The 56,826-nt window shown below is 67.4% G+C and carries 48 protein-coding genes and 1 pseudogene (1 of these 49 only partly in view); 23 read left to right on the top strand and 26 right to left on the bottom strand.

What is annotated here, in order from left to right:
- Positions 1 to 808, bottom strand: the 5' portion of a protein-coding gene (locus ACTJKF_RS26135; protein WP_440627394.1) for a shikimate dehydrogenase. The gene continues 47 nt to the left of window position 1, outside the view; 808 of the gene's 855 nt are visible here — the first part of the coding sequence; its start codon is at positions 806 to 808; its stop codon lies beyond the left edge, outside the window.
- Positions 805 to 1,260, bottom strand: coding sequence for a type II 3-dehydroquinate dehydratase (gene aroQ / locus ACTJKF_RS26130; protein WP_175033764.1), 456 nt, complete (start codon positions 1,258 to 1,260; stop codon positions 805 to 807). The genes ACTJKF_RS26135 and aroQ overlap by 4 nt, the downstream gene beginning before the upstream one ends.
- Before the next feature lie 256 nt (positions 1,261 to 1,516).
- On the opposite strand from aroQ, the gene ACTJKF_RS26125 reads away from it, so the two are divergent.
- Positions 1,517 to 3,409, top strand: a complete 1,893-nt coding sequence (locus ACTJKF_RS26125; RefSeq protein ID WP_440627392.1) for a bifunctional sugar phosphate isomerase/epimerase/4-hydroxyphenylpyruvate dioxygenase family protein — start codon at positions 1,517 to 1,519, stop codon at positions 3,407 to 3,409.
- 276 nt (positions 3,410 to 3,685) lie between these two features.
- Complete coding sequence (locus ACTJKF_RS26120) at positions 3,686 to 3,949, top strand: hypothetical protein (RefSeq protein WP_440627390.1); 264 nt, start codon at positions 3,686 to 3,688, stop codon at positions 3,947 to 3,949.
- A 95-nt stretch (positions 3,950 to 4,044) separates the two neighbouring features.
- Here ACTJKF_RS26120 and ACTJKF_RS26115 read toward each other — a convergent pair whose 3' ends face one another.
- Positions 4,045 to 4,839, bottom strand: a complete 795-nt coding sequence (locus tag ACTJKF_RS26115; protein ID WP_440627388.1) for a helix-turn-helix domain-containing protein — start codon at positions 4,837 to 4,839, stop codon at positions 4,045 to 4,047.
- Between the two features lie 706 nt (positions 4,840 to 5,545).
- Here ACTJKF_RS26115 and ACTJKF_RS26110 point away from each other — a divergent pair.
- Both ACTJKF_RS26110 and ACTJKF_RS26105 read left to right on the top strand, forming a co-directional pair.
- Complete coding sequence (locus ACTJKF_RS26110; protein ID WP_440627386.1) at positions 5,546 to 6,682, top strand: branched-chain amino acid ABC transporter substrate-binding protein; 1,137 nt, start codon at positions 5,546 to 5,548, stop codon at positions 6,680 to 6,682.
- Positions 6,683 to 7,003: 321 nt separating this feature from the next.
- Positions 7,004 to 8,314, top strand: coding sequence for an MFS transporter (locus tag ACTJKF_RS26105; RefSeq protein ID WP_440627384.1), 1,311 nt, complete (start codon positions 7,004 to 7,006; stop codon positions 8,312 to 8,314).
- Positions 8,315 to 8,450: 136 nt separating this feature from the next.
- On the opposite strand, the gene ACTJKF_RS26100 is transcribed toward ACTJKF_RS26105, so the two are convergent.
- From ACTJKF_RS26100 to garD, 7 genes are all read right to left on the bottom strand, one after another.
- Positions 8,451 to 8,888 carry a DoxX family protein gene (locus tag ACTJKF_RS26100; protein WP_059814845.1) on the bottom strand — a complete coding sequence of 146 codons (438 nt, stop codon included), beginning with the start codon at positions 8,886 to 8,888 and terminating at the stop codon, positions 8,451 to 8,453.
- Between the two features lie 462 nt (positions 8,889 to 9,350).
- A complete protein-coding gene (locus ACTJKF_RS26095) occupies positions 9,351 to 9,587 on the bottom strand; it encodes a hypothetical protein (RefSeq protein ID WP_440627381.1) in 237 nt (78 codons plus the stop codon).
- A gap of 9 nt (positions 9,588 to 9,596) precedes the next feature.
- Positions 9,597 to 9,968, bottom strand: a complete 372-nt coding sequence (locus ACTJKF_RS26090; RefSeq protein ID WP_440627379.1) for a hypothetical protein — start codon at positions 9,966 to 9,968, stop codon at positions 9,597 to 9,599.
- Positions 9,969 to 10,479: 511 nt separating this feature from the next.
- Positions 10,480 to 10,767 (bottom strand): hypothetical protein, encoded by a 288-nt coding sequence (locus ACTJKF_RS26085; protein ID WP_440627378.1) that lies wholly within the window; start codon positions 10,765 to 10,767, stop codon positions 10,480 to 10,482.
- Positions 10,768 to 11,038: 271 nt separating this feature from the next.
- Complete coding sequence (locus ACTJKF_RS26080; RefSeq protein WP_440627376.1) at positions 11,039 to 11,494, bottom strand: RbsD/FucU family protein; 456 nt, start codon at positions 11,492 to 11,494, stop codon at positions 11,039 to 11,041.
- A gap of 79 nt (positions 11,495 to 11,573) precedes the next feature.
- Positions 11,574 to 11,957, bottom strand: a complete 384-nt coding sequence (locus tag ACTJKF_RS26075) for a nuclear transport factor 2 family protein (protein ID WP_440627374.1) — start codon at positions 11,955 to 11,957, stop codon at positions 11,574 to 11,576.
- Between the two features lie 234 nt (positions 11,958 to 12,191).
- Positions 12,192 to 13,745, bottom strand: coding sequence for a galactarate dehydratase (garD, locus tag ACTJKF_RS26070; RefSeq protein WP_440627372.1), 1,554 nt, complete (start codon positions 13,743 to 13,745; stop codon positions 12,192 to 12,194).
- Between the two features lie 229 nt (positions 13,746 to 13,974).
- Here garD and kdgD point away from each other — a divergent pair, with 229 nt between their 5' ends.
- The gene (gene kdgD, locus ACTJKF_RS26065; protein WP_440627370.1) at positions 13,975 to 14,889 is read left to right on the top strand and encodes a 5-dehydro-4-deoxyglucarate dehydratase; all 915 of its coding nucleotides are present in this window, start codon (positions 13,975 to 13,977) and stop codon (positions 14,887 to 14,889) included.
- A gap of 143 nt (positions 14,890 to 15,032) precedes the next feature.
- Here the strand turns inward: kdgD and ACTJKF_RS26060 are convergent, their stop codons facing one another.
- Positions 15,033 to 15,584 carry a hypothetical protein gene (locus ACTJKF_RS26060; RefSeq protein ID WP_440627368.1) on the bottom strand — a complete coding sequence of 184 codons (552 nt, stop codon included), beginning with the start codon at positions 15,582 to 15,584 and terminating at the stop codon, positions 15,033 to 15,035.
- Positions 15,585 to 15,770: 186 nt separating this feature from the next.
- Between ACTJKF_RS26060 and ACTJKF_RS26055 the strand changes: the two genes are divergently transcribed.
- The gene (locus ACTJKF_RS26055; protein ID WP_440627366.1) at positions 15,771 to 15,968 is read left to right on the top strand and encodes a type II toxin-antitoxin system VapB family antitoxin; all 198 of its coding nucleotides are present in this window, start codon (positions 15,771 to 15,773) and stop codon (positions 15,966 to 15,968) included.
- Positions 15,965 to 16,336 (top strand): type II toxin-antitoxin system VapC family toxin, encoded by a 372-nt coding sequence (locus tag ACTJKF_RS26050; RefSeq protein ID WP_440627364.1) that lies wholly within the window; start codon positions 15,965 to 15,967, stop codon positions 16,334 to 16,336. Before ACTJKF_RS26055 ends, ACTJKF_RS26050 begins: the two co-directional genes overlap by 4 nt.
- A gap of 135 nt (positions 16,337 to 16,471) precedes the next feature.
- Here ACTJKF_RS26050 and ACTJKF_RS26045 read toward each other — a convergent pair whose 3' ends face one another.
- The gene (locus ACTJKF_RS26045; protein ID WP_440627363.1) at positions 16,472 to 18,049 is read right to left on the bottom strand and encodes an aldehyde dehydrogenase (NADP(+)); all 1,578 of its coding nucleotides are present in this window, start codon (positions 18,047 to 18,049) and stop codon (positions 16,472 to 16,474) included.
- Between the two features lie 251 nt (positions 18,050 to 18,300).
- Between ACTJKF_RS26045 and ACTJKF_RS26040 the strand changes: the two genes are divergently transcribed.
- From ACTJKF_RS26040 to ACTJKF_RS26025, 4 genes are all read left to right on the top strand, one after another.
- On the top strand, positions 18,301 to 19,698 hold the full coding sequence (locus ACTJKF_RS26040; RefSeq protein WP_440627361.1) for an MFS transporter: 1,398 nt from the start codon (positions 18,301 to 18,303) through the stop codon (positions 19,696 to 19,698).
- Positions 19,699 to 19,949: 251 nt separating this feature from the next.
- On the top strand, positions 19,950 to 20,840 hold the full coding sequence (locus ACTJKF_RS26035; RefSeq protein WP_440627359.1) for a helix-turn-helix domain-containing protein: 891 nt from the start codon (positions 19,950 to 19,952) through the stop codon (positions 20,838 to 20,840).
- 574 nt (positions 20,841 to 21,414) lie between these two features.
- Positions 21,415 to 23,133: a YadA family autotransporter adhesin gene (locus ACTJKF_RS26030; protein WP_440627357.1), complete on the top strand. Its 1,719-nt coding sequence runs from the start codon at positions 21,415 to 21,417 to the stop codon at positions 23,131 to 23,133.
- 278 nt (positions 23,134 to 23,411) lie between these two features.
- Positions 23,412 to 24,221, top strand: coding sequence for a hypothetical protein (locus tag ACTJKF_RS26025; RefSeq protein ID WP_440627355.1), 810 nt, complete (start codon positions 23,412 to 23,414; stop codon positions 24,219 to 24,221).
- A gap of 16 nt (positions 24,222 to 24,237) precedes the next feature.
- Here the strand turns inward: ACTJKF_RS26025 and ACTJKF_RS26020 are convergent, their stop codons facing one another.
- Genes ACTJKF_RS26020 through ACTJKF_RS25995 form a run of 6 tightly spaced genes read right to left on the bottom strand, consistent with a single transcriptional unit; the run spans position 24,238 to position 30,517 of the window.
- Complete coding sequence (locus ACTJKF_RS26020) at positions 24,238 to 25,449, bottom strand: acyl-CoA dehydrogenase family protein (RefSeq protein WP_440627353.1); 1,212 nt, start codon at positions 25,447 to 25,449, stop codon at positions 24,238 to 24,240.
- On the bottom strand, positions 25,446 to 26,303 hold the full coding sequence (locus ACTJKF_RS26015) for a hypothetical protein (RefSeq protein WP_440627351.1): 858 nt from the start codon (positions 26,301 to 26,303) through the stop codon (positions 25,446 to 25,448). Before ACTJKF_RS26015 ends, ACTJKF_RS26020 begins: the two co-directional genes overlap by 4 nt.
- 53 nt (positions 26,304 to 26,356) lie before the next feature.
- Complete coding sequence (locus tag ACTJKF_RS26010) at positions 26,357 to 27,013, bottom strand: methionine ABC transporter permease (protein ID WP_440627349.1); 657 nt, start codon at positions 27,011 to 27,013, stop codon at positions 26,357 to 26,359.
- The gene (locus ACTJKF_RS26005) at positions 27,006 to 28,208 is read right to left on the bottom strand and encodes a methionine ABC transporter ATP-binding protein (protein ID WP_440627347.1); all 1,203 of its coding nucleotides are present in this window, start codon (positions 28,206 to 28,208) and stop codon (positions 27,006 to 27,008) included. The genes ACTJKF_RS26010 and ACTJKF_RS26005 overlap by 8 nt, the downstream gene beginning before the upstream one ends.
- Before the next feature lie 18 nt (positions 28,209 to 28,226).
- Positions 28,227 to 29,654 carry an LLM class flavin-dependent oxidoreductase gene (locus ACTJKF_RS26000; RefSeq protein ID WP_440627345.1) on the bottom strand — a complete coding sequence of 476 codons (1,428 nt, stop codon included), beginning with the start codon at positions 29,652 to 29,654 and terminating at the stop codon, positions 28,227 to 28,229.
- A gap of 11 nt (positions 29,655 to 29,665) precedes the next feature.
- A complete protein-coding gene (locus ACTJKF_RS25995; protein WP_440627343.1) occupies positions 29,666 to 30,517 on the bottom strand; it encodes a MetQ/NlpA family ABC transporter substrate-binding protein in 852 nt (283 codons plus the stop codon).
- 442 nt (positions 30,518 to 30,959) lie between these two features.
- Between ACTJKF_RS25995 and ACTJKF_RS25990 the strand changes: the two genes are divergently transcribed.
- From ACTJKF_RS25990 to ACTJKF_RS25965, 6 genes are all read left to right on the top strand, one after another.
- The gene (locus tag ACTJKF_RS25990) at positions 30,960 to 32,324 is read left to right on the top strand and encodes a 2-hydroxycarboxylate transporter family protein (RefSeq protein WP_440627341.1); all 1,365 of its coding nucleotides are present in this window, start codon (positions 30,960 to 30,962) and stop codon (positions 32,322 to 32,324) included.
- A gap of 131 nt (positions 32,325 to 32,455) precedes the next feature.
- Complete coding sequence (locus ACTJKF_RS25985) at positions 32,456 to 34,342, top strand: sensor histidine kinase (RefSeq protein WP_440627339.1); 1,887 nt, start codon at positions 32,456 to 32,458, stop codon at positions 34,340 to 34,342.
- On the top strand, positions 34,332 to 35,693 hold the full coding sequence (locus ACTJKF_RS25980; RefSeq protein ID WP_440627337.1) for a sigma-54-dependent transcriptional regulator: 1,362 nt from the start codon (positions 34,332 to 34,334) through the stop codon (positions 35,691 to 35,693). Before ACTJKF_RS25985 ends, ACTJKF_RS25980 begins: the two co-directional genes overlap by 11 nt.
- A gap of 25 nt (positions 35,694 to 35,718) precedes the next feature.
- A complete protein-coding gene (locus ACTJKF_RS25975; RefSeq protein WP_440627335.1) occupies positions 35,719 to 36,048 on the top strand; it encodes a DUF3579 domain-containing protein in 330 nt (109 codons plus the stop codon).
- Between the two features lie 260 nt (positions 36,049 to 36,308).
- Positions 36,309 to 37,160, top strand: a complete 852-nt coding sequence (locus ACTJKF_RS25970; protein ID WP_440627333.1) for an alpha/beta fold hydrolase — start codon at positions 36,309 to 36,311, stop codon at positions 37,158 to 37,160.
- A 33-nt stretch (positions 37,161 to 37,193) separates the two neighbouring features.
- On the top strand, positions 37,194 to 37,367 hold the full coding sequence (locus tag ACTJKF_RS25965; protein WP_440627331.1) for a hypothetical protein: 174 nt from the start codon (positions 37,194 to 37,196) through the stop codon (positions 37,365 to 37,367).
- Between the two features lie 120 nt (positions 37,368 to 37,487).
- Here ACTJKF_RS25965 and opcM read toward each other — a convergent pair.
- The 4 genes and pseudogenes from opcM to ACTJKF_RS25945 form a co-directional block, all read right to left on the bottom strand.
- Positions 37,488 to 39,012 (bottom strand): annotated as a pseudogene (gene opcM, locus ACTJKF_RS25960) (multidrug efflux transporter outer membrane subunit OpcM).
- 10 nt (positions 39,013 to 39,022) lie between these two features.
- Positions 39,023 to 42,238: a multidrug efflux RND transporter permease subunit CeoB gene (ceoB, locus tag ACTJKF_RS25955; protein WP_440627329.1), complete on the bottom strand. Its 3,216-nt coding sequence runs from the start codon at positions 42,236 to 42,238 to the stop codon at positions 39,023 to 39,025.
- Positions 42,239 to 42,284: 46 nt separating this feature from the next.
- Positions 42,285 to 43,502 (bottom strand): multidrug efflux RND transporter periplasmic adaptor subunit CeoA, encoded by a 1,218-nt coding sequence (ceoA, locus tag ACTJKF_RS25950; RefSeq protein ID WP_440627327.1) that lies wholly within the window; start codon positions 43,500 to 43,502, stop codon positions 42,285 to 42,287.
- A 31-nt stretch (positions 43,503 to 43,533) separates the two neighbouring features.
- Entirely contained in the window at positions 43,534 to 44,394 is an 861-nt protein-coding gene (locus tag ACTJKF_RS25945; RefSeq protein WP_440627325.1) for an alpha/beta hydrolase, read from the bottom strand.
- Between the two features lie 174 nt (positions 44,395 to 44,568).
- On the opposite strand from ACTJKF_RS25945, the gene ceoR reads away from it, so the two are divergent.
- Both ceoR and ACTJKF_RS25935 read left to right on the top strand, forming a co-directional pair.
- A complete protein-coding gene (gene ceoR, locus ACTJKF_RS25940; RefSeq protein WP_440627323.1) occupies positions 44,569 to 45,573 on the top strand; it encodes a putative multidrug efflux transcriptional regulator CeoR in 1,005 nt (334 codons plus the stop codon).
- Between the two features lie 420 nt (positions 45,574 to 45,993).
- Complete coding sequence (locus tag ACTJKF_RS25935; protein ID WP_440627322.1) at positions 45,994 to 46,290, top strand: DUF4148 domain-containing protein; 297 nt, start codon at positions 45,994 to 45,996, stop codon at positions 46,288 to 46,290.
- Positions 46,291 to 46,537: 247 nt separating this feature from the next.
- Here ACTJKF_RS25935 and ACTJKF_RS25930 read toward each other — a convergent pair whose 3' ends face one another.
- Together ACTJKF_RS25930 and selD are read right to left on the bottom strand one after the other, a co-directional pair.
- The gene (locus ACTJKF_RS25930) at positions 46,538 to 47,617 is read right to left on the bottom strand and encodes a purine-nucleoside phosphorylase (protein ID WP_440627321.1); all 1,080 of its coding nucleotides are present in this window, start codon (positions 47,615 to 47,617) and stop codon (positions 46,538 to 46,540) included.
- Between the two features lie 369 nt (positions 47,618 to 47,986).
- Complete coding sequence (gene selD, locus ACTJKF_RS25925; RefSeq protein WP_440627320.1) at positions 47,987 to 49,051, bottom strand: selenide, water dikinase SelD; 1,065 nt, start codon at positions 49,049 to 49,051, stop codon at positions 47,987 to 47,989.
- Between the two features lie 109 nt (positions 49,052 to 49,160).
- Between selD and ACTJKF_RS25920 the strand changes: the two genes are divergently transcribed.
- Positions 49,161 to 49,997 (top strand): EamA family transporter, encoded by an 837-nt coding sequence (locus ACTJKF_RS25920; RefSeq protein ID WP_440627318.1) that lies wholly within the window; start codon positions 49,161 to 49,163, stop codon positions 49,995 to 49,997.
- Between the two features lie 96 nt (positions 49,998 to 50,093).
- Here ACTJKF_RS25920 and pdxR read toward each other — a convergent pair whose 3' ends face one another.
- The gene (pdxR, locus tag ACTJKF_RS25915; RefSeq protein ID WP_440627316.1) at positions 50,094 to 51,602 is read right to left on the bottom strand and encodes a MocR-like pyridoxine biosynthesis transcription factor PdxR; all 1,509 of its coding nucleotides are present in this window, start codon (positions 51,600 to 51,602) and stop codon (positions 50,094 to 50,096) included.
- Positions 51,603 to 51,722: 120 nt separating this feature from the next.
- On the opposite strand from pdxR, the gene ACTJKF_RS25910 reads away from it, so the two are divergent.
- The 3 genes from ACTJKF_RS25910 to ACTJKF_RS25900 all read left to right on the top strand — a co-directional run bounded on the left by ACTJKF_RS25910 (position 51,723) and on the right by ACTJKF_RS25900 (position 55,925).
- The gene (locus tag ACTJKF_RS25910; RefSeq protein ID WP_440627315.1) at positions 51,723 to 53,012 is read left to right on the top strand and encodes a 4-aminobutyrate--2-oxoglutarate transaminase; all 1,290 of its coding nucleotides are present in this window, start codon (positions 51,723 to 51,725) and stop codon (positions 53,010 to 53,012) included.
- 89 nt (positions 53,013 to 53,101) lie between these two features.
- A complete protein-coding gene (gene gabD, locus ACTJKF_RS25905; protein WP_440627305.1) occupies positions 53,102 to 54,571 on the top strand; it encodes an NADP-dependent succinate-semialdehyde dehydrogenase in 1,470 nt (489 codons plus the stop codon).
- A gap of 262 nt (positions 54,572 to 54,833) precedes the next feature.
- Entirely contained in the window at positions 54,834 to 55,925 is a 1,092-nt protein-coding gene (locus tag ACTJKF_RS25900) for a hypothetical protein (protein WP_440627303.1), read from the top strand.
- Positions 55,926 to 56,000: 75 nt separating this feature from the next.
- Here ACTJKF_RS25900 and ACTJKF_RS25895 read toward each other — a convergent pair.
- Positions 56,001 to 56,826 (bottom strand): methyl-accepting chemotaxis protein (locus ACTJKF_RS25895; protein ID WP_440627301.1); only part of this gene is annotated, 826 nt, incomplete at its 5' end.

Here is a 56,826-nt window from a genome sequence, read left to right as displayed (position 1 = left end):
CCGGCGTGCGGCCGGTGAATATCTCGAACGCGTCGACGGCCTGGTACACGGCCATCCCGCCGCCCGGCAGCGTCGCGCAGCCGGCCGCGCGTGCCGCGCGGATCAGTTCGGTTTCGAGCGGGAAATAGACGATGTCGGCAACCCACATCCCCGCGTGGAGCAGTTCGGCCGGCAGCGGCAGGCCCGGATGCTTGGTCATGCCGGTCGGCGTCGCATGGATCAGGCCGGTCGCGGCCTTCATCGCGGCCGCGAGCTCGTCGCCGGCCGTGACCCGCGCGGCCGGGAAGCGCTGCTGCAGCTCGCCCGCGAGCGCGGCGGCCCGAGCGCCGTCGACGTCGAAAATCGCCAGTTCCGCAGCGCCCATTTGCAGCGCCGCATGCGCGACGGCCGCACCCGCGCCGCCCGCACCGAGCTGCACGACGCGCTCGAGCGATGCGCCGGGCAAGCCACGGCGGAACGACTTCGCGAACCCCGACCAGTCGGTGTTGTGGCCGATCCGCTTGCCATCCTTGAACAGCACGGTGTTCACCGCGCCAAGTGCGCGTGCGTCGTCCGACAGCGCGTCGAGGTGCTCGATCACGCGCTGCTTGCACGGATGCGTGATGTTCAGGCCGTTGTAGCCCATCCGCTGCGCGGCCTCGAGCAGTTGCGGCAGCGCGTCGACGGTCAGGCCGAGCGCGTCGAGATCGATGCGGCGGTACACGTAGCCGAATCCTTGGCGGAATCCTTCTTCCTCGTGCATCGCGGGCGACAGCGAACCGCCGATGCCCTGGCCGATCAGGCCGATCAGAAACGACGGGCGGCTCATCGTGCAGCTCCCTGCGCGAACAGCGTCGCCAGGCGCTGCAGCGCGAAGACGTAGCCTTCGGTGCCGCAACCGCAGATCACGGCTTCGGCCACGGCCGACACATACGAGTGGTGACGGAAGGCCTCGCGGCGATGCACGTTGGAGATATGCACCTCGATCACGGGCTTCGCGATCGCGGACAGCGCGTCGGCCAGCGCGACCGACGTGTGCGTGTAGGCAGCCGGGTTGATCACAATGCCGTGCGTGTCGTGACGCGCGGCGTGCAGCCAGTCGATCAGCTGGTGTTCGGCGTTCGACTGACGGAAGTCGATCTCCAGCCCGAGCCCCTCGGCCGCCGTGCGGCAGCGCTGCTCGAGGTCGGCGAGGGTCTCCGCGCCATAAATGTGGGGCTCGCGGGTCCCCAGCAGGTTCAGGTTCGGGCCGTTCAGCACCAGTACCTTGTGCTTGCTCATGATGATTTCTGCTCCAAAAACGGGGGCGGAACGTTAGCGACATCCGCCTCGTGACATCAGGATGTGGCGCTAGTGTGCGCCGGCATGCGCGCGCTGTCTTTCCGGGTTTTCGCTAATTTGTACCATCTAGTTAGTTTGTATAATTCGCCTCACTTCCCTAGTAAATTCGGGATATGGCGTTCGTCGTGAATTCAACGACTGGTTCATTCGGGTCCGATCGGCCGACGCCACACCCCGCTCATCGCAGGATTCGCCCATGCAGCGCTCGATCGCCACGGTGTCACTGTCCGGCACGCTCGCCGAGAAGCTCGCCGCCGTCCAGGCCGCCGGCTTCGACGGTGTCGAAATCTTCGAGAACGACCTCGTCTACTTCGACGGATCGCCCGCCGACGTGCGGCGCATGGCCGCCGATCTCGGCCTCGACATCGTGCTGTTCCAGCCGTTTCGCGACTTCGAGGGCGTGAGCCCGGCCCAGCTCGCGCGCAACCTCGACCGCATCCGCCGCAAGTTCGACGTGATGCACGCCCTCGGCACCGACCGCATCCTCGTGTGCAGCAACGTGTCGCCCGACACGATCGCGGACGACGCGCTGCTGGTCGACCAGCTCGGCGCGCTCGCCGAGGCCGCGCGGCAGGCCGGCGTGGTCGCCGCGTACGAGGCGCTCGCGTGGGGCCGCGTCGTGAAACGGTACGGCCATGCGTGGCAGCTCGTGAAGGCGGTGAACAGCCCGCACCTCGGCCTCGCGCTCGACAGCTTCCATACGTTGTCGCTCGACGATTCGCCGGACGCGATCGCCGACATCCCCGGCGACCGGATCGCGTTCGTGCAGATCGCCGATGCGCCGAAGCTCGCGATGGACGTGCTCGAATGGAGCCGCCACTACCGCTCGTTCCCCGGCCAGGGCGACTTCGACCTCGCGCGCTTCACCGCCCGCGTGATCGAGTCCGGTTACACGGGGCCGCTGTCGCTCGAGATCTTCAACGACGGCTTTCGCGCCGCGCCGACCGCGATCACGGCCGCCGACGGCCACCGCTCGCTGCTCTACCTGGAAGACCTGACACGGGCGCGGCTCGCGCAGGACGGCCGCGCGCCGGCGGCCAGCCAGCCACTGTTCGCGCCGCCGGCGCCGCCCGCGCACGTCGGGTTCCAGTTCATCGAATTCGCGGTCGACGCGCAGGCGGCGGCCACCGTCGGCGCATGGCTCGGCCGGATGCGGTTCCGGCTTGCCGGCCACCACCGGTCGAAGGACGTGACGCTGTTCCAGCACGGCGCCGCGTCGATCGTGCTGAACGCCGAGCGCGACTCGTTCGCCGATGCATTCTTCCAGCAGCACGGGTTGTCGCTGTGTGCGTCGGCGTTCCGCGTCGACGATGCGAAAGTGGCATTCGAGCGCGCGGCCGGCTTCGGCTACGCGCCGTTTTCCGGGCGCGTCGGCCCGAACGAGCGCGTGCTGCCGAGCGTGCAGGCGCCGGACGGCAGCCTCGAATACTTCGTCGACGAGGCGCCGAACGCACCGACGCTGTACGAATCGGATTTCGTGCTGACCGACATCGACGGTCCGAGCGAGGTCGGCCCGTTGACGGGCATCGACCACGTCTGCCTCGCACTGCCGGCCGACGCACTCGATACGTGGATCCTGTTCTTCAAGACCGCATTCGGCTTCGAGGCCGAGCGCAGCTGGCTCGTGCCCGATCCGTACGGGCTGATGCGCAGCCGCGCGGTGCGCAGCGCGGACGGCTCGGTGCGGATCGCGCTGAACGCGTCGGTCGACCGCCATACGGCCGTCGCCGAATCGCTCGACCGCTATCACGGCACCGGGCTGAACCACGTCGCGTTCCGGACCGACGACATCGTGAAGACGGTCGCCGCGTTCGCGGCCGACGGCGTGCCGTTCCTGCGCATCCCGCCGAACTATTACGACGATCTCGCCGCACGCTACGCACTGTCGGACGAGCTGATCGATACGCTGAGCGCCCACCATCTGCTGTACGACCGCGACGAAAACGGCGGCGAATTCCTGCATGCGTATACAGAACTGGTCGACAACCGCTTCTCGCTCGAGATCGTCGAGCGGCGCGGCGGCTACGACGGCTATGGCGCGACCAACGCGGCCGTGCGGCTCGCCGCGCAGGCCCAGCGCCGGAAATAACGGAGAAAGGGAATGTCGTCTCGGGGTCGGACCGGATAAGCCAAACCGGGCGACCTCCGTCACACGCGCACCATCATGGTGAATCCCGCGGCGACACCCCACCCGGCAAGGCCGGCCGCCCGCGCCCGGAGACACCCGTCCGGCGTGGGTTACATCCCGTAACGCGCACCGCACCGCAGCATCGGCGCGACCCGTGCGGTTTTAAGAATCGCTTAAGTCTTGGTCGGCACCATCCGCAACCAGTACCCGATGGATAGCTCGAAAAGGAGGACAGCGATGAGCGCCGTAGATGCACCCGCGGGCCGCCAGGCCGCCCCCCCTGCGAAAAAGACGATGCTGCGCCGGTTGCTCAGCCATCACGAAATCGCAACGCTGCTCGTGCTGCTGCACGCACCGATCGGCGCGAATGCCAAACCCGAATTGCCCGCGCTGCAGGAAGCCGGCCTCGTCGAGATGGTCAAGCTCGACGCCGATACCGCACCGAGCTTCCGGCTGACTGAAGACGGCTCGGCCGTCCTGAAAGGGCTCGGCTACCGCTGAGCCGCCGCTTTCCGCTTTCTGCTTTCTCCTTCCCCGTTACCCGTTCCCGCAGCACCCCGATCATCCCGACCCGCCGGCCCGGCCGGCGCACCACCTCACCCTGCCCGATCCTGCTGCATCAGCCGGTATTCGCTCGGCGTCACGCCGACCGTCGCCTTGAACTGGCGCGTGAACGCGCTGTGATCCGTATAGCCGCATAGCGCCGCGACGTCGGTCACCTTGTCGTGCGTGACGAGCAGCGCGGTGGCCGCATCGAGCCGCGTCTTCAGCAGCACCTGGCGCGGCGTCAGGTGAAACACCTTGTGGAAGTAGCGCTCCAGCTGCGCGACCGACATCCCGGCCATCTGCGCGAGCTGCTTCAGGTTCAGCGGCTGCACGAAGTGATCCTGGATGTGCTGGACCACGTCGGCGAGCTTGCTGTAGGCCGGATGCGAGCCCTCGTGCGCCTTCAGGTCGCGCGAGATGCCCGCGAGGCCGACCACCTTGCCGGCCGCGTCGCGCAGCGGCTCCTTGCAGGTCAGGCACCAGCCCGGCTGGCGGCCCGGATACAGATGCAGCTCGAGCTGGTCCATCAGCTGCTGGCCGGCGTTGATCGTCGCCATGTCCTGCTCGAAATAGGTCCGGCCGAACCGGCGCGGAAACACTTCGTCGGTCGTCTTGCCGAGCAGGTCGCGCTTGTCCTTGTAGCCGCAGCGCATCGCCAGCGTGCGGTTGACGAGCGCGTAGCGGCCGTTCGCATCCTTCACGAAGAACGCGACGTCCGGCAGCGCATCGAACACCGGCTCGAGCAGGCGGAAATGCGCGAGCATTGCGCCGAAATCGGCGTTGTCGGGCTGGTAGCGCAACGTATCGGACAGGCTCATGGGCGGTGCGGCAAGGAAGGTCGTCATCCCGGCATCTGCGAAGGGGGTGGCTGATGGCGTCGATTATAGGAGCGCCCTCGCGAACGCGTCGCGGCGATCACGGGACGCAGCGATCTCGGGCAAGCAAGCGGGCAAATCGGCGAACGGCGGCCCGCGCATCGCGCCGCCGGCCGACGATGACCGGATGGCCGCAAGCGGTGGCGCGTGGCGGGCTGTGCCGTTGTGCGCGCAACCACTGCCGCGCTCGCGTGTCCGGCCGCGGCGATTTCGCATCGGGCCGCGGCATGTCACCGCGCGCCGCCGCGCGTCGTCCGGCGATGTCGGCGATGTCGGTGATGTCGGTGATGTCCGTGACGCTGGCACACGCCACCGACGCCACGCGCGCCCGAACCCGCCATGCTAAAAATGCCGGCGTATCGCGTCTTGGCGCGTTTGCGCATCCCGCATGACGATTTCGGCATATATCAGGGTTATCGACGATATGCCGAAATCGTCGCCGACCGCGCACCGAACGCGCAAGACGCGCGTATTTTCGCTACCTAGACTTCGCTCAACGGTCACGAGACGACATCCCGCCGCCGCCGCGCACGCCGATTCCGGCACAACCCGCGCAGCGCCCGGCACGCCCCGCACGGCTTTCGCCAAGGCCTGCACACCGATACGTCTCGCCCGGTTTACCGCATCGGCCCGCTGGCCGGCCGCGGCCCAACCACGCCATCAAGGGGAAGTGAAAGTGAAGCTGAAGGTATCGCACGTCGCGCTGGCTGCCGCCTGCGCACTGTCGGGCGCACACGCCATCGCCGCCGACGTCGTCAAGATCGGTTTCGCCGCACCGCTGACGGGGCCGCAGTCGAACTACGGCACGGACATGCAGAAGGGCGTGCAGCTCGCGATCGCCGATTTCAACGCGACGCATCCGACGATCGGCGGCAAGCCGGTCACGTTCCAGCTCGACTCGCAGGACGACCAGGCCGACCCGCGCACCGGCACGACGGTCGCGCAGCGGCTGATCGACGACAACGTCCGCGGGATCATCGGCCACTTCAACTCGGGCACGAGCATTCCGGCATCCGACCTGTACGATCGCGCGGGGCTGCCGCAGATCTCGATGGCGACGTCGCCGCAATACACGGCACGCGGCTACAAGACCACCTACCGGCTGCTGACGAGCGACGCGCAGGCCGGCCGGATCGTCGGCACCTATGCGGTGAAGACGCTGCACTTCAAGCGCATCGCGATCATCGACGACCGCACGGCCTACGGCCAGGGCATCGCCGACGAATTCGCGAAGGCCGTGCAGGCCGCGGGCGGCACGATCGTCAAGCGCGACTTCACGAACGACAAGGCGCTCGACTTCTCGGCGATCCTGACCAACCTGAAGGGCATCAACCCCGACGCGATCTTCTACGGCGGCGGCGATGCCCAATCGTCGCCGATGATCCGCAAGATGCGTCAGCTCGGGATGAAGTCGGCGTTCGTGACCGGCGAGATGTCGCGCTCGCCGACGTTCCTGAAGGTCGGCGGCGAAGCGGCCGAAGGCGCGATCGTCTACATGGGCGGGCTGCCGAAGGAAAAGATGCCGGGCTTCGCCGGCTACGCATCGCGCTACAAGGCACGCTTCAATGAAGACGTGATCACCTACTCGCCCTACGCGTACGACGGCACGATCGCGCTGCTGACCGCGATGAAGGACGCGAACTCGACCGACCCGAAGGTCTACACGCCGTATCTCGGCAAGGTGTCGATCAAGGGCGTGTCGGCGCCGAGCATTGCGTACGACACGAAGGGCGACCTGAAGGATGCGCCGGTGACGATCTACAAGGTCGAGCACGGCGCGTTCAAGCCGGTCGACACGATCGCCGGCAACTGATCGAGCAGCTCCTTTCCCGCGCGGCGCGGCAAGCGGTTCACCCGCCTGCCGCGCCGCGTGCGTTTCGGGCCCGACGAAGTCCGAAGCATTCCTCGGCAGGCCTCGCGTGCCTGCATTTCGCGCTCCTGTAGAATCCCCCCACCCGCTTTGACGCTTCGTCTCCGTTGTGCCCCACCCCGGTGCGACGGTGCGTGTTTCGTGCGCCATCCGATGCGCGACACATGCTCGACGACGCAAGCCGCGCCTTGCCAGTCCATGCCGAAAAGCGGGCCCTGGAGACGCAGCACCGACAACAGCATTCGAAAACCGATCGTCCTGACCATGCAAGCTTCCGAACTGAGCGGCGTGCCTCGCGCCGCCGAACGCGCGCTCACGCGCAGCGACTATAAAACCCTTGGCCTTGCCGCACTCGGCGGTGCCCTCGAGTTCTACGACTTCATCATCTTCGTGTTCTTCGCGCCCGCGATCGGACAGCTGTTCTTCCCGCACGACATTCCCGACTGGCTGCGCCAGTTGCAGACGTTCGGCATCTTCGCGGCCGGCTATCTCGCCCGCCCGCTCGGCGGCGTGATCATGGCGCACTTCGGCGACCTGTTCGGCCGCAAGCGGATGTTCACGCTGAGCGTGCTGATGATGTCGGTGCCGACGCTGCTGATGGGCCTGCTGCCGACCTACGACTCGATCGGCATCCTCGCACCGGTGTTGCTGCTGCTGTTCCGCGTGCTGCAGGGCGCGGCCGTCGGCGGCGAAGTGCCGGGCGCATGGGTGTTCGTGTCCGAGCACGTGCCGTCGCGCCACATCGGCTATGCGTGCGGCACGCTGACCGCCGGCCTCACGGCCGGCATCCTGCTCGGCTCGCTGGTTGCCGCCGGCATCAACAGCCGTTACTCGGGCGCCGAAGTCACCGCGTTCGCCTGGCGCCTTCCGTTTTTGCTCGGCGGCGTGTTCGGCCTGTTCTCCGTGTACCTGCGCCGCTGGCTGCACGAAACGCCGGTGTTCGCCGAGATGAAGGCGAAGAAGGCGCTCGCGGCCGAGATTCCGCTGAAGGCCGTGCTGCGCGATCACGGCCGCGCGGTGATCGTGTCGATGCTGCTCACGTGGATGCTGTCGGCGGCGATCGTCGTCGTGATCCTGATGACGCCCGCGCTGCTGCAGAAGCAGTTCCACCTGACGCCCGCGACCACGCTGTTCGCGAACAGCGTCGCGACGCTGTGCCTGACGGCCGGCTGCATCACCGCCGGCTCGCTCGCCGGCCGGATCGGCGCGAAGCGCGTGCTCGGCATCGGCGGCCTCGTGCTGGCCGCGTGCTACCACCTGCTGTTCGTGCAGGTCGCGGCCGACGCGTCGACGCTGCCGCTGTACTACGGGATCGCCGGCTTCATGGTCGGCACGATCGGCGCGGTGCCGTTCGTGATGGTCCGCAGCTTCCCGGCCGTCGTGCGCTTCTCGGGCATCTCGTTCTCGTACAACGTCGCGTATGCGATCTTCGGCGGCCTCACGCCAGTGATCGTGTCGCTGATGATGAAGTCGAATCCGCTCGCGCCGGTCGTGTACGTCGCGGCGATCTGCGTGCTCGGCGCGATCGCCGTGCAGTTCTCGAAGGATGCGAAGGACCTGAAGGACGCACGCTGAACGCCGGCGCATACGCGCCCGCTGGATGAACAAAGGGCCGAATCCCGCGGCATGCGGGATTCGGCCCTTTTGTCTTGCTTCAGCACAGCTGACGGATGTGCGTCGCTTCGTTCAGCTCAGTGCACCGTCGTTCGACTCAGCGCAGCGCGCCGTACGACGAACTCGGCCGGCGCAGCGCGTCGATGCTCGCGCCGCCCGCGCCCGTCACGAACAACAGCAGGAACCCGCCGGCGATCGCGATGTTCTTCCAGAAGTGGATCACCATGTCGTGCTGGACCGCGGCGTCCGTCGCGTCCCAGAAATTGTGCCCGACCATCGCGGTCGCGACCGTGTAGAACGCCATCAGCAACGCGAGCGGCTTCACCTTGTAGCCGACGATCAGCAGCAGGCCGCCGAGCGCTTCGATCGTGACGACGACCGGCCCCATCACCTGCGGATAGGGCACGTTCAGCCCATGCAGATAGCCGATGAAATCGCTGTAGCCGAGCAGCTTCATCACGCCGCCCCACAAGAACAACGCCGCCAGCGCCAGGCGTGCGAAAAAAATGACGCCGGAATCGACGGAACGCGTCATGCCTCTCTCCTCGTATGCAAATCGGCCGTGCGCACGGGGCACGCCCGTGCGGTTCGGGGCCGCGCAACCCTGCGGGGCCCGCGGCAAATGGGCCAGCATAGAGGGTCTTGCCGCGGCGTCCAAGAAAAAGGTTGTAGCAATACGTTTCCGACGATCCTGATTCCCGACTCGATGCTAAAATTTCTTCAGCAGAATCACGACGTTACCACGACACTTAAGACAATTTGCCCCGCCTGCAATTCCGCCAACGTGACTGCTGGTGCCTGCGGCATCGGTAGCGCCAACGTCCATCAGGAATACATCTGCGAGGACTGTCAGTACGAGTTCACTGCGCTGTTCGCCCTCGCGGCCTACTACCCCGGCCATCCGGCATAGGGTCGTCACCCTGTGCGGAGTTAATCCGGGGCACCCGCATTCCAGGTGATGGCCTGGCTCCGCTTCGGGGCGTCGCCCTTGATTAACTCAGTCCCGATTCGCCTCAATAATCTGGTCCAGCACATCGGCGTCATCACTAGGCTCCTCCGTGCCCCGAAAAATGCAAACCTCCGTATGTCCGTCTCGGAACACGTCTACTTCGACGCGCATCCCGACCACGGTAATCGAGACCAACACCGTGTCGGGTCGATTCCGGCTCAGGGTGTAGTGAATTTTCGCGGAGTCGAGCCGGTCGAGCAGATCAAACAGGGCATTTGCCGTCATGTCGGGTACCTATTTCTTGAATCGATTATCGTTGAGCAGCTTCAGCGCCTTACGCGCCTCTTTGATACCGTCGCTCGCGTCGCCTTGAATCTCGTTGAGCGTCGAATTCAAATACTGCCCTGGAAATTCGCGCAGCACCGAGCCCTTGCATTCAGCTCTGATGATGTCGCAGGCCATCATATCGCCACGGTCGATCCCTGCAACTTGAACCGCGTCTCCCAAGGCGTCCGCCGAATAATCGAACGGCGACGCATCAGCGAGCGAGGCGGAGTCAGTGAAACTCGTGCCTCCTGCGAAGTTGGCGGCACCGCCAGCGCCACCAATTCCGACAACGCTTTGCAGATAGCTCATAAGTTCGCCGGCCGACACGTCGTTCGGCATCGCCCAACTCGGTAGGGGTTTGTCCACTGGGAGCGCGGCCACTCCGGGCACGCTTGCGAGTCTGCTGGCTCGCGGGAATGGTGGAGTTGAGGGCTGACCGCCAGCAGCGCCACCACCGCCCACTGGACGATCGATAGAAACGATCACACGTCCGGACTCAATGGCGGACCTAAGCGCGGCTACCGGATCACCCTGAAAAACGCTCAGTCCCAATTCGCGTAGGTAGCCCGTCGCACCAGATGTCAGCCCCGCATACTTCGGCCAGTGCAGCATCAATTCGGAAACAGCGCTGCGTTGGTCGGCCGTCAGAGGCGCAGAATTTCCAGCGCTAGATGTCAGCGTAGCGCGTTTTCCTGGACCCAACTCGATAGTCACTGAGGCCATGAATGCCGTTCTCCGTATGCAGTTCGCGTGCAGAAGTGCCGAAAGCCCTTGGAGCCGATACTTTACCCTACCAACTAAAACGGCCCGCCGAAGCGAGCCGTCGTTAGGGCCGTCACCCTGTGCTGAGTTATTCCGCGTGCAGGCCGTCGAGGATGTCTGCCGCCTCTCGCCCCGTATTGTCCGGGCAGAGGTGCGCATACTTCTGGGTCATCGTCGGACTGGCGTGCCCGAGCAGATGCTGCACCTTCAATAGCGAGACGCCCTGGGCCTTCTTCACTGCCTCCACCATCGGACGGATGATGTCCGAGGCGATGCGCTGACCATGCTGGACTTCACCGAGGTCTCGGGAAGCCGTGGTGCCGTCCTCTTTCTCGCGGATGAGGGTCCTGCGGTAGCGCTCGATGCCGCGCTGCACCTGGAAGTGCTCCCAGGACCGCTGCGCGGCTACGTCATTCGCCCCTACAGGCACCGGCTTTCCCGTGTACGGAAACGTGCCGGGTGTAACTACTTGATTCGATTCGCTGTCAGATGCGGCCAAAATCTTCCCCTTAAAAATCAATCACATAGGGGGATGGATTCAGGCGGCGCAACGTTGTAGCAAATCTTTACACTGCGGCTGTGACGCAGGCGCGACGGCGCCGCGAAAAGTGGCGTTCGGCCGTTGTCCAAAATAACGGGAACCGGCCCTAACTCGCCTCGCTCAGCAGCACGCCTTTCTTGAAGATGAAGCAGCCGTAGCCGCGCAACTCGCCGGTGACGATCACCGCATAGGTCTGCTGCGCGCGTTCGTAGAATGCGAAACGGTCGATGCCCGCGACCGGTACCGCGCGCCCTTCCGCGCGATCGATCTCGGCCTGCACTTCGCGCTGCACGGGCGGCACCGCGGCCGGATCGCCGACCACCTCCATCCGCCACGCGGGCGTGTCGACGAACGTGTCGAGCGGCAGTACGGACAGCACCGCGCGCGCGACGCGCGCCGAATCGGCGCCGTCGATGCGCAACGCGCGGCCAACCACGGTGTGCTCCGCGACGGATTCCGCCGGGAAATTCGCATCGCAGATTGCCACTTCATCTCCGTGGCCCATCGCGCGCAGCGCATGCAGGATGTCGGCGTGCAGCAGCGGATCGAGGTTCTTCAACATGTGGGCAAGTCTCCGGGATCAGGAACGAACCGCATAACGTTACCCGATCCCGGACGCCACCGGGCATGCACGGTTCGCGTCACGCCGCCGCGGCCGGCATTTCGTCGATGAAACCCGTGACCGACTTCAGGCGGCCCGACGCGTCGACGGTGCCGAAATCCGAACCCTTCACGATCGCCGCGCCGTCGGGCGACACGAGCGCCCACGAGAAGCGCAGGTGCTGGCCGAAGCCGTCGACGTCGGTCGTGCGACGGAAACGGAACGCGGGGAAGCGTTCCTGCACCGCGGCGATCATCGTGTCGATGCCCGCGTGACCGTCGCCGGCCATCAGCGGATCGCGATAGGCCGCGTCGCTCGCGTAGGTCGCATCGATCAGCGCGCGCCGGCGTGCGACATCGGGCTCGTTCCATGCATCGAAATAGCGGTCGATCAGCTCGGCGTGAGCGGCTTGGGCGGTGTTCATGGCGAAGCTCCTTGTGTCGGTGAGGGACGATGTCGTGAACCTTTCGGGTTCGCGTGACGCTATCGTCGCCGCGCCCGCACCGGTGGTCGATTACGTTCGAGGTAAGGAAATCGCGCCGCCGAATCGCGCGCCAAAATCGGCCTGGGTGTTTAGTCCCGCCCTCCGCCGACGCCATCGCAACGAAAAACGGGCGCCCGAAGGCGCCCGCATCGTCTGCCGTTACCGCCGCGCGCGTCAGGTCACCGGCGCCGGGTTGAACAGCGTCAGCGCATTCGCGAGCTTCCATTGCTCGGCCCACGTGCGGCGCGTGCCGCTCGCGACGTCGAGCATCAGCCGGAACAGCGCCCAGCCCACGTCCTCGATCGACGCCGCGCCGGTCGCGATCTGTCCCGCGTCGAGATCCATCAGGTCGTGCCAGCGGCGCGCGAGATCGCTGCGCGTCGCGACCTTGATCACCGGCACCTGCGCGAGGCCGTACGGCGTGCCGCGCCCCGTCGTGAAAATGTGCAGGTTCATCCCCGCCGCGAGCTGCAGCGTGCCGCAGATGAAGTCGCTCGCGGGCGTCGCCGCGTACAGCAGCCCCTTCTGCCGCGCCCGGTCGCCGGGACGCACGACGCCGGCGATCGGCGCGCTGCCCGACTTCACGATCGAGCCCATCGCCTTCTCGACGATGTTCGACAGGCCGCCCTTCTTGTTGCCGGGCGTCGTGTTCGCGCTGCGGTCGACGCGGCCGCGCTGCAGATAGCGGTCGTACCAGTCCATCTCGCGGATGATCTCGCGGGCGACGTCCTCGTTCGCCGCGCGCGACGTGAGCTGCGCGACGCCGTCGCGCACTTCGGTCACTTCCGAAAACATGATCGTCGCGCCGGCGCGCACCAGCAGGTCGGCCGCGAAGCCGACCGCCGGGTTCGCGGTGAGCCCCGAGAACGCGTCGCTGCCGCCGCACTGCACGCCGACGACGAGATCCGACGCCGGGCAGGTTTCGCGACGACGACGGTTCAGCCGTTCGAGGTGCGCTTCGGCCATCTTCATGATCGAGTCGATCATCGAGTTGAAGCCGACGTGCGCGGCGTCCTGCAGGCACACGACGCCGCCGTTCTCCGTCGCACCGTCGGCCGCCACCGGAATCGTGCCGGGCGGCAGCAGGCGCTCGGGCTGCAGCTTCTCGCAGCCGAGGCTCACCGTCATCACCTCGCCGCCGAAGTTCGGGTTCAGGCTGATGTTGCGCAGCGTACGGATCGGGATGTCGGCGTCGGGCGCGTCGATCGCGACGCCGCAGCCGTACGTGTGCTCGAGCCCGACCACGTCGTCGACGTTCGGGTAACGCGGCAGCAGTTCGTCCTTGATCCGCTTCACCGCATGCTCGACGACACCCGACACGCACTGCACGGTCGTCGTGATCGCGAGGATGTTGCGCGTGCCGACCGAGCCGTCCGGGTTGCGGAAGCCCTCGAACGTATAGCCTTCGAGCGGCGCCAGCGGCGGCGCGGCGCGCGTGGCGAGCGGCAGGTCGTCGAGCCCCGGCGGCTCGGGCATGCGCATCGTGCGCTCGTTGACCCAGCTGCCGCGGCGCAGTTCGGTGAGCGCGTAACCGATCACGACGTTGTAGCGGACGATCGGGTCGCCGGCCGCGAGATCGGCCAGCGCGACCTTGTGACCTTGGGGCACGCCTTCGCGCAGCGTCAGGCCGTCGGCGAACGTCGCGCCCTCGGGCAAACCGCCGTCGTTGACGACGATCGCGACGTTGTCGTCCGGATGCACGCGAATGTAGAGAGGGGAAGCAGTCATCGGAATTCCTGGGAAGCCACCGTCAAATCGTTAGTCATCATACGACATTCAACACCAACCTGTGATGGTACGTAAACCCTTATCCGGAAAGACCCTACCCTTTACCAGCCAGCAAACCGCTTGCGCCGCTCATGCTTGCGTTGTACGATGACATACAACGACATCGCCACTATGGCTCGGATGCCGTGCCCGACGAACCCAGCACTCGCGCTAGACGGACGACCCAACCATGACTTCACCGCAAGAACTCAAACAGATCATCTCCCACGGCCTGCTGTCGTTTCCGCTGACGGATTTCGACGCCGACGGCAGCTTCCGCCCGACCACCTATGCCGAGCGCCTCGAATGGCTGGCGCCGTACGGCGCGACCGCGCTGTTCGCGGCCGGCGGCACCGGCGAATTCTTCTCGCTCACGCAGCGTGAGTATTCGGACGTGATCCGCGTCGCGACGGAAACCTGCAAGGGCAAGGTGCCGATCCTGGCCGGTGCCGGCGGCGCGACGCGCGTCGCGATCGAATATGCGCAGGAAGCGGAGCGCCTCGGCGCGAGCGGCGTGCTGCTGATGCCTCACTACCTGACCGAAGCCAGCCAGGAAGGCATCGCCGAGCACGTCGAGCAGGTGTGCCGCGCGCTGAAGGTCGGCGTGGTGGTGTACAACCGCGCGAATTCGAAGCTGAACGCCGACATGCTCGAGCGCCTCGCCGATCGTTGCCCGAACCTGATCGGCTTCAAGGACGGCGTCGGCGAAATCGAGAGCATGGTCACGATCCGCCGCCGCCTCGGCGACCGCTTCGCGTACCTCGGCGGCCTGCCGACGGCCGAAGTCTACGCAGCCGCGTACAAGGCGCTCGGCGTGCCGGTGTACTCGTCGGCCGTGTTCAACTTCATCCCGAAGACGGCGATGGCATTCTACGAAGCGATCGCGAAGGACGACCACGCGACGGTCGGCCGCCTGATCGATGAGTTCTTCCTGCCGTACCTGAAGATCCGCAACCGCCGCGCAGGCTACGCGGTCAGCATCGTGAAGGCGGGCGCGAAGCTCGTCGGCCACGACGCGGGCCCGGTGCGCGCACCGCTCGTCGATCTCACCGACGACGAAGTCGCCGAACTGGACGTGCTGATCAAGAAGATGGGCCCGCAGTAAGCGGAGACGGCCGGCGCGGCGCCTTCAGCGGCGCCGCGGGCGGCTTGTCGATGGTTGCCTGCATTGCATCCCGGCNCCGCGCCCGTTAACTGCGCAGGTAGCGGCAGGCAGGCTGGCAACGCATCCCGGCGCGATGCGCGCCCTCACATCTGCGCGATGACGCCGATGATCCGGTGACGCACGTTGCCGAGCTTGATCCGGGTCGATTCGATCTGCCCTTGTGCACCCGCACGCGCGCGCGTGTTCGACTCGCTGCCGAGAATCTGCCCCAGCACGTCGCGGTCGACCACCGCATCGAAAAAACGGCCGACGGTGATCGTCGCGGACTGCTTCGCGGTCAGCAGCGCGCTGTTGGCCTGCATCAGCGCGTCGGTGCGCAGGTTCGGGTCGCGTTCGTCGATGCCGCGGCGATGCTCGAGCGCGAACACCAGCGCTTCCATGTCCTGCCTGAAGCGGCGCACGGCAAGGCCGAACATCAGCGAATGCGCGTCGGAGCCGGTCACGGGCCGGCCCTGGTTGATGGTCACGTCGAATTCGCTGCCGCCCAGGTCGCGCTGGAATTCCAGCAGCGCATTCGCGAGCACGCGCCCTTCGCTGTACTGGCCGATCCGGCTGCGCACGGACTGTGCGACATCGCCGATCGCCTTCCACAATCCGGCGGCGAACAGGTGGTCGCCACGCTTGCTGATGTTCATCGGATGGCTCCTTGTTGGTCTTTTGTCGTCTCTCAGGCTCGCCCGCGGACCGGGCGGTCCGAGGCCTCGCTACTGTAGGAGAAATTCCGGCGACGCGAAAGCCAATGCTCACTCGCCAAGGCGATACATCGTCGATAGCATCATTTGATGCCATAATTGATGCATCGACTTTCCCGGGAGCCGCACATGCGCACCACCTTGTCCCTCGACGACGCGCTGCTCGCCAAAGCGCAGCAATTAACCGGTGTCACCGAAAGGTCGGCGCTGGTGCGAGAAGCGCTGCGCGCATTGATCGCGCGCGAAAGCGCACGCCGGCTTGCCCGCCTCGGCGGCACCGAGCCCGATCTCGAATCTGTTCCACGCCGCCCGTCGGAGCCAGCATGATTCTTGTCGACACTTCAGTGTGGATCGACCACCTGCGGGCCGGTGATGCGGCGCTCACGACATTGCTGGAAGGCGACCGCGTGTTGATCCATCCCTTCATCATCGGCGAGCTTGCCCTCGGCAGCCTGCGCGATCGCCAGACCGTACTGGATGCGCTGCGCGACCTTCCCGCCGCCACCCCGGCAACCGACGACGAAGTCCAGCGCATGATCGATGTCGTACCGCTTCACGGGCTCGGCATCGGTTACGTCGACGCCCATCTGCTTGCCTCGGCCAGACTGACCGGTGGCAGCAAGCTGTGGACACGCGATCGGCGCCTGCTGGCCGCAGCCGAGCGCCTCCGACTCGCCGCCCATCCCGCTCACTGACCGCGCGAAATCGGCGGCACGACGCCCACCACAAATGAAAAAGGCGGCGGCGCCCCGTGGGCACCGTCCGCCGCCATGTTTCAACCTGCCGGAACGCGCCCCTGCCAGGGATGCGCCTTCAGCCGTTTCGCCCCGTCACTCCGCCTTCCCGTCCCGCAGGCGCGGAATCTCGAGCGGGTTGCGTTCCTGCAGCCCCTCCGGCAGCAGATCGTCCGGGAAATCCTGATAGCACACGGGCCGCAGGAAACGGTCGATCGCCGTCGCGCCGACCGACGTGACGGCCGGGTTCGACGTCGCCGGGAACGGCCCGCCGTGCACCATCGCGTCGCACACTTCGACGCCGGTCGGATAGCCGTTGACGAGCAGGCGCCCTGCCTTGCGCTCCAGAATCGGCAGCAGGCGGCGCGCGAGCGGCTTGTCGTCGGCGTCCATCTGCAGCGTGGCCGTCAGTTGGCCCTCCAGCGCGTCGAGCACGCGCGCGACTTCGTCGAGATCGCGGCAACGCACGATCAGCGATGCCGGCCCGAATACCTCGTGGCTGAACGCCGGCTCGGACAGGAACGCCTGCGCGGCGACTTCGTACAGCGCGCCGCCTGCCTGGCATTCGGTCTGCGCCGCCTCGCCCGCGCCGATTTCACGCACGCCCGGCAGTTCGGCCAGCTTGCCGCGGCCGCTGCGATACGCGTCGGCGATGCCGTGCGTCAGCATCACGCCGGCCGGCTTCTTCGCGAGCGCCTGCGCGGCGACCGACTCGAATCGGTCGAGGTCGGGACCGTCGATCGCCAGCACGAGGCCCGGGTTCGTACAGAACTGGCCGGTGCCGAGCGTCAGCGAATCGACGAAGCCGGTCGCGATCGCGTCGCCGCGCGCGGCCAGCGCGGCCGGGAACAGCACGACCGGGTTGATGCTGCTCATTTCCGCATAGACGGGAATCGGCTGCGGACGCGCGTTCGCATGCTGCACGAGCGCCATGCCGCCCTGCCGCGACCCGGTGAAGCCAACGGCCTGGATCGCCGGATGGCTGACGAGCGCCGCGCCGATCACGCGGCCGGGGCCGATCAGCAGCGAGAACACGCCGGCCGGCATTCCGCATTTCGCGACCGCCGCGCGGATCGCGCGACCGACCAGCTCCGACGTGCCGAGGTGTGCTTCATGCGCCTTCACGATCACCGGGCAGCCGGCCGCCAGGGCCGATGCGGTATCGCCGCCGGCCACCGAGAACGCGAGCGGGAAATTGCTCGCGCCGAACACGGCCACGGGCCCGAGCCCGACCTTCTGCAGCCGCAGATCCGAGCGCGGCAGCGGCGTGCACGCGGGCTGCGCGGGATCGATCGACGCGGCGAGGAAGCGCCCGTCGCGCACGACGCGCGCGAACAGCCGGAGCTGGCCGACGGTGCGGCCGCGCTCGCCCTGCAGCCGCGCGACGGGCAGGCCGGTCTCGGCGTGCGCGCGCTCGATCAGCGCGTCGCCGAGCGCGACGATTTCGTCGGCGATCGCTTCGAGAAACGCCGCGCGGGCCGCGAGCGGCTGTGCGCGGTACGCGTCGAACGCGTCGCCCGCGAGTGCGCATGCGCGCTCGACATCGGCCTGAGTCGCGACGCCGAAGGCCGGTGCGTCAATCGGCGCGCCCTTCGTCGGGTCGAACGCGCGCAAGGTACCGGCCGAGCCGGCCACCGTTTCGGCGCCGATCAGCATCTCTCCAGTCAGTTGCATGGGGTGTGCTCCGTGGTTCGTTCGGGAATGGTTCGTCCATTGTATCTCAACAGATACGATGTCTGCCGACAGCATTGCATCATTCTCGCCGCCTGCGATGGCGCCGACGATACACTCGAAAGCCTTGTCGGGCCAGATCAGCACGACCTTCCCACACTGTGGCAACGATCTTCACAGGGAAAACCCGAGGTTTCTGCGTCCTGACATTCCCCCTAAACTTTCGCTCATGTCATACGACGACGTACATTTAAATGCCTAATCAGACCACCCCACGCGATCTTCCGATCGACCTCGCCGGCAGCGCGCGCCGCACCGCCGTGCGCTACTGGATCCTGGCGATGCTGTTCGTCGTCACGACGCTCAACTACGCGGACCGCGCGACGCTGTCGATCACCGGCACCCCGATCCGCAAGGCGTTCGGCATCGACCCGGTGACGATGGGCTACATCTTCTCGGCGTTCAGCTGGGCGTACGTGCTCGCGCAATTGCCGAGCGGCTGGCTGCTCGACCGCTTCGGCGCGCGCCGCGTGTATGCGACCAGCATCTTCCTGTGGTCGGCGTTCACGCTGCTGCAAGGCACGATCGGCCTCGGCGGCAGCGCCGCGTTCGCGGTGACCGCGCTGTTCGTGATGCGCTTCGCGGTCGGCATTGCCGAGGCGCCCGCGTTCCCGGCGAACGCGAAGGTCGTCGCGAGCTGGTTCCCGACCGCCGAGCGCGGCACGGCGTCGGCGATCTTCAACGCCGCGCAGTATTTCGCGGCGGTGGTGTTCTCGCCGCTGATGGCGTGGCTCACGCATGCGTACGGCTGGCATCAGGTGTATCTGTGGCTCGGCCTCGCCGGCATCGCGCTCGCGTTCCTGTGGCTGCGCGTGATGAAGGATCCGGCCGACCATCCGGGCGTGAACCGCGCCGAACTCGCGCATATCGAGCAAGGCGGCGGCCTCGTGCGCACGACGGGCCGGCCGGCCGGGGCGCGCGGCAATGGCAGCGGCGCCGCGTCCGAAGGCAGCCGCGTCGCGGGCTGGTACTACGTGCGCCAGCTGCTGTCGAACCGCATGCTGCTCGGCGTCTACCTCGGCCAGTACTGCGTGAACGTGCTCACGTACTTCTTCCTCACGTGGTTCCCGATCTATCTCGTGCAGGCACGCGGGATGTCGCTGCTGAAGGCCGGCTTCATGACGTCGCTGCCGGCGATCTGCGGGTTCCTCGGCGGCGTGCTCGGCGGGATGCTGTCGGATACGCTGATCCGTCGCGGCGTGTCGCTGACGCTCGCGCGCAAGATCCCGATCGTCGGCGGGATGGCGCTGTCGATGGTCATCATCGGCTGCAATTACGTCGACAGCGAAGTGCTGGTGATCGCGCTGATGGCCGTGTCGTTCTTCGGCAAGGGGATCGGCTCGCTCGGCTGGGCGGTTGTCGCGGACACCGCGCCGAAGGAAGCGATCGGCCTGTCGGGCAGCTTGTTCAACATGTTCGGCAACACGGCCGGCATCGTCGCGCCGATCGCGATCGGCTATCTGGTCGGCGCGAGCGGCTCGTTCAACGGCGCGCTCGTGTTCGTCGGGCTGAACGCGCTCGTGACGGTGTTCAGCTATCTGGTGATCGTGAAGGACATCAAGCGCGTCGAGCTGCGCCATCGCGACGCTTGAGCACCGGCGGAAGGGCAGGAACAGGACGGCGGCCGCGCGAACGGCCGCCGTTTTCACATCGGGCCGCCGAGTGGGCGACGCGCAACATGTCGTGCTCCCCGGCGAACCCGATACGCGGCGCCGGCACCGCCGGGCATGCTCCGCTCCGAACGGTGACAGCGGAATCAAGCCGGGCGGCGCCTCGCACCGAGGTCGAATGCTTACCTCGCAGGTAATGCCCGGCTCGCCCAGGATTGCCTATCATCGCCCTCATGAACTCGACCGCCGCTCTCCCCTCGCTCCCCCCGTCCGCCGGCCGTGCGTCCGGCATCGGCCCGCTGCTGCGCACCTGGCGTCAACGCCGGCGCCTGAGCCAGATGGCGCTCGCGCTGGAGGCGGAGGTGTCCGCGCGGCACCTGAGCTTCGTCGAATCCGGTCGCGCGCAGCCGAGCCGCGACATGGTGCTGCATCTCGCCGAGCGCCTCGACGTGCCGCTGCGCGAGCGCAACGCGCTGCTCGTCGCGGCCGGCTATGCGCCGCTGTTTCGCGAGCGGCCGTTCTCCGATCCGCAGCTCGATGCGGCGCGCCACGCGGTCGAAGCCGTGCTGCGCGGCCACGAGCCCTATCCGGCGTTGGCGGTGGATCGCCACTGGACGCTGCTCGCCGCGAACCGGATGCTCGGCGCGCTGGTCGCGCAGGCCGACCCGGCGCTGCTGCAGCCGCCCATCAACGTGCTGCGCCTGAGCCTGCATCCGGCAGGCCTGGCGGTGCAGATCGTCAACTGGCACGAATGGCGCGCGCATATCCTGCACCGGCTGCAGCGGCAGATCGATGCGAGCGGCGACCGCACGCTGCATGCGCTGCGCGAGGAACTCGCCGCGTATCCGGCGCCGGACGGCCAGCCCGACGACCCGCATGCGCGCACCGACTACGCGGACATCGCGGTGCCGCTGCGACTGCGCACGGCGGCCGGCGAGCTGACGTTCTTCAGTACGACGACCGTGTTCGGCACGCCGGTCGACGTCACGCTGTCGGAACTCGCGATCGAGGCATTTTTCCCGGCGAATCCGGAGACGGCGGACGCGATGCGGGCACTGGCGGACGCGTTGCCGGCGCAGTGGCGCACTGATGACGCAGGTCAGGTGGTTCCCGCGCACGGATAGCGGTGTTCGAGTGAACGGCCGGCAAGCGACGGACCGTACGGTCCGTTGCGTGCGTCACTGCATTCAGGCAGCGGACACCCTGCACCGCGCGCGTCCGAATCGCTCGCATTCCGTTCGCGAAAGCGAATCACGATACCGCGCCGGGCGGCTTGCCCGCGCGCTCCGCCTCACCCGCCAGCGCGCGATCATCGGGCAAAACGACGGCACAGCGCGTGCGGTCGTTCGCGGTTTCATCACGCACATCACCCGACGAATTTCCTCCAATTCATAGCATTCAGACGCCGCGGCAAACATGTGCGCGACTGAGGCCAATCAAAATGCGTCGTCGCGATTCGAGCTTCGGATCGTTGAAGTTCGGACTGCCGTGACAGAGGCAAGCCGCTGCACTCGCGGCCTGTTACCCGTCGCCTCATCAAGCCGGCGAACGTCAATTTTTGTTAGTACACCTTCTATTTTTCGTTAAAAAATCGTCGCCTGTCATGAAGGCGTCACGAACGAATCCACGCGATCCGGAAATGGCGAGCGGGGCCAAGCAAGCCACAACACGATTTTTACATTGAGATCAGGAAAACAAATGAGCAAGCATCAACGAGGGTTGGGAAATTCGGCACAACGCGTGCCGGGGAAGTCGAAAGCCGCGCTGGCTGTTGCAGTGAGCGCGGCTGTCGTCGCATTCGGGGCTTCGGCGCCCGCGCGCGCGGACTATGTGCAGAACGGGAATACCGTCGACACGGTGTGCGCCGATAACCTCGCGATGTCGGGGACCAGCACCTATCCGGCAACCGCCAGGGGCTGCGACAACATTGCAATCGGCCCGTCGGCGGTCGCGGATGCGGGCTCGGCGACCGCCTATAGTGAAACCGTCGCGATCGGCCGGCAAGCGGTCGCAACGGGCACGGCGGCAACGGCGGTGGGCGGCAATTCCACCGCCACCGGGGACCAGGCAACGGCGCTGGGAGCCGGTGCCGGCGCGATCGGCACGCAGGCAACGGCTGTCGGCAACGGCGCAAGCGCGAATGGCGCAACGGCCTCGGCATTCGGTCAGGGCGCATTCGCCGTCGACCAGTCGACGGCGGTCGGGCAAGGTGCGAGCGCCACCGCGACATTCTCGACGGCGGTCGGCAAGGGCAGCGTCGCGGCCGGCGGCACAGCCCTCGGCTTCCAGGCCAACGCTGGCGCAGGCGATGCAGTCGCGCTCGGCGTCGACAGCTCGGCATCCGCTACCGGCAGCGTCGCCATCGCCCGTGCGACGGCCTCCGCCGTGAACGCGGTCGCGATCGGCGAAGGGGCGAACGCCGCCAATGCAAACTCAGTCGCGCTGGGCTCGAATGCTACGACGCGCGCCTTTACGACCGTCAACAGCGTGGCGCTGAACGGCGTGACCTACAGCGGATTCGCGGGCACGCCGGTCGGCGTGGTGAGCGTCGGCAGCGCGGGCGCGGAGCGCCAGATCGTCAACGTCGCGGCCGGCGCGATCAGCGCGACCAGTACGGACGCGGTGAACGGCTCGCAGCTCTTCTCGATCGCCAATCAGGTGTCGACGCTGACGACCGACCTGGCCAGCCTCACGACGACCGTCGGCAAGATCTCGTCCAGCGTCCCGAGCGGCACGGCGACGGATCCGACGGACACCGCGATCGGTACGAATACGTCGGTCACGGCGACGAACGGCACCGCGCTCGGCAACGGCTCGAACGTGTCAGGCGACAACGGTACGGGGGTCGGCGTGAATTCGACCGTCGCGGCCACCAACGGCACGGCCATCGGCACGAATTCGAAAGTCACCGCGGCCAACGGAACGGCGATCGGCACGGGCTCGAACGTGTCGGGCACGGATTCGACCGCGATCGGCACGAACAGCCGCGCAAGCGCGAACAACGCGGTCGCGCTGGGCGCGAATTCGGTTGCCGATCGAGACAACACGGTGTCGATCGGTGCGCCCGGTGCCGAGCGTCAGCTGACCAACGTGGCGGACGGCACCGCACCGACGGACGGCGTGAACGTGCGTCAGTTGAACGGGGCGATCAATTCGGTTCGCGAGGAAATGTCGAAGTACCGCAAGGACGCCAGCGCGGGCACCGCAAGCGCGATCGCGATGGCAAACCTGCCGCAGGCCGTACTGCCGGGTGAAAAGGTGGTCGCGCTCGGCGGCGGTACGTACGGCGGCCAAAGCGCGATGGCAGTCGGCTTGTCCGTCGCAACGGCGAAATGGCTCGTCAAGGGCTCGATCACGACGGCGGTGTCGGGCCACGGCTCGTTCGGTGCCGGCGCGGGCGTCGGCTACCGCTGGTAATCGGCCTCACGTCGCGAAGCATCGGCGCATCGTCGGTCAACGCAAGCACGCGAGCCATCAGCGCGGCCCGCGCCGATGGCGCTGCAATGTCGGGCGGCGCGCCGATCTGCCGAGGATCCGCGCCGCCCGACACGCTTCGTGCGCAATCAGTCGTAGCAATCAGGCGTCGTCATGGCCGACATGAAAGGAGCGGCACGGGCACGGCACACGGCATGCCGATTGAAAGGTGTGGTTGTTAAGCTGCTCGGCGAGACCGGCGGCCCCTTCGAATACACACCATGAAAAACAATACGCTTGCCACGCTGTTACTGTGCGCCGCCGTGCCCGGCGTCGCGCTCGCCCAGTCGATCGCCACCCCGGCGCTGAAGCCCGGCGACACCTGGACCTACGTCAACACGGTTGAAATCGGCCCGAACGGCTGGCGCCAGACGCGCGACCGGATCTCCGTGCAGCGCACGACCGCCGACCACATCTATATCGAAACGCAGCAGAGCGGCGCGACGCAGGCGCCCCGCGAATTGATCGTCGACGCGGACTGGAGCCGCGCACGCAGCGTGAACGGCACCGAAACCGTGGTGAACCGCCCGCTCGCGTTTCCGCTGACGGTCGGCAAGACGTGGGCGATCCGGTACAGCGAAGCGCATCCGAATCCGCAGCACGCGTCGGAAACGTACGACACGCATTACAAGGTCATCGGCCCCGATACCGTCACCGTGCCCGGCGGCAAGTTCGATGCGATCAAGATCGAGGCCGAAGGCACGTGGAAAGCCGAAACCGCGCCACGACAGTCGACCGTATCGGGCGTATCCCACAACGCAGGCGGCTCGACGATCGTGATGCAGAGCCGCCACAACGGGACGGCGGAAGTGACCGGCAAGACCTACAAGGCGTTCTGGTATGTGCCGGCGGTCGGCCGCTGGGTCAAGTCGGTCGAGGAGTACTACGACGCGAACGGCATGCGCACGGCGCGCTATTCGGACGAACTGGCGTCGTTCAAGCGTGCCGGCGCAGACAGCGGCTCGCCGTTGGCCGGCAGGCCCGCACCCGTGCCCGCCCCGCCGGAAAGCGCGCCTCCCGGCGATCAATGACGGAGCACGCGCTCACCTACGTATAAAGCGACGCCTGCGGCAATTCCCCCGTCAGCGCGAACCGGCCGACATCACGCAGCCGATAGTCGAGCGGATCGTGCAGCGTATGCGTGCGGGCATTCCGCCAGAAGCGGTCGAGGCCGAGCGATGCGGCCGTCGCGCGGGCGCCGCACGCATCGAACAGCGCCTCGCCATTATCGAGCGCCGCGCGCTGCGCGACGATCTTCGCCTCCGACACGGCGAGCGCCACTTCCGCACGTTCACGGGTCGTCAGCGCTTCGCGCCGCTCCCAGGCACGCTGCAACGCGAAGGCTGCGCGATCGGCCAGCGCCGCCGCCGCAACCGCCTGCACGCGCATGTCGCCGAAACGCTGCAGCGTATAGGGATCGTCGCTCGCCTGCGCGGCACCCGCGTTGATCCACGGCCAGCCGTACGTCTGCACGTAGTCGCGCGCGTCGGCCAGCGCACCTTCCGCAAGCCCGACGAACAGGTTCGTCAGCACGAGCTGCGACACCAGCGTGCGCAGCGTCGCGCGCGGCGTCGGCGGCGTTTCCGATCGGTGCAGCACTTCGTCCGGCGCGAGGATCACGCCGTCGAAGCGTACGCTGCCGCTATCGGTCTGGCGCTGGCCGATCGGATCCCAGTCCTCGTTGACCGTGATCCCGTCACGATCGGTCGGCACCACGCCGAACACGGCGCGGCCGGTTTCCGGATCGTGCGCGGACACGGTCATCCGCTGCGAGCCGCGCGTGCCCGAGCAGAAACCCTTCACACCGTCGAGCCGATAGCCGCCGTCCGGCGTCGCGGTCGCCACCAGCCGCGTATCGAGCGGATTGACCGCATTGCCCCACCACCAGCGATGCGCGACCGTGCCGCGCAGATAGCGTTCGCGCTGGGCTGCGCTGCCCCACACGTCGACGCTGACCACCTGCAGGACCTGGAACCCGACCAGGTGCGCGAGCGCGCTGTCGACGCGCGCGATCCGCCGGATCGCGTCGTAGATCGCCGGCCAGGCGGCTTCCTGGCCGCCGAATTCGCGCGGCACCGCGAGCGTCAGCAGGCCGGCGTCGGCGAGCCGCTGCTTCTCGCCGGCCGCGTGACCGCCCGCGCGGTCGCGCGCGACAGCCGTCGCACGCAGCGCGTCGATCGCGCGGGTCAGCGCGTCGGCGTCGCTCGCGCGTGCATCGGGATCCGGCGCATACGTCGCCGGGCCACGGGGATCGTTCATGCGACGGCTTCCTGTGCAAGGGTTTCGTGCGCAACGACGTCGCCCGACAACGGCACCAGCGCGCCGAGCCGGCGACCGGTCAGCCGCGCCAGGATCTCGCGCCGCCAGTCGTCATGGATCGCGCGGTATTCGGCGATGTCCGCACCGAACACGTGCGCGGTATGCGCGTATTCGTCATGCAGATAACCATCGAGCCGCGCCTGCGTTTCCTCGTCGGCCGCGATCACGCGGTCGATCAGCGCGTCGCGTTCGGCGGCCGGCAGCGCGTTCAGCGTGTCGAACCACCACTGGACGATCTGCACGCGATGCCACTCCTCGTCCGGCCGGATCCGGTTCTCGCCGTGCTCGCGCATCGCGCCATCGGCAATGCGGCCGGTCTTGCGCTGGATCCACAGCTTCGCGAGGATGTGCAGCTCGTAATGCCATTCGAACGCGAGGAAGCCCGCGACGTCGCGTGTCGCGATATCGCCGATGCGCTCCCAGTGCGCGGCGACGAGCCGCTCGACGTCGGGTAGCGGATCGCGCCCCGTCAGTTCGGCCACGCGCACGCGGCCGATCGCCGCGTGCGCGCCGTCGTCGCCGAGCTGGCGCGACAGGATCAGCTGGACATGCGGATCGTCGCGGAACAGCGTGTCGATCGCCTTCGCGACGACCTGCACGATGAACAGGTCGTGCGACGCCATCTTCGTGTAGTAATCGGCGACGGCGGCCAGTTCGGCTTCGCTGCGCGGCTCGCGCGGCGGCGTCGCGAGTTTGTCCGGAAAGCCGCGACGGTGACGTCGCACGACATCCAGAAACAGCGCTTCCTCGAATTGTCCGTTCCACTCGCGCGGGGCACCGATGGGCAAGGTCATGGGTCTCGTTCTCTCAGGTCTTCAATGGAAGGAGCCGGCGCTCGTGGCGCCGCTCAGGTGCGCCGGGTCACGTGTCGGACCAGGCGGTCGCCCGTGATCTGCACGGCCGAAACGAGCACGATCAGGATCACGATCACGGTCGCCATCACGGTGGTGTCGAAACGCTGGTAGCCGTAGCGGATCGCGAGATCGCCGAGCCCGCCCGCGCCGACGGCACCCGCCATCGCGGTCGAGCCGATCAGGGCGACGACGGTGATCGTGAACCCGCCGAGCATGCCGGGCAGCGCCTCGGGCAGCAGCACGTGCCACACGATATGGCGGCGTTTCGCGCCCATCGCGAGCGCGGCCTCGATCAGCCCGCGATCGACGTCGCGCAGGCTCACTTCGGCGATCCGCGCGAAGAACGGAATCGCCGCGATCGACAGCGGCACGACGGCCGCCCACACGCCGATCGTCGTGCCGATCAGCACGCGCGTGAACGGCAGCAGCGCGACGAGCAGGATGATGAACGGCGTCGAGCGGAACACGTTGACGAGCGCGCCGAGCACCGCGTTCACGCCCCGCCGCGCGTAGATGCCGCCGGGTGCGGTCGTCACGAGGATCACCGCGAGCGGGATGCCGATCAGCGCGGCGATCGCGGCCGACGCGGCGGCCATCGACAGCGTGTCGCGGATCGCGTCGAGCAGTTCGGGCCACCAGAGTTCAAACATAGCCGAGCACCTCCGCGTGGTTCGCATGGCGGCGTGCGCGTTCGAGCAATGCCGCAACGGCACCGTGCGCATGCTGTGCACCGCCATCGTCCGCACCAGGCGCGGCCGCGATCACGAGCCGCCCTTGCGCACGCCCCTGGATCCGTTCGATTCCGCCGTGCAGGAAGCGCACCGAGCCGCCGAGCGCCGCCGCGAGCGCGCCGACGTCCGGCTCGCCGCCGCTCTCGCCCGTATAGCGGACGTCGAGCACGATCTGCACGCCGTCGGGCAACCCGGCCTGTTCGGGCAACGGCTGCACGCGCGCGGCCAGTTCGGCCGGCAGGTCGTGCACGAGCGTGCTGAGCAGCGCGCGCGTCGCGCCGTGCCGCGGCGCACCGAACACGCGCCACACCGGGCCCGTTTCGACGACCTCGCCCTGCTCGATCACCGCGACCGTGTCGCACACCGCGCGGATCACTTCCATCTCGTGCGTGATCAGCACGATCGTCAGCCCGAGGCGGCGGTTGATGTCGGCGAGCAGCGCGAGGATCGACTGCGTCGTCTCGGGATCGAGCGCCGACGTCGCCTCGTCGCACAGCAAGACCTCCGGATCGTGCACCAGCGCCCGCGCGATGCCGACGCGCTGCTTCTGGCCGCCGGACAGGCTCGCCGGATACGCGTCGCGCTTCGCGGCGAGCCCGACGAGATCGAGCAGCGCATCGACCCGGCGCGTGCGCTCGGCCTTCGGCACGCCGGCGATCTTCAGCGGCAGCGCGACGTTGTCGAATACCGTCTTCGCGGACAACAGGTTGAAATGCTGGAACACCATCCCGGTGCGGCGGCGCAGTGCGACGAGGCCGTCCTCGTCGAGCGCGCCCACGTCGACGCCCTGCACGCGCACGCTGCCCGAACTCGGGCGTTCCAGCCCGTTCACGAGCCGCAGCAGCGTCGATTTGCCCGCGCCGCTGCGGCCGATGATGCCGAACACCTCGCCGCGCCGCACGTCGAGCGTCACGTCGCGCAGCGCGACGGCCTGGCCGCGCGGCGTCGCGAACACCTTGCCGACCTGCGCGAAGGACACGGCGGGGGCGCCGTTGGTGCGCGCGGCGCTTTCGTCATGCGCCGCTTGCACGTCATGCGTGTCTGCGCTCGCCCCGGCGCCGGCCCGCAGGGCCGATGCCTCGATGAAACCCAGCGTATCGAACAATTGCGTCATCGCTTCGCTCCGTGACGTTCACGCATGCGCGGGTCGCGCGGGATGCGCGGGTTCCGCGGCCCGCACGGCGGCCGGCCGGTGCCGCGCACCCGTGTGCCACGCCGGCAGCCGCGCGCCGGCGCCGAACAGCTTCTCGCGCAGCGTCGGCGCGGGATCGTAGTCTTCCTTGTAGATGCCGCGGTTCTGCAGCTCGGGCACGACCCAGTCGACGAAATCCTCGAACGACTCGGGCATCACGGTGCGCGTCAGGTTGAAGCCGTCGATGCCGGTTTCGTCGATCCACGCCTGCAGTTCGTCCGCGACCTGCGACGGCGAACCGACGATCGGCGCATAGCGGCCGCCGAGCGACATCTGTTCGAGCATGCGGCGCACCGTCCACGTGCCGGTCGTGCTCTTGCGCGAGATCGCGTCGACGGCCGACTGGATCGAATCGGTCTTCACATACGAGATCGGCTCGTCGAGGCCGTACTTCGCGAAGTCGATGCCGGTCGAACTCGCGAAATGCGCGAGGCCGGCTTCGGGGCTCGCGTAGCGCCGGTATTCGTCGAACTTCTCGCGCGCGAGCCGTTCGGTCTCGGCGGTCACGACGCTCACGCCCGCGAAAATCCTGATCGATGCCGGATCGCGGCCCCGCCGCGCGGCGGCCGCACGGATATCGAGCGCGGCCGCGCGTGCGGCGGTCCTGCTCTGCCCGTTCACGAACACGCACTCCGCATGCCGGCCCGCGAACTCGACGCCGCGCGCGGACGAACCGGCCTGATACAGCACCGGCGTGCGCTGCGGCGACGGCTCGCTCAGATGGATCGCATCGATCGAATAGAACGGCCCGTCGTGCGTCACGCGCCGCACCTTGCCCGGCTGGGCGAACACGCGCGCCTGCGCGTCGCGGATCACCGCGTCGTCGTCCCAGCTCTGTTCCCACAGCTTGTAGACGACGTCCAGGTAGTCGTCCGCGCGTTCGTAGCGATCGTCGTGGCCGATCTGCCGCGCGAGGCCCATCCCGCGCGCGGCGCTGTCCAGATAGCCGGTCACGATGTTCCAGCCCACGCGCCCCTTCGTCAGGTGATCGAGCGTCGACATGCGGCGCGCGAACAGGTAAGGCGGCTCGTAGGTCAGGTTCGCGGTCACGCCGAAGCCGAGATGTTGCGTGACCTGCGCCATCGCCGGCACGAGCAGCAGCGGATCGTTGACGGGCACCTGCACCGATTCGCGCAGCGCGGCGTCCGGGCCGCCGCCGAACACGTCGTACACGCCGACGATGTCCGCGAGAAAGATCCCGTCGAACTTGCCGCGCTCGAGCGTCTTCGCGAGATCGGCCCAGTAGTCGAGATCGGTGTAGTGCGCGGAGCGGTCGCGCGGATGCGTCCACAGCCCGTGATTGATGTGCCCGACGCAGTTCATGTTGAACGCATTGAGCAGGATCTTCTTGCGGTTCGCCGTCGTCATGCCTGCCTCCGTCACCACGCGATCGCGTACAGCGAGCCGAACGCGTTGTCGAGCGCACGGCGCACGGCCGGCGAGTGCTGGTAGATCGCGATGAACTGGCGGATGCGCGCGTCGCTCACGCTTTCGGGGCGCACGACCCACTGGATCGCGAAGTTCTTGTTCTCGGTGCCGTCGAACAGCAGCGCGCTGTTCGGGTCGGTCGTGCCGGCGAGCTTGATGAAGCTCGGGTAACCCTGCGCGAGGTCGACGTCGTCGAGCGCGCGCGCGAGCTGCGACGCCTCGAGCGGGATGATCTTCAGGTGCTTCGGGTTGGACACGATGTCGTGCGTGGTCGCACGGTAGTCGGTGCCCGGCTTCAGCGTGATGAGGCCCGCGCGCTGCAGCAGCAACAGCCCGCGCCCGCCGTTCACCGGATCGTTCGCGATCGCGACGCGCGCACCGTCCTTCAGATCGGCAAAACGCTTCACCTTCTTCGAGTAGAGGCCGATCTTCATGATCGTGCCGGGCGCGATCGACACGAAGTCGTAGCCGCCCTGTTTCTTCGCGTTCTCGAGAAACGGGATGTGCTGGAAGTAGTTGACGTCGATGTCCTTGTTCGCGAGCGCGGCGTTCGGTGTATTCCAGTCGGTGAACTCGACGATCCGCACGTCGAGCCCCTGCGCCTTCGCCTCCTTCGCGGCGATCTTCAGCGCTTCGATCTGCGGGCTGGTCGAGATGCCGACCTTCAGCGGCGCGGTGTCGGCGCGTGCGCCACCGGGCAGCGCGACGCCGACCAACACCGCGAGCAGCGCGGCCGCCAGCAGGCGGGCCGGCCGTGCGAGGCGGCCGGAGGAAAAACGGGCGGAAAAAACGGCATGCGGCATGGGAACCACTCTCCTGTCCAAAGACGGTATCGACGGATGAGCGACGCCGCGGCGAACGCACGGGCGTTCTCCGGACAATCGTCGCGTCGGAAAAGGATCAGCCGATGATAGAGAGCGGCGGCAGGGTGGTCTACGAAGCGATTGTGCGAAGAAAATCGCGCGCGGCGATATGGCGCGGGATCGGCGGCATGCGGGGTGCACGCGGGTGCGGCGGGTGCGTCCGGCCGGCCGCGCGGGCCGAAATCTCGGCCCGGGCGCCGGACGAATTCCGAGATCTCGGCCAGACTGCCGATGCAATCCTTTCAGCAGACGAAATAAATCCCTTATAAATCAATGCATTGAAAATATTTCGCCGTGGCTGATTTCTGGCACGGGGGTTGCGTAATAGACGGCACACGATGCCGCGAATCGATGCTGGCATTCCAACATCAGGAGACACGTCTTGCAGACCTCAATTCCAACCCCGTCCCATCAGGAACCGATTGCCGAAGCCGTTCCCGCCACGCGCGAGCGCTTCTGGCCGGAAGGCTGGTGGAAGCTGATGGAGATCCGCATCGGCATCATTCCGCTGCCGGTCTACGTGATCCTGTTTGCGCTGATCGTCGGCTTCGCGGTGACGGGCAAGGTGCCCGGCGAGATCTCGATGGCGATCGCCGTGCTCGCGTTCTTCGGCTTCACCTGCGCGGAACTCGGCAAGCGCCTGCCGCTCTTGCGCAACATCGGCGCGGCCGCGATCTTCGCGACCTTCGTGCCGTCGGCGCTCACCTACTACCACGTGCTGCCGAAACCGGTGCTCAACCTCACCGTCGAGTTCACGAAGTCGACCAACTTCCTGTACCTGTTCATCGCGTCGATCATCGTCGGCAGCATCCTGAGCATGGACCGGCGCATGCTGATCCAGGGCTTCGTGAAGATCTTCATCCCGCTCGCGGCCGGCTCGGTCGCGGCCGCGATCGTCGGCACGCTGGTCGGCACGGCGCTCGGCCTCGGCGTGCGCCACACGCTGCTGTACATCGTCGTGCCGATCATGGCGGGCGGCGTCGGCGAAGGTGCGATTCCGCTGTCGATCGGCTATTCGGAACTGATGCACCTGCCGCAGGGCGAGATGTTCGCGATGGTGCTGCCGTCGGTGATGCTCGGCAGCCTGACCGCGATCATCCTGTCGGGCGCGCTCGACATGCTCGGCAAGCGCATGCCGCACCTGACCGGCAACGGTCGCCTGCAGGTCGGCGAAAGCGGCGACATGGCGCCGGAAAGCGAGGAAATCCGCGGTCACGTCGACGTCACGCACATCGCGGGCGCCGGCATCACGGCGATCACGCTGTACCTCGTCGGCCTGATGGCACACAAGCTGTTCGGCCTGCCCGCACCGGTCGCGATGCTGTTCCTCGCGGTGCTGGTGAAGCTCGCGCGCGCGGTGTCGCCGCCGCTGCAGGAAGGCGCGTTCGTCGTCTACAAGTTCTTCTCGACCGCCGTCACGTATCCGCTGCTGTTCGCGATCGGCGTCGCGATGACGCCGTGGGACAAGCTGACCGCCGCCTTCACGATCGTCAACGTCGTCACGATCGTGTCGACCGTCGCGACGCTGATGGCCACCGGTTTCGTGGTCGGCCGCCTGCTGAAGATGTACCCTATCGACACCGCAATCGTGAACGCCTGCCACAGCGGGCAAGGCGGCACCGGCGACGTCGCGATCCTGACCGCCGCGAACCGGATGCAGCTGATGCCGTTCGCACAGATTGCCACCCGCATCGGCGGCGCGATCGTCGTCACGGTGACGCTGATCGTGGTCGCGCACTTCGGATAACGCGCGGCCGCGCGCACCGTCGCGCAGGCTGCTTCAGACGCGCCGCCGCCGGCCCTGCCGGTGTGCGGCGCGCGTCGTTGCGGCACGGCGGTTGCGGACGGCCGGTTGCGGACGGCCGGTAGCGGGCTTCGATGAGGGCGAACGTGCAGAAGAGCTTCAAGGGCATCCCGTGGTGGGGCTGGGCGTCGGCCGCCGTGCTGTATGTCGGCGTGGCGGGCGCGGCCGTCGATTTCGCGTGGGAACGCGCGATCGACGCGCTCGAGGAAACCGGCGCGCATCGGCTCGACCTGTATGCGTCGAGCCTGAAGAGCGAGCTCGGCCGCTTCGAGATCCTGCCCGGCCTGGTCGCGCGGCAGGACAGCGTGCGCGCGATGCTGAAGGCCGCGCCGCACGACGCGGCCGGCCTGATCCATTCGGTCGACACCTATCTCGAAGCCGTGAACCGCGACGCCGGCAGCGTCGCCGTCGACGTGATCGACCTGCGCGGCGAAGTGATCGCCGCCAGCAACTGGAACCAGACGATCAGCTTCGTCGGCACCAACGTGTCGTACCGGCCGTACTTCAAGGACGCGCTCGCGCGCGGCAGCGGCCGCTTCTTCGGGATCGGCACCAACACCGGCGTGCCGGGTGTCTACTTCGCGAGCGCGGTGCGCGACGATGGCGTGCCGATCGGCGTCGCGGCCGTGAAGATCAGCGTCGATCCGCTCGAATCGGCGTGGCGCGCGCCGGGCATCGCCACGATGGTGGTCGACAGCAACGGCGTGGTCGTGATCTCGACCGAGCCGGCGTGGAAATTCACCGCGCTGCGCCCGATCACCGCGCAGCAGCAGCGCGACATCCAGGCGTCGCGGCAATACGCGGGACGCACGGTCGACGCGCTGCCCTATCGCCGCATCGGCAACCGCAGCGGGGCCGCGTGGTTCGGCACGTTCCCCGATCCGCGCCACCCCGGCCGCAAGACGCGCTATCTGGTGATGTCGCGACCCGCACCGCAGGCCGGCGATTCGCTGATGGTGCTGCTCGACATCGCCGGCGCGCGGCGTCAGCAGCAGACCGCGTTCGCGTTCGTCACCGGCGCGTTCCTGATCGCCGCGCTGCTCGTCGGCTACGCGATCCAGCGCCGCCGGGCGATCGTCGCGCGGCTGAACGCGCAGGACGCGCTGCGCCGCGCGAACGATCGGCTCGAGCTGACCGTTGCGCAGCGCACCGCCGCGCTGACGGCCGCGAACGAACAGATGCAGCGCGAGATCGTCGAGCGCGAACGCACTGAGCAGCGGCTGCGCGATTCGCAGCAGGAAGTCGTGCATGCGGGCAAGCTCGCGGTGCTCGGGCAAATGGCCGCCGGCCTCACGCACGAGCTGAACCAGCCGCTCGTCGCGATCCGCACGCTGTGCGACAACGCGCGCACGTTCTTCGAACGCGGCCAGCCGGCGCCGGCCTATGCCAATCTCGAACGGATCGGCAAGCTGGTCGACAGCATGGCCGTGCTCACCGGCGAGCTGAAGACTTTCGCGCGCAAGCCCGACGTCGAGCGCGTCGCGGTGTCGCTGAACGAAGCCGTCGCGCATGCGCGGCTCATCTACGATGCGCGGATCCGCGACGAAGGCGTGCAGCTCGACGTGAACATCGCACCGGATGCCGCGGTGTCCGCCGAATCGAGCCAGTTGCAGCAAGTGATCGTGAACCTGCTCGGCAACGCGCTCGATGCGGTGCACGATGCGCCGGTGCGGCGCATCGCGATCGAAGCCACCGAGCCGGACGAAGCCGGCCGCGTGCGCTTCACCGTCGCCGACAGCGGCGCCGGCATCGCGCCCGAGGTGCTGCCGCATCTGTTCGAGCCGTTCGTGACCACCAAGCCGCGCGGCCAGGGCCTCGGGCTCGGCCTCGCGATTACGTCGCGCATCGTCGAAGCGTTCGGCGCGAAGATCGCCGCGACGAACCGCGACGACGGCGGCGCGCAGTTCACCATCGAATTCGCGGCCGCAACGCCGCAACAAAGGACAGAGCATGGAAGATGAGATTCGGGTGCTGGTCGTCGAGGACGATGAAAACGTCCGGATCGGCGTCGAGCAGGCCGTCGCGCTCGCCGGGTTCCCGGTCGACGCATTCGCGTCGGCCGCCGACGCGCTCGCGCACGTCGCACCCGGCGCGCCCGTCGTGATCGTGTCGGACGTGCGGATGCCCGGCATCGACGGGCTGCAGCTGCTCGCGCGCGTGATGGCCGTCGATGCGCAGATCCCGGTCGTGCTGATCAGCGGCCACGCCGACATTTCGACGGCCGTCGGCGCGATGCAGGACGGCGCGTACGATTTCATCGAGAAGCCGTTTTCGTCGGACGTGATCGCGGGGCGCGTCGCGCGCGCGGTCGAGAAGCGCCGGCTCACGCTCGAGGTGGAGGGGCTGCGCGCGGCGCTCAACAACTGGCAGGGCATCGAGGCGTTCGTGCTCGGCAAGTCGCCCGCGATGGCCGACGTGCGCAAGAAGATCCTGCGCCTCGCCGATACCTCGGTGTCCGTATTGATCACCGGCGAGACCGGCACCGGCAAGGAACTGATCGCGCGCAGCCTGCACGACTTCGGCGGCCGGCGCGAAGCGCATTTCGTCGCGCTGAACTGCGGCGGCCTGCCCGAGCAGATCTTCGAAAGCGAGCTGTTCGGCCATGAGGCCGGCGCGTTCACCGGTGCGATCAAGAAGCGCATCGGCAAGATCGAATGGGCGCACGGCGGCACGCTGTTCCTCGACGAGATCGAGACGATGCCGATCCCGCTGCAGATCAAGATGCTGCGCGTGCTACAGGAGCGCGTGGTCGAGCGGCTCGGCGCGAACGAGCTGATTCCGGTCGACTGCCGCGTGGTGGCGGCATCGAAGGCCGATCTCGCCGAACTCGCGGCCGACGGGCGCTTCCGCGCGGACTTGCTGTATCGCCTGAACGTCGCGCAGATCGAGCTGCCGCCGCTGCGCGAACGGCGCGAGGACGTGCCGCTGCTGTTCGAGCATTTCGTGCTCGCGGCCGCGCGGCGCTTCGGGCAGCCGGCGCCCGTCGTCACCGCTGCGCAGGTATCCGAACTGATGACGCATGCGTGGCCCGGCAACGTGCGCGAACTGCAGAACGTGGCCGATCGCTTCGTGCTCGGGCTGACCGGCGACAGCCTGCTGTCGTCCGGTGGCACGCCGGCGGCCGGCGGCACGCTCGCGGAACAGCTCGCGTATTTCGAACGGATGCTGATCGAGGACATGCTGCGGCGTCACAACGGCAACGTCGCGGAGGCGAGCGAAGCGCTCGGCATGCCGAAGAAAACGCTCTATCACAAGCTGCGCAACCTGCGGATTCCCGCGCGCGGCGACGCGGCAGCCGATGGCGGCGAATGACGCGAACGAGGACACGCATACCAGCATGGATCGCATCGACATCACCGAACGCGGCCGCATCGACGGCCACCTGATCCGCGGCGTCACGCGCGCGCAGAAAACCTTCCGCCCGAGCGACTGGCCCGAGCGGCTCGCGGGCGTCATCACGCTGTTCGTCGGCGAGCGACGGCCCGGCTATCCATGCGCGCTGTCGCGGCTCGCGATGCCGGTCGTCGACGGCGGCGCCAAATGCCTGTTCGTGTCGGACGAATTGCGCGACGTGTGCCCCGATGCGTTCGATTTCGCAATGCAGTTCGCGGCGGACAACGATCTTCCTGTCGAGCTTCGGACCGCGCCGGCGTTGGCGGTGCGGTGACGCGCCGGCCGCGTTTCGCGGCCCTTTCCCCCTGCTTTTCGTCGCTTTCATGCGCGCGTGCGCAGGCGTCCGCACGCGCTTTCAGCCGCGAAATGAATCGTCAGATGATTGAAGGCTTCGACATCTCCCCACGCTGCGACAAGGGTTTTCAGCCGAACCATCAATAAAATTGATCGTCACGATGAAAATTATGCGTTTTCCTTGCAGGTCGCCGTGATGCATAGTTGCGTCGTGTTGACGCACCCAGTGAGTTTTCAGTCATGAACATGCGAATCGAGCCTTCGGTGCTCGCGAACCCCGACCTGCAATTTGCGACGCTTTCGTCAGGCATCAGCCTGCCGTATGTCGAGCGGGGCAGCGGCGCGCCGATGGTGTTCGTGCACGGATCGTTGTGCGATTACCGCTACTGGGATCCGCAACTCGCATCGCTGTCGGATCACTATCGCTGCATCGCGCCGAGCCTGAGCCACTACTGGCCGGCCGTCGACGCGGGGATCCAGGACGAGTTCAGCTGGCAGAACCACGTCGACGAGCTCGCCGAATTCATCGATGCGCTCGGTCTCGGCCCCGTGCATCTCGTCGGCCACTCGCGTGGCGGCAGCGTCGCGTTCAACGTCGCACGCCAGCATCCGCACCTCGTCGAGTCGCTGACGCTCGCCGATCCGGGCGGCCCGCTGCAGCAGCCGGGCGTGCGCGAAGCCGCGCTGCCGGCTACCGCGATCGCGCTGCGCACGAAGGCCGTGAACCTGATCGGCCAGGGGGAAGTGGAAGCCGGCCTCGAGATGTTCGTGGATTCGGTGAGCCTGCCCGGCGCATGGAAGAAAAGCACGTCGAGCTTTCGCACGATGGCGATCGACAACGCGAGCACGCTGCCGAAGCAGTTGCGCGATCCGCTGCCCGCTTACTCGCAGCAGGCCGCGTCGGAAATCGCATGCCGCACGCTGCTGATCGACGGCCAGCGCAGCCCGAAGATGTTCCGCAACAACGTCGACACGCTGTCGCAGTGGATCGGCAATGCGCAGCGGCAGACCGTCGCCGGCGCATCGCACGGGATGAACGCCGCGAGTCCCGCCGTGTTCAACCGCTACGTGCACGAGTTCGTCGCCGCGTAACGCCCGCGGGCGGCATTCGCTCCGCCCGTGAGCATGACGCACCCGACGACGACCGCGCGATCGCATTCCTCGCGCTGCTGTCGGGCGGCGTCAGGCTCGCGCGCGGTGCGCGATCCCGAGCGGGCGCAGCGCATCGCCGATGCGGTCGGCCGCTACGCGGTGGTGATCGCGGAACGCACGGACGTGCAGCCGGAGCAACAGGCATAACCGGCGTAACCGACATAACCGACATAACCGGCCGCCAATAAAAAACCCCGATCCGCGTCGTCACGGATCGAGGTTTTTCGATCGACTGCCCGTTACGTCGGCCCGTCGCGGGCCGGTGCGTCATCGCGCGGCAACGTCCTCCTTGCCGGACACCGCGCTACCCACCGCCGCCGGCGTCGCCCCCCATCCACCGCCCAGCGCACGAATCAGGTTCACGGTCGACACCGCCTGCGCGCCGGTCAACTGGTTCGACTGCAATTGCGACTGCAGCACCGAGCGCTCGCTGTCGATCACGTCGAGATACGCGACCTCGCCTTCCTGATACTGCGTGCGCGACAACGTCGCCGCACGGCGCGACGCATTGACCGCCGCATCCTGCGCGCGGATCTGGTCGTCGAGCAGGCGCAGGTCGGCGAGATTGTCCTCGACCTCGCGGAACGCGACGAGCACCTGCTGCCGGTAATTCGCGACCTGCTCGTCGTACTGCGCGCGCGCCTGCTGCACGCCGGCCGCCCGCCGCCCGCCGTCGAACAGCGGCAGCGTCAGCGCGGTGCCGGCGAACGGCCCGAGCAGGAACGTGCGGCTCGACCACAGGAACAGGTTGCCGAGCGTCGACGCTTCATAGCCGAACGCCCCCGTGATGTCGAGCTTCGGGAAGTACGCCGACTTCGCGAGGCCGATCCGCGCGTTCGCGGCCGCCATCGCGCGCTCGGCCGCGGACACGTCCGGACGACGTTCGAGCAGCGCGGACGGCAGGCCCGGCGGAATCTTCACGGCGACCGGCACGATCGGCGTTTCCTTGAACGCGAAATCCGCGGGCGCCTTGCCGAGCAGGATCGCGAGCGCATGCTCGGACGCCGCGCGCNCCGACCGCATCGGCCTGCGCGGTCGCCAGTTCGTTCTTCGCCCGCGACACGTCGAGCTCGCTGATGTCGCCTACGTTGAAGCGGCGCTGCACGAGCGTCAGTGCCTGATCGCGCAGCTCCACCGTGCGGCGGTACAGGTCCTGGTCGGAATCGAGCTGGCGCAGTTCGAAGTAGTTCTGCGCGACGTCCGCCTGCAGCGCGAGCTGCACCGACCGGAACAGCGCTTCGCTCTGCGCCTGGTCGGCACGCGACGCCTCGACGTTGCGGCTCACGCGGCCGAACAGGTCGGCTTCGTACGACACCGTGCCCTGCGCGCGCCACAGCGTCGCGGTGGTCGGCCCCGTGCCCTGCGGCTGGAACTGCGACGCCGACGACAGCCCCTCGCGCGTCGGCCCGAAGCCGGCGCCGATCTGCGGGAACCACTGCGAACGCGCGGTACGCGTCGCCGCGCGCGCCTCCTCGACACGCGCCGCCGCGGCCTTCAGGTTCTGGTTCGCGGCCAGCGCCTGCGACTCGAGCGAGTCGAGCACCGGATCGCCGAACACCTTCCACCATTCGCCGCGATGCGCGCCGTCCGCCGGTTCGGCGGTCTTCCACGTGCCGGCCTGTTCGCCGGCCGCGAGCGTCGGCGCTTCCTTGAACGCCGCGGGCGTCGACACATCCGGGCGCTTGTAGTCGGGCCCCACCGCGCATGCGGCGAGCAGCGTCGCGAGCAGGGTGCTCGCGGCCGCCACCTTCGCGAAGCGCATCAGGCCGTTCGTGTTGTGCATGTTGTCCATCTTGTTTTCCTCAAGCATCCGAAGCCGGCACGCCCGTAGCCGGCGCACCCGAAGGCGACACGCCGTAGCCGGCCGAGTCCTTGCCGGCGACGTGAATCTTCCCGCCCGCCAGCGTGCGCAGCACGACGTAGAACACCGGCGTCAGCATCAGCCCGAACAGCGTCACGCCGAGCATCCCGAAGAACACCGCGACCCCCATCGCATGGCGCATTTCCGAACCCGCTCCCGTCGACGTGACGAGCGGCACCACCCCCATGATGAAGGCGATCGACGTCATCAGGATCGGGCGCAAACGCAGCCGGCTCGCCTCGATCGCGGCCTCGAGCGGCGTCCTGCCGTCGTGTTCGAGTTCACGCGCGAATTCGACGATCAGGATCGCGTTCTTCGCCGACAGCCCCACCAGCACCATCAAGCCGATCTGCGTGAAGATGTTGTTGTCGCCCTGCGTGAGCCACACGCCCGTCAGCGCCGACAGAATGCTCATCGGCACGATCAGGATCACCGCGAGCGGCAGCGTCAGGCTTTCATACAGCGCCGCGAGCACGAGGAACACGAGCAGCACGCTGATCGGGAACACATACATCGCCGAATCGCCCGCAAGAATCTGCTGATACGTGAGGTCGGTCCATTCGAACCGCACGCCGCGCGGCAGCGTTTCATGCGCGATGCGCTCGATCGCGGCCTGCGCCTGGCCCGACGAGAAGCCCGGCGCCGGGCCGCCGTTGATGTCGGCCGCCGTGTAGCCGTTGTAGCGCACGACCATTTCCGGGCCGAACGTCGGCGTCACCGTGACGAGCGACGACAGCGGCACCATCTCGCCCTTGTCGTTGCGCGTCTTCAACTGCAGGATGTCGTCCGCGCGCTGGCGGAACGGCGCATCGGCCTGCACGCGCACCTGGTACACGCGCCCGAAGCGGTTGAAGTCGTTCACGTACAGCGAGCCGAGATACACCTGCATCGTGTTGAACACGTCGGTGACCGGCACGCCGAGCTGCTTCGCCTTCACGCGGTCGAGATCGACGTTGAGCTGCGGCACGTTGATCTGGTAGCTCGTAAATAACGGGCCGAGCTCGGGCGCTTGCTGCGCGCGCTTGATGAAGTCGTTGGTCGCGTCCGACAGCTTCGCGTAGCCGACCGCGCCGCGATCCTCGATCTGCATCTTGAAGCCGCCGAGCGTGCCGAGGCCGAGCACCGGCGGCGGCGGGAACACCGCGACGAACGAGTCCTTCATCGCGCCGTACTTCTGATTCAGCGCACCCGCGATCGCGCCGGCCGACAGCGCCTTGCCGTGCCGTTCCGAGAACGGCTTCAGCGTGACGAACACGATGCCCGCGCTCGAGCTGTTGGTGAAGCCGTTCACCGACAGCCCCGGGAACGCGACCGCGCTCTCGACGCCCGGCTGCTTCAGCGCGATCGAGCCCATGTCGCGAATCACCTTCTCGGTGCGGTCGAGCGACGCGCCGTTCGGCAGCTGCGCGAACGCGATCAGGTATTCCTTGTCCTGCGCGGGCACGAAGCCGCCCGGCACGACCTTCGACACGAGCACGGTCGCGCCCACCAGCGCGAGGTACACGCCGAGCATCAGCGTCTTGCGCGACAGCACGCCGCGCACGCCGCGGCCGTAGTTCTCCGCGCCGCGATGGAACACCTTGTTGAAGCCGCGGAAGAAGCCGCCGAGCACGCGATTCATTACGCGCGTGAGCCAGTCTTCCTTGTCGCCATGCCCCTTCAGCAGGATCGCGGACAGCGCCGGCGACAGCGTCAGCGAGTTGAACGCCGAGATCACCGTCGAGATCGCGATGGTCATCGCGAACTGCTTGTAGAACTGGCCGGTCAGGCCCGACATGAACGCGAGCGGCACGAACACGGCGACGAGCGTCAGCGCGATCGCGATGATCGGCCCGCTCACTTCCTGCATCGCCTTGTAGGTCGCCTGCCGTGCGTTCATCCCGCTTTCGATGTTGCGCTCGACGTTCTCGACGACCACGATCGCATCGTCGACCACGATCCCGATCGCGAGCACCATCCCGAACAGTGACAACGCGTTGATCGAATACCCGAACGCGAGCAGCAGCGAGAACGTGCCGATGATCGACACCGGCACCGCGATCAGCGGAATCAGCGATGCGCGCCAGGTCTGCAGGAACACGATCACGACGATCACGACCAGCGCGATCGCTTCGAGCAGCGTGTGCACCACGGCCTTGATCGACGAACGCACGAACTGCGTCGGGTCATAGACGATCTTGTAGTCGACGCCGGCCGGCATGTCCTGCTTCAACTCGGCCATCGTCTTGCGCACTTCGTCGGAGATCTGCAGCGAGTTCGCGCCCGGCGACTGGTTGATCGCCATCGCGACGGCCGGCTTGTTGTCGAGCAGCGAGCGCAGCCCGTACTCGGACGCATCCAGCTGGATCCGCGCGATGTCGCGCAGGTGCGTGACGCCGCCGTCCGGCGTCGTCTTCACGACGATGTCGCCGAACTCGTCCTCCGTCTGCAAGCGGCCGCGCGCGTTCACCGACAGCTGCAGCGGCGTGCCCGGCAGCGACGGCGATGCGCCGATCACGCCCGCCGCGACCTGCACGTTCTGCTCGCGGATCGCCTGCACGACGTCCTCGGCGGACAGCCCGCGCTGCGCGACCTTCTGCGGATCGAGCCATATGCGCATCGCGTAATCGCCCGAACCCCACAGCTGCACCTGACCGACGCCCTGGATCCGCGACAGGCGATCCTTCACGTTGATCAGCGCGTAGTTGCGCAGGTAGGTCATGTCGTAGCGGTTGTCCGGCGAGATCAGGTGGACCACCATCGTCAGCGTCGGCGAGCTCTTCACCGTGGTGATGCCGAGCCGCTGCACGTCTTCCGGCAAACGCGGCAGCGCCTGGTTCACGCGGTTCTGCACGAGCTGCGTGGCCTTGTCCGGATCGGTGCCGAGCTTGAACGTGACGGTGATCGTCATGTTGCCGTCGCTGTTCGCCTGCGACTGCATGTAGAGCATGTCCTCGACGCCGTTGATCTGCTCTTCGAGCGGCGACGCGACCGTCTCGGCGATCACTTTCGGGTTCGCGCCCGGATACTGCGCCTTCACGATCACGGATGGCGGCACGACTTCCGGATATTCCGAAATCGGCAGCAGGAACATCGCGATCACCCCGCCGAGCAGGATGATCACCGATAGGACTCCTGCAAAGATCGGCCGGTCGATAAAGAATTTGGAAATGTTCATGTCTGGCTCTGTCTGGTTGAACGCGGAAAACGAAGCGGCGTGCCGCTTACGAATCCGCCTTCGCCGGTGCGGCCGGCTTCGCGGTGCTCGCGAGCGGCGCGGACGGCGCATCGCCGCCCGTCATCGGGACCATGTGCGGCTTCACCTGCTCGCCCGGCCGCACGCGCTGCGTGCCGTTCACGATCACGCGGTCGCCGGCCGCGAGGCCGCTCACGATCACGCGCCGGTTGCCGTGCTGCATGCCCGGCTGCACTTCGCGGTACGACACGCGGCCCTGCTGGTCGACGACGAACACGAACTTCTTGTCCTGGTCGGTGTTGATCGCCGCATCGTCGACGAGCAGTGCCTCGTGCGGCGCGCTGCCGCCCACCTTCACGCGCGCGTAGAGGCCCGGGACGAGCGTGCCGTCCGCGTTGTCGAAGCGCGCGCGCACGCGGATCGTGCCCGACGACGTGTCGAGCCGGTTGTCGACCGAATCGATCTCGCCGCTGCGCGAGTAGCCGGATTCGTTCGCAAGGCCGAGCTCCACCGGCACCTTGCGGCCGTTGCGCGCGCCGTTGATGTATTGCAGGTAGGTCTGCTCGTCCGCGTCGAACGACGCGTAGATCGGCGACACCGACACCAGCGTCGTCAGCGGCGCGGCCGATGCGCCGGCCGACACGACGTTGCCCAGCGTGATTTCCGCCCGCGACACGCGGCCCGAGACCGGCGCCGTGATCCGCGTATAGCCGAGATTGATGCGGGCCGTTTCCAGCGCGGCCTCGGCGGCCTTCAGGTTCGCGCTCGCCTCGCGCGCGGCGTTCTGCTTCTCGTCGTAGTCGCGCTTCGCGATCGCGTTGTCGCCGATCAGCCGCTGCGCGCGCTGCCAGTCGCTCTGCGCGTAGCCGTTGCGTGCCTGCGCGGCGGCGAGCTGCGCGGCCGCGCGATCGGTTTCCGCCTGGTACGGACGCGGATCGATCACGAACAGCACGTCGCCTTTCTTCACGAGTGCGCCGTCCTTGAAGTTCACCGCGACGATCGTGCCCGACACCTGCGGGCGCACGTCGACTTTCTCGACCGCTTCGAGGCGGCCCGAATAGCTTTGCCAGTCGGTGACGGTCTGCGGCACGACGGTCGCGACATCGACTTCGGGCAGCGGCGCCGCCGCTTTCTCGGGTGCGTTCGCGTTCACGCGCATCGCGCCGAACGTGCCGAGGCCGATGACGGCGAGCGTCACGATCGCCGCGGTCGCGATTCGGGAACGGGAGGTGCGTAGGATGGCCATGTGGATCTCCAGTAAGCGTGGATTGGTCTGGTTATTCGGAACGGTTCGGCTGGCGCGCCTGGAAGCGGCACTGGAAGAAGCGCACGGCTTCCTCGAGTGCGGCTGCGTGCGTCGCGAGGGCCGCGTGCGTGACGTCCGGGTAGCGGATCACCTGCGTGAGCACGCCCGACGCAATCAGGCAGCCCGCATATTTCTCCGCTTCGACGTGCAGCACGTCGTTCTGCGCGGTGACGACGAGCGTCGGCGGCAGGCCGGCGAGACGCACCGATTCGAGCGGCGCCGCATAGGGGTGCATGCGCTGCGCCGCCTGCGGCAGATACGCGCGATAACAGGCCGCGCATTCGCGCGCGGTGATGTCGGATGACAGGCGTTCGGCGTCGCCGATGCGCGTCATGCTCGGGTCGAGCATCGGCCCGAACAGCGCCTGCGCGGCGATCGACACTTCGCCGCGATCGCGCGCGATGAACGCGAGGCAGTTCGCGAGCTGGCCGCCTGCATCGTGCCCCGCGACGCCGATCTTCTTCGGATTGCCGCCGAACGCGCGGGCGCGTGTCGCGGCCCACACGGCCGCGCGATACGCATCCTCCGGCGCGGCCGGAAAAGGAAAGGCCGGCGCGAGCGAATAATCGACCGACACTACGAGAGCAGGTAAGCGTTCTGCTAAAAAGCGCGCGGCGAAATCGGCGTCGTCGAGCGTGCCCCGCACGAAACCGCCGCCGTGGAAGTAAAGCACTACAGGCAATCCGGTCTTGTCGGCGCGCCGATAGAGCCGCAACACGATGTCCTGCGCGTAGCCGGGGATTTCCACCTCCGCGACCGTCAATGCCGCGCCGGCTCTGGCTTCGGCGGGCAATGCGGCTTTCAGGAATTTGCTGAATTCAGAAGCGTCCATGACGATGCAGCATCCATTTCGAGATGGAACGAATTCTGGGTCCGGCAGACATCGGGATAAATGCCTATAATCCGGCAACACAATTCAACGCCCCCGAACAATCCCAGGCTGCGTTCACCCACGAGGTAGCGCAGCCTTGTTGTTCCAGCGGCTCATTAGATTGCGGAGGTTGTGATGGACCGGCTTCAGGCCATGCAGGTGTTTACTCGCGTCGTCGATACAAGCAGCTTCACCAAGGCAGCAGAAACGCTCAGCCTGCCGCGGGCGTCCGTCACGACGATCATCCAGAATCTCGAAGCTTTCCTCGGCGTGCGCCTGATGCACCGGACGACGCGCCGGCTGTCGCTCACGCCGGACGGCGCCGCGTACTACGAACGATGTGTGCGGATCCTCGCCGATGTCGAGGAAACCGAAGCCAGCTTCCAGGCCAACAACCGGAAGCCGCACGGAAAGTTGCGTATCGACATGCCGGGTTCGATCGGGCGGCTGCTCGTGATTCCGTCGCTGTGCGAATTTCATACGCGCTATCCGGACATCGATCTGCAGCTCGGCCTGTCGGACCGGCCGGTCGACCTGCTGCAGGAAGGCGTCGACTGCGTGATCCGCGTCGGTGCGCTGCAGGACTCGTCGCTGGTTGCGCGCCGCGTCGGCCTGTTCGAAGGCGTGACGGTCGCCGCGCCGTCGTATCTCGAACATCACGGCGAGCCGCAGACGATCGAGGACCTGGGCGACCACAAGGCCGTCAACTATTTCTCGAGCCGTACCGGCCGCACGATCGACTGGACCTTCCTCAGCGAAGGCAAGGAAATCGAAGTCAAAATGAACAGCATCGTGTCGGTGAACGACGCGGATGCGTACGTGACCTGCGGCGTCGAAGGCTTCGGGCTGATCCAGCCGCCGTTGTTCATGGTGCTGCCGCACTTGCGCGAAGGCCGGCTCAAGGAAGTGCTGCCCGGCGTCAAGCCGCTGCCGATGCCGATCTCGGTCGTGTATCCGCACAGCCGCCACCTGTCGCCGAAGGTGCGCGTGTTCGTCGACTGGATCGCCGAGGTGTTCGACCGCTGCCCGCTGCTGAGCGGCAAGGGCAGCCTCGACGCGACGTGCAGCAAGCGCACGTTCGAGGAAGCCGAGCGCGCGCCGGCACTCGATACGCCGGTCATCAACGAGTGGGTCGCATAATCGTCTGAATCGCGGCGCGCGGGCTGGCTTGCCGGCTCGCGTGCCGTCCTGCCTTCGTGCCGCCGGGGTGTCACGTTCGTGCCGCCTTCCGCGCCCCGCCCAGCGTCTTTCCTGAATCCGCACCACACCTTTGCGCCGCGCGCGGTAATCGTCCGCGAGCATGCTCGCGCGCGCCGTGCCGTATCGCCGTGAGCCCCGCCGCAGGCGGCTGTGAGCGATTTTCGAAGTCCCCTGCCCGCGTGACGAATCGCGATTGTTCCACCATCACGACAAATCAATTCGCGTCTGCCGCATTTATCGCGCCCGAACAGATACCTAGAGTAAACCCTGTCGCGCACCGCGTTGCGCATCGAACAGCCCGTTTGACGGGACCGGAGCGAGCGCTCACGCGCCAACTCCGACCAACACAGGAGTTACGTCATGAACCACCGCCATCTTCTTTCCGCCGTCGCGCTCGCACTCGCCGTGTCCGCACCGGCCTTCGCCGATACGAACACCCCGCATGCCGGCGACTACGGCAATACGGCGTGGTACACGCAGCACGACAACGGTCCGCGCACGCGCGCCGAAGTCAACGCGGAAGTCGTGCAGGCGCGCCGCGACGGCACGCTGGCCTGGCTGCGCAAGGCGAATTCGTATCCGCAAGGGCTCGAGCTCGCGCAAGGCCCGTATCGCCCGACGCCGGAAGGCAACCAGCTCGCAGGCGGGGGCCGCTAAACGTCGGTCAACGTGCAACGCCGCGCAGCGGATGATCCGGTGCGCGGCGTCGTGATGCCGCAGTCGAACACTCGATTAGTCAGTTAGTTGCAGGAGCCTGTGATGAACGATCAACTTCCGTCGCCGCTCGATCATTGGGACGACACGACGCCGGTGTGGACGCCGTTCCGTTCCGCGCCGCACTCGCGTTGACCTTCGCGTCGACGCGTCATCTTCGCGTCGGCGTGTCGCCGAGCAGGGCCGGTCGTCAACGGCGCGGCACGCCATCGCGCCATTCGCCCCAATGCGTGACGATGTCCTGCACGAGCGGATTGCCCGCGCGATACAGGTTCTCGGTCGCCGGCGCGAAGCCGCCCTGGTCCGCGTAGTTCAGCAGGTTGTCGGCGCTCGTCTGCCCCGCATACGGCCGGTCGAAATCGGAGCCCGTGCGCAGCACCGCGACGCGCGACAGGTCGACCCGCTTCACGCTCGCCGCGCGCTTGAGCGCTTCATACGTCGCGTTGTCTTCCTGGGCGGTCATGCAGTAGGTGCCTTTGCCGTCGGTGAGGATCTTCGTCCACTGACGCGCGCGCTCGCCGATCAGCGTGCCCGAAAACCACGTATTGCCCGATGACGTGTCGCACTGGATCACCGTCGGCGGCCGGTTCGCCGGCGCATACGTGAACTTCGCGCGCGCCGCCTGAGCCTGTGCGCTGTCGGCGAGCACGACGTTGCGCGACAGCGCATACGCGGTATCGGTCAGCTGCGGGTTCAGCTGAAAGACTTCGGTGCGGTAGTCGAGCGGCGGCTTGTCGTTCGGGCTTTTCGTATTGATGCCGAGATAGCCGGTGTTCCAGCCGGCCGGAATCTCGCGCGCATCGAGTTCCCATTGCAGGCTGAAGTCGACCAGGTATTTCGACCAGGCGGCGGAGCCGACCGTGCCTTGTGCGGGGTCGACGCCCGCGATGCCGGATACCAGGAAGTACGTGCGGCGCAAATCGAAGCGCTGCGAGAACGTGAGCGCCATGATCGTCGCGGATGCGTTCGCGTAGCCCATGCCGGTCGTCACCACGCACACGTCCTGCTTGTTGCAGTGAACGGCCGGATAGTCGGGCGACAGGCCGGGCACGGCGATGTCGCGCCACGGGCCGAGCCGGTCGAGCCATGCCTGGCCTTCCGGACCGAACATCGTGATGATCATGACCTTGACCGGGCGGCCCTGTGCACCGGTCTCGGCGAATGCCGCATTGCCCGCGTCGTTGCCCTGGTTGTCCTGCGCGATCGACGGCGCGGTCGCACAGGCGGCAAGCGAGAATGCCGCGGCGGAAAGAATGGAGCGAGTCAGCATCGGCGTTCCTTGTTTCGGTGATGTTGGATGAGAACGGCTGTCGGAGACTGCGCGACGGAGTATAGAACGCGCGTGCGCGATGCGGAACCCGACTACGAAACGGGCGGTGGTGTTCGGATGGGCCTGCGTGACGCATGAAAAACGCTACGGTATCGACATGCACGTCGCACAGTAACATCAGGAATACTATATTTTTGGCAGAGGCGCGCGCCGACGACGACACGCCCTACCCGATGCGAACCGCGACGCGCATTGCCTGGTTCGCGATCCGTTGCCCGATCAGGAAGTCGTTCAGCGGTCGTCGTTGCCTTCGCGTGAAGGCATCGATCCAATCGGCCGACGGCAATGCGGCGTAAGCAAAAAAACCCGTCAGGCGACGTCGACGCGCGACGGCCCGTCCACCATCTCGCCGATCACGGCCGCGCGGTCGAAGCCGTCGGCGCGGAAGCATGCGAGCACGTCGTCGACTGCTTCCGGTGCGCATGCGACCAGCAGGCCGCCCGACGTCTGCGGATCGGTCAGCAGCGCCTGCGCAACCGGCGGCAGCGCGTCGGCAAGCCGCACGTCGGCCCCATACGCGGCCCAGTTTCGACCCGAGGCGCCGGTCAACACGCCGTCGGCGACGAACGCCTCGACGCCCGCCAGCCAGGGCAGCGACGCGTAATGCACGCGTGCGGTAAGGTTCGCGCCCCGCGCAAGCTCGAGCGTGTGGCCGAGCAGCCCGAAGCCCGTGACGTCGGTCAGCGCATGCACGCCCGGCAGCGCGGCGAGCTCGGCACCGGGCCGGTTCAGCTTGGTGGTCGTCGCGACCATCTGCGCGTAGCCCGCGTCGTCGAGCTGGTTCTTCTTCAGCGCGGCCGACAGCACGCCGACACCCAGCGGCTTGCCGAGCACGAGCACGTCGCCCGCGCGCGCGGCCGCGTTGCGCTTCACGCGCGACGGATGCACGACGCCGATCGCCGCGAGCCCGTAGATCGGCTCGACCGAATCGATCGAATGGCCACCCGCGACCGGAATGCCGGCCTCCGCGCAGACCGATTCGCCGCCGCGCAGCACGGCCGCGATCGTCTCGTGCGGCAGCACGTTGATCGGCATCCCGACCAGCGCAAGCGCGAGAATCGGCTTGCCGCCCATCGCGTAGACGTCCGACAGCGCGTTGGTGGCCGCGATGCGGCCGAAATCGAACGGATCGTCGACGATCGGCATGAAGAAATCGGTCGTCGCGACGATCGCCTGCTCGTCGTTCAGCCGGTAGACGGCCGCATCGTCGGAAGTCTCGGTGCCGACCAGCAGGTCCGGGAACAGCGCCGGCGGCGTCGCCCGCTTCAGCAATTCGGACAGCACGCCCGGCGCAATCTTGCAGCCGCAGCCGCCCCCGTGCGACAGGCTCGTGAGGCGCGGAACGGCGGGCGGGGTGAGGGTGGCATCGGTCATCGTCGGCATCCGGTGAATAACAACGTTCTATTATCGACAATTCCGCGCGAGCGCGCCCGATACCCACATAATCGACGGCGTTTGCCCGCGCCCACCCGTCTCTTCGTTCATGGATCACCTCTTCATCGGCCTCGTGCTGTGCTCGGCGCTGCTGCACGCGATCTGGAATGCGTTCCTCCATGTCAGCGAGGACCGGCTCGTGCAGCTCGGCACGATGTCGCTGCCGTATCTCGCGTTCGGCACGGCCGGCGCCGCGCTGCTGCCCGCGCCGGCGCCCGCCGCGTGGCCGTACATCGCCGCATCGGCCGCGCTCGAGGTCGCCTATTGCTGCACGCTCGCGCGTGCGTACCGCAGCGGCGAGTTCGGGCAGATCTATCCGATCGCGCGCGGGATCTCGCCGCTGCTCGTGTCGGTGCTCGCGCTGGCCGTGCTGCACGAGCAGCCGACGCCGTTCGGCTTCGCGGGCATCGCGCTGGTGTCGTTCGGGATCATGTCGCTCGCGCTGCGGCGCGGCTTCCGCTTCTCCGGGGAAGGCGTGCCGTATGCGCTGCTCACCGGCGTGTTCATCGCCGCGTATTCGATCTGCGACGGGATCGGCTCGCGCGTGTCCGGCAGCGCGCTCGGCTACATCGCGTGGGTGTACCTGCTGTGGAGCGTGCCGCAGCTCGTGCTGGTCTGCGCGGTGCGCGGCGGCCCGCGTGCCGTGCTCGGTTCGCGCACGGCGCTCACGCAGGGCGCGATCGCCGGCACGATCTCGCTCGCCGCGTACGGAATCGTGATCCTCGCGTACCGGCACCTGCCGGTCGCGACCGTGTCGGCGCTGCGCGAAACGAGTTCGATCTTCGCGGTCGCGATCGGCTGGTTCGTGATGCGCGAGCGGCCCGGCGCGCAGCGGCTCGTCGCGTGCGCGCTGGTGGTGGCGGGTGCGGCGTTGATCCGGCTGTAACGCGCGCGAACGATTCGTCCGCACGGTGAAGACGCTCATTCGCTGCGTTGCCGGCGGACGGTCGCGCATCGCGCGCATGCCGCCGTCCCGGTCCCGTCAAACCGTCGCGACGACCCCGCCGAACGCGCGCTCGTCGATCGCCTCGGCCAGCGTCGCGAATGCCGTCGGAATCTCGTCCTCCGGCACGCACGCATAGCCGAGCAGCAAACCCGACGCCGCGCGCTCGCGCTCCGCGTAATAGCCGGACAACGGCCGCACGACGATGTTGCGTTCGAGCGCGGCCTGCGCGACCGCGCGATCGTCGACACCGTCCGGCAGCCGCGTGACGAGATGCAGCCCCGCATCGCTGCCGAGCGCGTGCAGCGTGTCGCCGTAGCGGCGCGCGACCGCATCGAGCAGCACCTCGCGGCGTTGCCCGTACAGCGTGCGCATCTTGCGGATATGCGACACGAAGTGCCCTTCCGCGATGAACTCGGCGAGCACCGCCTGCTGCAGCAGCTGACCTTCGCGATACAGCTCGGCACTGGCGGTCGCGAAGCTCTCGGCGAGCGGCTCCGGCGCGACCAGATAGCCGACCCGCAGCCCCGGGAACAGCGTCTTGCCGAAGCTGCCGACATAGATCACCTGCCCCGACGAATCGAGCCCCTGCAATGATGCGAGCGGCCGGCTGCCGTAGCGGAACTCGCTGTCGTAGTCGTCCTCGATGATCCAGCAGCCGTGCTGGCGCGCGTATTCGAGCAGCATCCGGCGCCGCGCGAGGCTCATCACCATCCCGAGCGGATACTGGTGCGACGGGGTGACGAGCATCAGCTTCGGCGGCTCGGCGAGATCGGCGGCCGACGGCGCGATCCCCTCGTCGTCGACCGGAATCGGCCGCGTGGTGAGCCCCGACACGTTCAGCACGCTGCGCACGCCCCAGTAGCACGGATCCTCGGTCCAGATCGCGTCGCCCGGATCGGTCAGCAGCCGCACCGCGAGGTCGATCGACTGGTGGATCCCGGTCGTGATCACGATTTGCTCGGGCGTGCAGCGCACCGAGCGCGACGTGCGCAGGTAGTCGGCCAGCGCCTCGCGCAGCAGCGCGAGCCCGCCGCCCGGCGCGTAGGTCAGCAGGTCCGGGCGCAGGCGCCGCCAGTACTTGTTGTGCAGCCGCGTCCACACGCGCGCCGGAAATCGCGATACATCGGGCACGCCCGGCATGAACGCGCCGCCCTGGCGCTTCGACACGCCCGCCCCTTCGACGAGCCGCGCGCCGCGCGCGGACAGCCGCCGGGCCGACGCCGCCACCACCGCCGGACCGGCGGCCGGATCGGTCGGCGCGCCGACGATCTCGTCCGGCGCGCTGTCGGCGACGAACGTGCCGCGGCCCGTGGCCGAGTTCACATAGCCTTCGAGCGCAAGCTGTTCGTAAACCTGCGTGACCGTGTTGCGGGCGATCCCGAGCTCGGCCGCGAGCAGCCGCGACGACGGCACGCGCGTGCCGGCCGGCAGTTCGCGCGACAGGATCGCCTGCTGCAGCAGCCGATGCAGCTGCCGGTAGATCGGCTGTGCGCCGCCGCGCACGAGGCGCTGCGCCAGCCAGTCCGACAACACGCTTGCGCGCATGATTGGCTCCTGAATATTTATTGAAATGGCTCTGATTGCCAGAGCCAAATGTGATTATAGTCGCCTCCATGGGCTGCCAATGCGGCCGATTTTTATCCCACCGGACAGAACATCAAGGAGATGACCGTGAAGAATGCCGACCTGCAGGCCCGCAAGAACGCCGCCACCCCGCGCGGCGTCGGCGTGATGTGCGATTTCTACGCCGCCCGCGCCGAGAACGCGGAGCTGTGGGATGTCGAAGGCCGCCGCTTCATCGATTTCGCCGCCGGCATCGCGGTGCTGAACACGGGCCACCGCCACCCGAAGATCGTCAAGGCGATCGCGGACCAGCTGAACAGCTTCACGCACACCGCTTACCAGATCGTTCCGTACGCGTCGTACGTCGAGCTGGCGGAAAAGATCAACGAACGCGCGCCGGGCGACTTCCCGAAGAAGACCGCGTTCTTCACGACCGGCGCCGAAGCCGTCGAAAACGCGATCAAGATCGCGCGCGCCGCGACCGGCCGTCCGGGCGTCATCGCGTTCTCGGGCGGCTTCCACGGCCGCACGATGATGGGCATGGCGCTGACCGGCAAGGTCGCCCCGTACAAGCTGAACTTCGGCCCGTTCCCGGGCGACGTGTTCCACGCGCCGTACCCGAATGCGCTGCACGGCGTGACGACGGCCGACTCGATCAAGGCGATCGAGATGCTGTTCAAGGCCGACATCGATCCGAAGCGCGTCGCCGCGATCATCTTCGAACCGGTCCAGGGCGAAGGCGGCTTCAACCCGGCGCCGGCCGAATTCGTGCGCGCGCTGCGCAAGATCTGTAACGAGCACGGCATCCTGCTGATCGCCGACGAAGTGCAGACGGGCTTCGCGCGGACCGGCAAGCTGTTCGCGATGCAGCACTACGACGTGCTGGCCGACCTGATCACGATGGCGAAGAGCCTCGCGGGCGGCATGCCGCTGTCGGGTGTCGTCGGCCGTGCGGACGTGATGGACGCGGCAGCGCCCGGCGGCCTCGGCGGCACCTATGCGGGCAACCCGCTGGCCGTCGCGTCGGCGCACGCGGTGCTCGAGATCATCGACGAAGAGAAGCTGTGCGAACGCGCGACGCAACTGGGCGACGTGCTGAAGGCGAAGCTGAATGCGCTGCAGGCCGACGTGCCGCAGATCGCCGACGTGCGCGGCCCGGGCGCGATGATCGCGGTCGAGTTCCTGAAGCCGGGCTCGGGCGAGCCGGATGCCGACTTCACGAAGCGCGTGCAGGCGCGTGCGCTCGAGCGCGGGCTGCTGCTGCTCGTGTGCGGCGTGTACTCGAACGTCGTGCGCTTCCTGTTCCCGCTGACGATCACCCAGGCCGTGTTCGACGAAGCGCTCGTGATCCTCGAGGAAGTGCTGAAGGAAACGGTCGGCGTGCCGGCCTGAGTTTCCGCCCGCTTCAACTGAATGCGCCGCCGCCGTCTTCACGACGGCGGCGGCCGTTTCATCCGTCCTTTTCAACGCAGGTGATTCATATGAGCACGGTTCAGGAAACCCTGGCACTGAAAGATCCGTCGCTGTTCCGCCAGCAGGCGTACGTCGACGGCGAATGGCAAGGCGCGGCGAACGGCGAGTCGTTCGAGGTCCGCAACCCCGCAACCGGCGGGCTGCTCGGCACCGTGCCGGCGATGGGCACGGCCGAGACGCGTCACGCGATCGAAGCCGCGAATGCCGCATGGCCGGCGTGGCGCAAGAAGACCGCGAAGGAACGCGCGGCGATCCTGCGCAAGTGGCACGACCTGATGATGGAAAACGCCGACGACCTCGCGCTGATCCTGACCACCGAGCAGGGCAAGTCGCTGGCCGAAGCGAAAGGCGAGATCGGCTACGCGGCATCGTTCCTCGAGTGGTTCGCCGAGGAAGGCAAGCGCGTGTATGGCGACACGATCCCGACGCCGGCGAGCGACAAGCGCATCGTCGTGACGAAGGAAGCGATCGGCGTGTGCGCGGCGATCACACCGTGGAACTTCCCGGCGGCGATGATCACCCGCAAGGTCGGCCCGGCACTCGCCGCAGGCTGCCCGATCGTCGTGAAGCCGGCTGAGGCAACGCCGTTCTCGGCGCTCGCGATGGCGGTGCTGGCCGAGCGTGCGGGTGTGCCGGCCGGCGTGTTCAGCGTCGTCACGGGCGACCCGAAGGCGATCGGCGGCGAACTGACGTCGAACCCGATCGTGCGCAAGCTGTCGTTCACCGGCTCGACGCCGGTCGGCCGCCTGCTGATGTCGCAATGCGCGGCGACGGTCAAGAAGGTATCGCTGGAGCTCGGCGGCAACGCGCCGTTCATCGTGTTCGACGATGCCGATCTCGATGCGGCCGTGCAGGGCGCGATCGCGTCGAAGTATCGCAACAGCGGCCAGACGTGCGTGTGCACGAACCGCTTCTACGTGCATGAAGCCGTGTACGACTCGTTCGCGCAGAAGCTCGCGGCGGCAGTCGGCCAGCTGAAGGTCGGCCGCGGCACGGAGCCGGGCGTCACGCAGGGTCCGCTGATCAACGAAGCGGCCGTGCTGAAGGTCGAGGCGCACATCGAGGACGCGCTCGCGAAGGGTGCGACCGTCGTGACGGGCGGCAAGCGCCATGCGCTCGGCCACGGCTTCTTCGAGCCGACCGTGCTGACGGGCGTCACGCCGGCGATGAAGGTCGCGAAGGAAGAGACGTTCGGGCCGCTCGCGCCGCTGTTCAAGTTCAGCAGCGACGACGAGGTGATCGGCCTCGCGAACGATACCGAGTTCGGTCTCGCCGCGTACTTCTACAGCCGCGACATCGGCCGCGTGTGGAAGGTTGCCGAAGCGCTCGAATACGGGATGGTCGGCATCAACACGGGCCTGATCTCGAACGAGGTCGCACCGTTCGGCGGCGTCAAGCAGTCGGGCCTCGGCCGCGAAGGCTCGCACTACGGCATCGACGACTACGTCGTGATCAAGTACCTCTGCCTCGCCGTCTGACGGTTCAGGGCCTGTCGCGTCAGCGCCAGGCCCTGACCGCCCGGCCGGAACCGGGCGGTCACGACGCGGGCCGGCGCCCCTCGCCACCGCGCCCGGGTCATCTTGCGCTACCTCGGTCCGCTCGATGTCCGCATGCTGCGCGCACGCGACTGCGGCCGCAAAGCCGGCCTCCGCCGAACGGCATGCCCTACCCGATTTCGTTCAAGTCTCATTTCTCGTTCGCCAGCAAACCGCTAGATTGAGCGTTCCGCCTCGATCCCGTTTGCTCGCCCATGAACACTTCACCCAACTGCGCGGTTCGCGCACGGCCCGTGCGCAGCGTCGCTCGGTCACGTCGTCGCACTCGTCACGGGCTCCACCGAGGCCCGAGGTGCATCATCGCCCCGGCGAACCGCGGAGCGCTCTCATGATCGTGAGTACCGCCAATCGCCGCATGCTCCCGCCGCCGCGAAGCGCCGGTGGCACGAGCAACCACCAGCCGTTCAACGTCATCTACGACGGGCCGGCGCTCGCCGAGCACCGGATGGACGTACGCGACCTCGCGCCCGCGCTGATCGCGATCGCCGACCTCTTCACGTCCGCCAACAAGGAGCTCAATGGCGAAAACACCGAGGTTCGGCTTGAGGTCCGCGGCAGCTTCAAGGCCGGTTCGTTCCACTCCGAGCTGATCTTCGTCCAGTCGCTCGCGAGCCAGATCCGCGACCTGTTCGCGGGTCCGAGTGCCAATGCGTTCAGCAACGCGCTGGCGATCCTCGCCGCACTCGGCATCGTCGGAGGCGGCGGCCTGATCGGCCTCATTCGCACGCTGCGCGGGCGCAAGCCGCAGCGCACCGAGCCCGAGGGAACGCATACCCGGGTCTGGATATCAGAACTGGAATCCTTCATTGTCGAGGAGGCCATCTATCGGCTCTACCAGAACCGGGCGGTCCGCGTCAGCCTGCAGAAAGTGCTGTCCCCGCTCGAACGCGAAGGCATCTCGAGCTTCGGCATCGTTCGCGGTGGCGCCGTCGAACTCTCGATCGAGAACGATGAACTCGATGCGTTCTCGATGAGTGACGATCCCGGGGAAGTGGTCACGGATACGATCGCACACAAGGTGCTGCTGCTCGAGTCCGTCGTGTTCAAGGACGGCAACAAGTGGCGCGTGCACGACGGCTCGTTCGCGTTCTTCGCCGCGCTGGACGACGAACAGTTCCTCGCGAAGGTCGATGCCGGCGAGCGCTTCGGAAAAGGCGACGTGCTGGTCGTCGATCTGCGTCAAACGCAAATCATCACCGACGAAGGGCTCCGCAACGAATACCGGATCGTCAAGGTTCGCGAGCACCGTGCGCCGCTGCAACCGGCGCTGATCTGATCTTCGCCCGCATGGAGGTGACGCGCGGGCGAGCGCCCCTCTCCGCCGCGCCCGCGCCATCACCTTCCCCGCCCCTCAACGAAACACGTTCACCGCATCCACGAGCCGCGTCGCCTGCTGCTTGAGGCTTTCCGAGGCTGCCGCGCTCTGCTCGACCAAGGCCGCGTTCTGTTGCGTGATGTTGTCCAGATGCACGACCGCCTGGTCGACCTGCGCCACGCCGGTGCTCTGTTCGGCCGTGGACGAGCTGATCTCCGCGATCAGGTCCGATACGCGCTTCACCTGCGTGACGATGTCCTCCATCGTCTTGCCGGCACCATCGACGATCCGTGCGCCCGATTCGACCCGGTCCACGCTCGCGCCGATCAGCGTCTTGATCTCCTTCGCCGCGTTCGCGCTGCGCTGCGCGAGCGCCCGCACCTCGCCGGCGACCACCGCGAAGCCGCGCCCCTGATCGCCCGCACGCGCCGCTTCCACGGCCGCGTTCAGCGCGAGGATGTTGGTCTGGAATGCGATGCCGTCGATCACGCCGATGATGTCGGAAATCTTCCGCGAACTCGCCGTGATGTCGTTCATCGTCGTGACGACCTCGCTCACCGCCTGCCCGCCGCGCTCGGCCGCCTCGCTCGCCGACACCGACAACTGGTTCGCCTGCAGCGCCGTCTCCGCATTGCTCGACACGGTGGCCGTCATCTCGGCCATCGATGCGGCCGTCTGCTGCACGCTGGTCGAAGCCTGTTCGGTGCGCGCGCTCAGGTCGTTGTTGCCCTGCGCGATCTCGTTGCTCGCGCGCTGCACGTTGTGCACCTGCTCGCTGACGTCGTCGACCAGCCAGCGGAACATCAGCCCGAGCTGGTTGATCGTGCGCAGCGTCATGCCGATCTCGTCGACCCGGTTCATC

The organism is Burkholderia sp. 22313 (assembly GCF_052045245.1).
GTDB lineage: Bacteria > Pseudomonadota > Gammaproteobacteria > Burkholderiales > Burkholderiaceae > Burkholderia.
The sequence above is the reverse complement of the archived record's forward strand: the minus strand, read 5'-3'. Positions and strand labels throughout refer to the sequence as shown.

What these genes read in the sequence shown, in the direction of transcription:
- ACTJKF_RS26000 (WP_440627345.1), bottom strand. Translation starts at nt 29,654, where the DNA reads ATGACGACGGCGAACCGCAAGAAGATCCTGCTCAATGCGTTCAACATG.
- ACTJKF_RS26030 (WP_440627357.1), top strand. Translation starts at nt 21,415, where the DNA reads ATGAGCAAGCATCAACGAGGGTTGGGAAATTCGGCACAACGCGTGCCG.
- ACTJKF_RS26075 (WP_440627374.1), bottom strand. Translation starts at nt 11,957, where the DNA reads ATGAACACCGCCCAAGCCGCTCACGCCGAGCTGATCGACCGCTATTTC.
- gabD (WP_440627305.1), top strand. Translation starts at nt 53,102, where the DNA reads ATGAGCACGGTTCAGGAAACCCTGGCACTGAAAGATCCGTCGCTGTTC.
- ACTJKF_RS26080 (WP_440627376.1), bottom strand. Translation starts at nt 11,494, where the DNA reads ATGTTGAAGAACCTCGATCCGCTGCTGCACGCCGACATCCTGCATGCG.
- ACTJKF_RS25995 (WP_440627343.1), bottom strand. Translation starts at nt 30,517, where the DNA reads ATGCCGCATGCCGTTTTTTCCGCCCGTTTTTCCTCCGGCCGCCTCGCA.
- ACTJKF_RS26040 (WP_440627361.1), top strand. Translation starts at nt 18,301, where the DNA reads ATGCCTAATCAGACCACCCCACGCGATCTTCCGATCGACCTCGCCGGC.
- ACTJKF_RS26095 (WP_440627381.1), bottom strand. Translation starts at nt 9,587, where the DNA reads ATGACGGCAAATGCCCTGTTTGATCTGCTCGACCGGCTCGACTCCGCG.
- ACTJKF_RS26035 (WP_440627359.1), top strand. Translation starts at nt 19,950, where the DNA reads ATGAACTCGACCGCCGCTCTCCCCTCGCTCCCCCCGTCCGCCGGCCGT.
- ACTJKF_RS26060 (WP_440627368.1), bottom strand. Translation starts at nt 15,584, where the DNA reads ATGAACATCAGCAAGCGTGGCGACCACCTGTTCGCCGCCGGATTGTGG.
- ACTJKF_RS25970 (WP_440627333.1), top strand. Translation starts at nt 36,309, where the DNA reads ATGAACATGCGAATCGAGCCTTCGGTGCTCGCGAACCCCGACCTGCAA.
- ACTJKF_RS26055 (WP_440627366.1), top strand. Translation starts at nt 15,771, where the DNA reads ATGCGCACCACCTTGTCCCTCGACGACGCGCTGCTCGCCAAAGCGCAG.
- pdxR (WP_440627316.1), bottom strand. Translation starts at nt 51,602, where the DNA reads ATGCGCGCAAGCGTGTTGTCGGACTGGCTGGCGCAGCGCCTCGTGCGC.
- ceoA (WP_440627327.1), bottom strand. Translation starts at nt 43,502, where the DNA reads ATGGCCATCCTACGCACCTCCCGTTCCCGAATCGCGACCGCGGCGATC.
- ACTJKF_RS25945 (WP_440627325.1), bottom strand. Translation starts at nt 44,394, where the DNA reads ATGGACGCTTCTGAATTCAGCAAATTCCTGAAAGCCGCATTGCCCGCC.
- ACTJKF_RS26020 (WP_440627353.1), bottom strand. Translation starts at nt 25,449, where the DNA reads ATGAACGATCCCCGTGGCCCGGCGACGTATGCGCCGGATCCCGATGCA.
- kdgD (WP_440627370.1), top strand. Translation starts at nt 13,975, where the DNA reads ATGACTTCACCGCAAGAACTCAAACAGATCATCTCCCACGGCCTGCTG.
- ACTJKF_RS26090 (WP_440627379.1), bottom strand. Translation starts at nt 9,968, where the DNA reads ATGCCGAACGACGTGTCGGCCGGCGAACTTATGAGCTATCTGCAAAGC.
- ACTJKF_RS26105 (WP_440627384.1), top strand. Translation starts at nt 7,004, where the DNA reads ATGCAAGCTTCCGAACTGAGCGGCGTGCCTCGCGCCGCCGAACGCGCG.
- ACTJKF_RS26045 (WP_440627363.1), bottom strand. Translation starts at nt 18,049, where the DNA reads ATGCAACTGACTGGAGAGATGCTGATCGGCGCCGAAACGGTGGCCGGC.
- ceoB (WP_440627329.1), bottom strand. Translation starts at nt 42,238, where the DNA reads ATGAACATTTCCAAATTCTTTATCGACCGGCCGATCTTTGCAGGAGTC.
- ACTJKF_RS25920 (WP_440627318.1), top strand. Translation starts at nt 49,161, where the DNA reads ATGGATCACCTCTTCATCGGCCTCGTGCTGTGCTCGGCGCTGCTGCAC.
- ACTJKF_RS25930 (WP_440627321.1), bottom strand. Translation starts at nt 47,617, where the DNA reads ATGCTGACTCGCTCCATTCTTTCCGCCGCGGCATTCTCGCTTGCCGCC.
- ACTJKF_RS26010 (WP_440627349.1), bottom strand. Translation starts at nt 27,013, where the DNA reads ATGTTTGAACTCTGGTGGCCCGAACTGCTCGACGCGATCCGCGACACG.
- ACTJKF_RS26120 (WP_440627390.1), top strand. Translation starts at nt 3,686, where the DNA reads ATGAGCGCCGTAGATGCACCCGCGGGCCGCCAGGCCGCCCCCCCTGCG.
- selD (WP_440627320.1), bottom strand. Translation starts at nt 49,051, where the DNA reads ATGACCGATGCCACCCTCACCCCGCCCGCCGTTCCGCGCCTCACGAGC.
- ACTJKF_RS26115 (WP_440627388.1), bottom strand. Translation starts at nt 4,839, where the DNA reads ATGACGACCTTCCTTGCCGCACCGCCCATGAGCCTGTCCGATACGTTG.
- ceoR (WP_440627323.1), top strand. Translation starts at nt 44,569, where the DNA reads ATGGACCGGCTTCAGGCCATGCAGGTGTTTACTCGCGTCGTCGATACA.
- ACTJKF_RS26015 (WP_440627351.1), bottom strand. Translation starts at nt 26,303, where the DNA reads ATGACCTTGCCCATCGGTGCCCCGCGCGAGTGGAACGGACAATTCGAG.
- ACTJKF_RS25980 (WP_440627337.1), top strand. Translation starts at nt 34,332, where the DNA reads ATGGAAGATGAGATTCGGGTGCTGGTCGTCGAGGACGATGAAAACGTC.
- ACTJKF_RS26025 (WP_440627355.1), top strand. Translation starts at nt 23,412, where the DNA reads ATGAAAAACAATACGCTTGCCACGCTGTTACTGTGCGCCGCCGTGCCC.
- ACTJKF_RS25975 (WP_440627335.1), top strand. Translation starts at nt 35,719, where the DNA reads ATGGATCGCATCGACATCACCGAACGCGGCCGCATCGACGGCCACCTG.
- ACTJKF_RS26125 (WP_440627392.1), top strand. Translation starts at nt 1,517, where the DNA reads ATGCAGCGCTCGATCGCCACGGTGTCACTGTCCGGCACGCTCGCCGAG.
- ACTJKF_RS26100 (WP_059814845.1), bottom strand. Translation starts at nt 8,888, where the DNA reads ATGACGCGTTCCGTCGATTCCGGCGTCATTTTTTTCGCACGCCTGGCG.
- ACTJKF_RS26050 (WP_440627364.1), top strand. Translation starts at nt 15,965, where the DNA reads ATGATTCTTGTCGACACTTCAGTGTGGATCGACCACCTGCGGGCCGGT.
- aroQ (WP_175033764.1), bottom strand. Translation starts at nt 1,260, where the DNA reads ATGAGCAAGCACAAGGTACTGGTGCTGAACGGCCCGAACCTGAACCTG.
- ACTJKF_RS25935 (WP_440627322.1), top strand. Translation starts at nt 45,994, where the DNA reads ATGAACCACCGCCATCTTCTTTCCGCCGTCGCGCTCGCACTCGCCGTG.
- garD (WP_440627372.1), bottom strand. Translation starts at nt 13,745, where the DNA reads ATGACTGCTTCCCCTCTCTACATTCGCGTGCATCCGGACGACAACGTC.
- ACTJKF_RS26005 (WP_440627347.1), bottom strand. Translation starts at nt 28,208, where the DNA reads ATGACGCAATTGTTCGATACGCTGGGTTTCATCGAGGCATCGGCCCTG.
- ACTJKF_RS25910 (WP_440627315.1), top strand. Translation starts at nt 51,723, where the DNA reads ATGACCGTGAAGAATGCCGACCTGCAGGCCCGCAAGAACGCCGCCACC.
- ACTJKF_RS25965 (WP_440627331.1), top strand. Translation starts at nt 37,194, where the DNA reads ATGACGCACCCGACGACGACCGCGCGATCGCATTCCTCGCGCTGCTGT.
- ACTJKF_RS25985 (WP_440627339.1), top strand. Translation starts at nt 32,456, where the DNA reads ATGAGGGCGAACGTGCAGAAGAGCTTCAAGGGCATCCCGTGGTGGGGC.